48 protein-coding genes, 1 other RNA gene, 1 pseudogene and 1 CRISPR repeat array (2 of these 51 cut by a window edge) are annotated in these 57,671 nt (G+C 46.0%); of the genes and pseudogenes, 16 read left to right on the top strand and 34 right to left on the bottom strand.

Annotated elements, in window-relative coordinates; all coding sequences use genetic code 11:
• The 5 genes from ACRRSY_RS16555 to ACRRSY_RS16575 all read right to left on the bottom strand — a co-directional run.
• Positions 1-207, bottom strand: the beginning of a protein-coding gene (locus tag ACRRSY_RS16555; protein WP_432463653.1) for a multidrug effflux MFS transporter. The gene continues 1,002 nt to the left of window position 1, outside the view; the window shows 207 of its 1,209 coding nt (coding positions 1-207); it begins with the start codon at positions 205-207; its stop codon lies off the left edge, out of view.
• Between the two features lie 299 nt (positions 208-506).
• Positions 507-1,361 carry an ABC transporter permease gene (locus tag ACRRSY_RS16560; protein ID WP_432463654.1) on the bottom strand — a complete coding sequence of 285 codons (855 nt, stop codon included), beginning with the start codon at positions 1,359-1,361 and terminating at the stop codon, positions 507-509.
• A gap of 11 nt (positions 1,362-1,372) precedes the next feature.
• Positions 1,373-2,230, bottom strand: a complete 858-nt coding sequence (locus ACRRSY_RS16565) for an ABC transporter permease (protein ID WP_432452152.1) — start codon at positions 2,228-2,230, stop codon at positions 1,373-1,375.
• On the bottom strand, positions 2,220-3,335 hold the full coding sequence (locus tag ACRRSY_RS16570; protein WP_432463655.1) for an ABC transporter ATP-binding protein: 1,116 nt from the start codon (positions 3,333-3,335) through the stop codon (positions 2,220-2,222). Before ACRRSY_RS16570 ends, ACRRSY_RS16565 begins: the two co-directional genes overlap by 11 nt.
• 57 nt (positions 3,336-3,392) lie before the next feature.
• Positions 3,393-4,463 (bottom strand): extracellular solute-binding protein, encoded by a 1,071-nt coding sequence (locus ACRRSY_RS16575; protein WP_432459872.1) that lies wholly within the window; start codon positions 4,461-4,463, stop codon positions 3,393-3,395.
• A gap of 560 nt (positions 4,464-5,023) precedes the next feature.
• Between ACRRSY_RS16575 and recN the strand changes: the two genes are divergently transcribed.
• Positions 5,024-6,691, top strand: coding sequence for a DNA repair protein RecN (gene recN, locus ACRRSY_RS16580; RefSeq protein WP_432452149.1), 1,668 nt, complete (start codon positions 5,024-5,026; stop codon positions 6,689-6,691).
• A gap of 77 nt (positions 6,692-6,768) precedes the next feature.
• The gene (locus ACRRSY_RS16585; RefSeq protein WP_432452148.1) at positions 6,769-7,134 is read left to right on the top strand and encodes an outer membrane protein assembly factor BamE; all 366 of its coding nucleotides are present in this window, start codon (positions 6,769-6,771) and stop codon (positions 7,132-7,134) included.
• Positions 7,135-7,183: 49 nt separating this feature from the next.
• Here the strand turns inward: ACRRSY_RS16585 and ACRRSY_RS16590 are convergent, their stop codons facing one another.
• A complete protein-coding gene (locus ACRRSY_RS16590) occupies positions 7,184-7,525 on the bottom strand; it encodes an RnfH family protein (RefSeq protein WP_432452147.1) in 342 nt (113 codons plus the stop codon).
• A 2-nt stretch (positions 7,526-7,527) separates the two neighbouring features.
• Complete coding sequence (locus ACRRSY_RS16595) at positions 7,528-7,956, bottom strand: SRPBCC family protein (RefSeq protein WP_432452146.1); 429 nt, start codon at positions 7,954-7,956, stop codon at positions 7,528-7,530.
• A 101-nt stretch (positions 7,957-8,057) separates the two neighbouring features.
• Here ACRRSY_RS16595 and smpB point away from each other — a divergent pair, with 101 nt between their 5' ends.
• Together smpB and ssrA are read left to right on the top strand one after the other, a co-directional pair.
• Positions 8,058-8,543: an SsrA-binding protein SmpB gene (gene smpB, locus ACRRSY_RS16600; RefSeq protein WP_432452145.1), complete on the top strand. Its 486-nt coding sequence runs from the start codon at positions 8,058-8,060 to the stop codon at positions 8,541-8,543.
• A gap of 86 nt (positions 8,544-8,629) precedes the next feature.
• Positions 8,630-8,996: a transfer-messenger RNA gene (gene ssrA / locus ACRRSY_RS16605) on the top strand.
• Between the two features lie 434 nt (positions 8,997-9,430).
• Positions 9,431-12,461: a CRISPR direct-repeat array (repeat unit 28 nt; unit sequence TTTCTGAGCTGCCTGTGCGGCAGTGAAC).
• Positions 12,462-12,591: 130 nt separating this feature from the next.
• Here the strand turns inward: ssrA and cas6f are convergent.
• The 13 genes and pseudogenes from cas6f to ACRRSY_RS16670 all read right to left on the bottom strand — a co-directional run bounded on the left by cas6f (position 12,592) and on the right by ACRRSY_RS16670 (position 29,159).
• Positions 12,592-13,176 (bottom strand): type I-F CRISPR-associated endoribonuclease Cas6/Csy4, encoded by a 585-nt coding sequence (gene cas6f / locus ACRRSY_RS16610; protein ID WP_432463656.1) that lies wholly within the window; start codon positions 13,174-13,176, stop codon positions 12,592-12,594.
• An 8-nt stretch (positions 13,177-13,184) separates the two neighbouring features.
• A complete protein-coding gene (gene csy3, locus ACRRSY_RS16615; RefSeq protein ID WP_432463657.1) occupies positions 13,185-14,168 on the bottom strand; it encodes a type I-F CRISPR-associated protein Csy3 in 984 nt (327 codons plus the stop codon).
• Between the two features lie 17 nt (positions 14,169-14,185).
• Positions 14,186-15,202, bottom strand: coding sequence for a type I-F CRISPR-associated protein Csy2 (gene csy2 / locus ACRRSY_RS16620; protein ID WP_432463658.1), 1,017 nt, complete (start codon positions 15,200-15,202; stop codon positions 14,186-14,188).
• A 1-nt stretch (position 15,203) separates the two neighbouring features.
• Entirely contained in the window at positions 15,204-16,556 is a 1,353-nt protein-coding gene (gene csy1, locus ACRRSY_RS16625) for a type I-F CRISPR-associated protein Csy1 (RefSeq protein WP_432463659.1), read from the bottom strand.
• A 2-nt stretch (positions 16,557-16,558) separates the two neighbouring features.
• Positions 16,559-19,966 (bottom strand): type I-F CRISPR-associated helicase Cas3f, encoded by a 3,408-nt coding sequence (cas3f, locus tag ACRRSY_RS16630; RefSeq protein ID WP_432463660.1) that lies wholly within the window; start codon positions 19,964-19,966, stop codon positions 16,559-16,561.
• Positions 19,963-20,940, bottom strand: a pseudogene (cas1f, locus tag ACRRSY_RS16635) (type I-F CRISPR-associated endonuclease Cas1f). Before cas1f ends, cas3f begins: the two are co-directional and overlap by 4 nt.
• Positions 20,941-21,058: 118 nt before the next feature.
• Positions 21,059-21,877, bottom strand: coding sequence for a helix-turn-helix transcriptional regulator (locus ACRRSY_RS16640; RefSeq protein ID WP_432463661.1), 819 nt, complete (start codon positions 21,875-21,877; stop codon positions 21,059-21,061).
• A 391-nt stretch (positions 21,878-22,268) separates the two neighbouring features.
• Positions 22,269-23,228 (bottom strand): alpha/beta hydrolase, encoded by a 960-nt coding sequence (locus ACRRSY_RS16645; protein WP_432463662.1) that lies wholly within the window; start codon positions 23,226-23,228, stop codon positions 22,269-22,271.
• 7 nt (positions 23,229-23,235) lie between these two features.
• Positions 23,236-24,444 (bottom strand): MFS transporter, encoded by a 1,209-nt coding sequence (locus tag ACRRSY_RS16650; protein WP_432463663.1) that lies wholly within the window; start codon positions 24,442-24,444, stop codon positions 23,236-23,238.
• A 208-nt stretch (positions 24,445-24,652) separates the two neighbouring features.
• Entirely contained in the window at positions 24,653-25,855 is a 1,203-nt protein-coding gene (fabV, locus tag ACRRSY_RS16655) for an enoyl-ACP reductase FabV (RefSeq protein WP_432463664.1), read from the bottom strand.
• Between the two features lie 14 nt (positions 25,856-25,869).
• A complete protein-coding gene (locus tag ACRRSY_RS16660; protein ID WP_432452133.1) occupies positions 25,870-26,292 on the bottom strand; it encodes a MaoC family dehydratase in 423 nt (140 codons plus the stop codon).
• A gap of 101 nt (positions 26,293-26,393) precedes the next feature.
• On the bottom strand, positions 26,394-27,986 hold the full coding sequence (locus tag ACRRSY_RS16665) for an acyl CoA:acetate/3-ketoacid CoA transferase (RefSeq protein WP_432463665.1): 1,593 nt from the start codon (positions 27,984-27,986) through the stop codon (positions 26,394-26,396).
• A 264-nt stretch (positions 27,987-28,250) separates the two neighbouring features.
• The gene (locus ACRRSY_RS16670) at positions 28,251-29,159 is read right to left on the bottom strand and encodes a LysR family transcriptional regulator (RefSeq protein ID WP_432452131.1); all 909 of its coding nucleotides are present in this window, start codon (positions 29,157-29,159) and stop codon (positions 28,251-28,253) included.
• A 331-nt stretch (positions 29,160-29,490) separates the two neighbouring features.
• On the opposite strand from ACRRSY_RS16670, the gene fabG reads away from it, so the two are divergent.
• The 4 genes from fabG to ACRRSY_RS16690 all read left to right on the top strand — a co-directional run bounded on the left by fabG (position 29,491) and on the right by ACRRSY_RS16690 (position 33,961).
• Positions 29,491-30,225, top strand: a complete 735-nt coding sequence (gene fabG / locus ACRRSY_RS16675; protein WP_432452130.1) for a 3-oxoacyl-ACP reductase FabG — start codon at positions 29,491-29,493, stop codon at positions 30,223-30,225.
• Between the two features lie 9 nt (positions 30,226-30,234).
• The gene (locus ACRRSY_RS16680; protein ID WP_432452129.1) at positions 30,235-31,443 is read left to right on the top strand and encodes an acetyl-CoA C-acetyltransferase; all 1,209 of its coding nucleotides are present in this window, start codon (positions 30,235-30,237) and stop codon (positions 31,441-31,443) included.
• A 187-nt stretch (positions 31,444-31,630) separates the two neighbouring features.
• Entirely contained in the window at positions 31,631-32,905 is a 1,275-nt protein-coding gene (locus ACRRSY_RS16685; protein ID WP_432452128.1) for a hypothetical protein, read from the top strand.
• Between the two features lie 507 nt (positions 32,906-33,412).
• Complete coding sequence (locus ACRRSY_RS16690) at positions 33,413-33,961, top strand: hypothetical protein (protein WP_432452127.1); 549 nt, start codon at positions 33,413-33,415, stop codon at positions 33,959-33,961.
• Positions 33,962-34,102: 141 nt separating this feature from the next.
• Here the strand turns inward: ACRRSY_RS16690 and ACRRSY_RS16695 are convergent, their stop codons facing one another.
• On the bottom strand, positions 34,103-34,798 hold the full coding sequence (locus ACRRSY_RS16695; protein ID WP_432452126.1) for a pirin family protein: 696 nt from the start codon (positions 34,796-34,798) through the stop codon (positions 34,103-34,105).
• Between the two features lie 195 nt (positions 34,799-34,993).
• Here ACRRSY_RS16695 and ACRRSY_RS16700 point away from each other — a divergent pair, with 195 nt between their 5' ends.
• Positions 34,994-35,905, top strand: a complete 912-nt coding sequence (locus ACRRSY_RS16700; RefSeq protein ID WP_432463666.1) for a LysR family transcriptional regulator — start codon at positions 34,994-34,996, stop codon at positions 35,903-35,905.
• An 85-nt stretch (positions 35,906-35,990) separates the two neighbouring features.
• On the opposite strand, the gene ACRRSY_RS16705 is transcribed toward ACRRSY_RS16700, so the two are convergent.
• On the bottom strand, positions 35,991-37,358 hold the full coding sequence (locus tag ACRRSY_RS16705; RefSeq protein ID WP_432463667.1) for a Do family serine endopeptidase: 1,368 nt from the start codon (positions 37,356-37,358) through the stop codon (positions 35,991-35,993).
• Between the two features lie 1,024 nt (positions 37,359-38,382).
• Between ACRRSY_RS16705 and ACRRSY_RS16710 the strand changes: the two genes are divergently transcribed.
• The gene (locus tag ACRRSY_RS16710; protein ID WP_432452123.1) at positions 38,383-39,102 is read left to right on the top strand and encodes a DUF5020 family protein; all 720 of its coding nucleotides are present in this window, start codon (positions 38,383-38,385) and stop codon (positions 39,100-39,102) included.
• Positions 39,103-39,177: 75 nt separating this feature from the next.
• Here the strand turns inward: ACRRSY_RS16710 and cynS are convergent, their stop codons facing one another.
• The 4 genes from cynS to ACRRSY_RS16730 all read right to left on the bottom strand — a co-directional run bounded on the left by cynS (position 39,178) and on the right by ACRRSY_RS16730 (position 43,569).
• Positions 39,178-39,627, bottom strand: a complete 450-nt coding sequence (gene cynS / locus ACRRSY_RS16715) for a cyanase (RefSeq protein WP_432452122.1) — start codon at positions 39,625-39,627, stop codon at positions 39,178-39,180.
• A 220-nt stretch (positions 39,628-39,847) separates the two neighbouring features.
• Positions 39,848-41,581 carry a protein kinase domain-containing protein gene (locus ACRRSY_RS16720; RefSeq protein ID WP_432452121.1) on the bottom strand — a complete coding sequence of 578 codons (1,734 nt, stop codon included), beginning with the start codon at positions 41,579-41,581 and terminating at the stop codon, positions 39,848-39,850.
• 17 nt (positions 41,582-41,598) lie between these two features.
• The gene (locus tag ACRRSY_RS16725) at positions 41,599-42,459 is read right to left on the bottom strand and encodes a formate/nitrite transporter family protein (RefSeq protein WP_432463668.1); all 861 of its coding nucleotides are present in this window, start codon (positions 42,457-42,459) and stop codon (positions 41,599-41,601) included.
• 537 nt (positions 42,460-42,996) lie between these two features.
• The gene (locus tag ACRRSY_RS16730; RefSeq protein ID WP_432452119.1) at positions 42,997-43,569 is read right to left on the bottom strand and encodes a phosphoribosyltransferase; all 573 of its coding nucleotides are present in this window, start codon (positions 43,567-43,569) and stop codon (positions 42,997-42,999) included.
• 90 nt (positions 43,570-43,659) lie between these two features.
• Between ACRRSY_RS16730 and ACRRSY_RS16735 the strand changes: the two genes are divergently transcribed.
• Positions 43,660-44,265 (top strand): phosphoribosyltransferase, encoded by a 606-nt coding sequence (locus ACRRSY_RS16735; protein ID WP_432452118.1) that lies wholly within the window; start codon positions 43,660-43,662, stop codon positions 44,263-44,265.
• A 164-nt stretch (positions 44,266-44,429) separates the two neighbouring features.
• Here the strand turns inward: ACRRSY_RS16735 and ACRRSY_RS16740 are convergent, their stop codons facing one another.
• Entirely contained in the window at positions 44,430-46,157 is a 1,728-nt protein-coding gene (locus ACRRSY_RS16740; RefSeq protein WP_432452117.1) for a DEAD/DEAH box helicase family protein, read from the bottom strand.
• A 203-nt stretch (positions 46,158-46,360) separates the two neighbouring features.
• Between ACRRSY_RS16740 and ACRRSY_RS16745 the strand changes: the two genes are divergently transcribed.
• The gene (locus ACRRSY_RS16745; protein ID WP_432452116.1) at positions 46,361-46,636 is read left to right on the top strand and encodes a nitrogen fixation protein NifW; all 276 of its coding nucleotides are present in this window, start codon (positions 46,361-46,363) and stop codon (positions 46,634-46,636) included.
• A gap of 243 nt (positions 46,637-46,879) precedes the next feature.
• Here ACRRSY_RS16745 and ACRRSY_RS16750 read toward each other — a convergent pair whose 3' ends face one another.
• From ACRRSY_RS16750 to ACRRSY_RS16780, 7 genes are all read right to left on the bottom strand, one after another.
• Positions 46,880-48,058: a dienelactone hydrolase family protein gene (locus ACRRSY_RS16750; RefSeq protein WP_432463669.1), complete on the bottom strand. Its 1,179-nt coding sequence runs from the start codon at positions 48,056-48,058 to the stop codon at positions 46,880-46,882.
• Between the two features lie 238 nt (positions 48,059-48,296).
• Positions 48,297-49,508 carry a hypothetical protein gene (locus ACRRSY_RS16755; protein WP_432463670.1) on the bottom strand — a complete coding sequence of 404 codons (1,212 nt, stop codon included), beginning with the start codon at positions 49,506-49,508 and terminating at the stop codon, positions 48,297-48,299.
• Positions 49,509-49,517: 9 nt separating this feature from the next.
• On the bottom strand, positions 49,518-50,165 hold the full coding sequence (locus ACRRSY_RS16760; RefSeq protein WP_432452113.1) for a TonB family protein: 648 nt from the start codon (positions 50,163-50,165) through the stop codon (positions 49,518-49,520).
• A gap of 2 nt (positions 50,166-50,167) precedes the next feature.
• Complete coding sequence (locus ACRRSY_RS16765) at positions 50,168-50,575, bottom strand: ExbD/TolR family protein (protein ID WP_432452112.1); 408 nt, start codon at positions 50,573-50,575, stop codon at positions 50,168-50,170.
• 26 nt (positions 50,576-50,601) lie between these two features.
• Positions 50,602-51,126 (bottom strand): MotA/TolQ/ExbB proton channel family protein, encoded by a 525-nt coding sequence (locus ACRRSY_RS16770; RefSeq protein ID WP_432452111.1) that lies wholly within the window; start codon positions 51,124-51,126, stop codon positions 50,602-50,604.
• A complete protein-coding gene (locus ACRRSY_RS16775; protein WP_432463671.1) occupies positions 51,116-52,468 on the bottom strand; it encodes a MotA/TolQ/ExbB proton channel family protein in 1,353 nt (450 codons plus the stop codon). Before ACRRSY_RS16775 ends, ACRRSY_RS16770 begins: the two co-directional genes overlap by 11 nt.
• On the bottom strand, positions 52,468-53,277 hold the full coding sequence (locus ACRRSY_RS16780; protein ID WP_432452109.1) for a DUF3450 domain-containing protein: 810 nt from the start codon (positions 53,275-53,277) through the stop codon (positions 52,468-52,470). The genes ACRRSY_RS16775 and ACRRSY_RS16780 overlap by 1 nt, the downstream gene beginning before the upstream one ends.
• 296 nt (positions 53,278-53,573) lie before the next feature.
• Between ACRRSY_RS16780 and ACRRSY_RS16785 the strand changes: the two genes are divergently transcribed.
• The 4 genes in view from ACRRSY_RS16785 to ACRRSY_RS16800 are tightly spaced (at most 46 nt apart) and all read left to right on the top strand, a layout consistent with a single transcriptional unit that may run on beyond the window.
• A complete protein-coding gene (locus tag ACRRSY_RS16785) occupies positions 53,574-55,661 on the top strand; it encodes a TonB-dependent siderophore receptor (protein ID WP_432452108.1) in 2,088 nt (695 codons plus the stop codon).
• 9 nt (positions 55,662-55,670) lie between these two features.
• Positions 55,671-56,540, top strand: coding sequence for a siderophore ferric iron reductase (locus tag ACRRSY_RS16790; protein WP_432452107.1), 870 nt, complete (start codon positions 55,671-55,673; stop codon positions 56,538-56,540).
• Between the two features lie 46 nt (positions 56,541-56,586).
• On the top strand, positions 56,587-57,375 hold the full coding sequence (locus ACRRSY_RS16795) for an ABC transporter ATP-binding protein (RefSeq protein ID WP_432463672.1): 789 nt from the start codon (positions 56,587-56,589) through the stop codon (positions 57,373-57,375).
• On the top strand, positions 57,372-57,671 hold the beginning of the coding sequence (locus ACRRSY_RS16800; protein ID WP_432463673.1) for an iron-siderophore ABC transporter substrate-binding protein. Its footprint extends 636 nt past the window's final position; 300 of the gene's 936 nt are visible here — the first part of the coding sequence; it begins with the start codon at positions 57,372-57,374; its stop codon lies off the right edge, out of view. The genes ACRRSY_RS16795 and ACRRSY_RS16800 overlap by 4 nt, the downstream gene beginning before the upstream one ends.

Here is a 57,671-nt window from a genome sequence, read left to right on the forward strand (position 1 = left end):
CCAAGGGCCATAAATTAATTGGCCAATAGACAAGCCAACAAATAACCCGGTAATGGTCCACTGCACTTGAGTTGCAGGGCTGAGATTGAAATCTTCGGCAATTGTCACTAAGGCTGGCAACATGGCATCGACTGCCAAGGCAACCAACGACATCATTAATGCCAACAGAACAATAAACCCTTTTGAGTGTACCGGAGTCGTGCCCACAATAGCCCCTTTAAAAATGTGATCTAACTCACCTTATAACATGAGCTGAACAACAATTGCGATAAGCAATAACAATAACCCGCTTAGTTGCGCAAAAAATAAGCCAGTCAAGCGGCTCTTAGCTGTGAATGAAAAGCTCAGCCTGAACGCCGATAATTAGGTCAACAGCTAGCGAGTAGACTCAACAGCAAAGCCTCAAGCAAAAGCAAAGCCTCGGCAGAACAACCATCAAAATAAACCCGTTAAAACCCAAGGCGAGAAATAGTCCAGACTCTGTGTATTATAGTTCAGCCTGAGAACTAATCTTCAGACTTGCCATGACTTAATAACATCGAGAACAAAGCCACTACCGCGGAGCTAAGCATCAGTAACAACGACACTGCATTCAGTACCGGTGTTGAGCCTTCTCTTAAACGGTCGTACATCGCAATGGTCAGTGGCGCATCCGATCCCACTAACATCAAAGTGGTATTAAAGTTTTCAAATGACATCAAAAAACTAACCACTGCGGCACCCACTAATGCAGGGCTTAAAAAAGGCAGTACCACAGTAAAAAAAGCAACCCAACGACTGGCGCCCAAATTGAGTGCAGCTTCCTCAAAACTAAAATCAAACTTACGTAAACGCGCCAAAATAATCAGCGTTGAAATCGTCGTAATAAAAGCCACCTGGCCAATAACCACTAAACTAAATCCCGGTCGCAACCACTCCCATTCCCATAAAAAATACTCTTCCAAACCATTGGCCAGCCGGCTACTGGCCACCAATATTGCAACCCCCAAAATGACTCCAGGGATGACCAAGGGCAATAACAGACCAATATATAACCAGTTTTTACCCGGAAAATCGAAACGTACAAATAGCCAAGCATTGGCCGTAGATAGCAATAACGAAAAAACCGTAACCAAACAGGCGATCATGGCGCTTACGCCAATGCTAGACAGCAAAGGCTGATCGTAAAATATCCCCAGTTTGGGTTGCTGCTGACCGATAAACCAATCGAGGGTGAATCCCTGCCAAGGCAAAGACGCATACAAGCTATCGTTAAAAGCAAATAAACCAACAATGCTCAAAGGCAAAGCCAAAAAAACCAAAAATCCAACCATATAGAAACGGTAAACCGTGTTGGCTGGCCCGCGTAACTGATGCAACATACTAAAGTCCTTTAACGCCCCAGCGTCTTACTGAATGATTGGCCACTCAGTTTCAGCCCCAAGGCGACCACCGCAGAAGAAACCACCAATAACACCACCCCAAAAGCAGCCCCTAACTCCCAGTTAAAACGAGTAATAAACTGGGTGAAAATTTGCTCGGTAAACCATAGGCTATCTTTTCCGCCCAATAAGCGCGGCGTTAAGTAATTCCCTAAACACAGCATAAACACCATAATGCATCCAGAGACGATGCCTGGCATGGCATAAGGGATCACAATCGATTGAGTCACGTTCCAGCCGTTCCCACCTAAATCATAACCGGCTTCAATCAAGCTTTGATCTAAGCCTTCCAGCGTACTCACCAAAGGCACCACCATAAACAGCATGGAGGTATAAACCAAGCCAATCAACATACTCACATCATTGTATAAAAACTCGATTGGCTGCTCGGTTAAACCCAGAGCCATTAAGCCTTGGCTAATCACTCCAGATTCGCGCAATAGAATCATCCAGCCATAAGTTCGCACTAACTCACTCACCCAAAATGGCAATAAACAACTCAGCAATAACAAACGCTTGCTACGTCCCTTAGCCACTTTCGCGATAAAAAATGCAACTGGAAAACTAATCACTAAGGTGATAAAGGTGGCCAATAACGACATCCACACGGTGCGTAACAAGGTGTGCCAATACAGGGGTTCAGAAAAGAACTGCTGATACTGATAAAGGCCAACACTGTCACCCACACTATAATCACGCTTGATTAAAGATAGCTCTAACATTTGCAAATGTGGCAATACAATCAACAGCACAAACCACAGCAGAAAAGGCAAGATTAATAAATAAAAGCCCAGAGTTTTAGCTTTCACCGTTCACCTCTTTCGTGATACAGCGCGCTTGAGATGCATTCCAATAAATACGTAATGGGCTGCCGACCACAATATTTTGCAAAGCAAAGTCAGCGCCAGGAGAAACCCGATAAAGCTCATCATGATGCTGGTCTCTCACCATTAAGGTCGAGCTGGCGCCATCAAACAGACACTCTTCAACCTTCACATCAAACTGATTATCCGCTTTCACATCTTCACCCGCCTTGGCGATACCAATCGCCTCTGGCCGAACAAATACATCTACGGTGGTTTGCGGACGCTGCTGCACATCGGTTTCAACAATCAAGTGTCGCCCTCGGGCGGTCTTCAATAGCGCCACCGCTTGACGTTGCTCGACCACCACCGCCGATAGTTGATTGGTTTGTCCAACAAACTTAGCCACAAAGGCTGACTGCGGTTGATAATAAAGTTGCTGCGGACTTGCCACCTGCTCGAAGCGGCCACGGTTCATCACCGCTACTTTATCCGACATCACCAAGGCTTCAGACTGATCATGCGTAATGTAAATAAAGGTGGTACCAAACTCACGTTGTAAGTGTTTAAGCTCAACCTTCATCTTCTCTCTAAGTTTTAGATCTAAAGCTCCTAGCGGCTCATCAAGTAATAATAAACGCGGCTCTAAGACCAGACTACGGGCGATCGCAATCCGTTGTTTTTGACCACCCGACAACTGGGCAATTTGCTTCTGTTGACTACCGTCTAAACCCACTCGGCTGAGTACATCTTTAATTTTTGCGCTTCGCTCAGCCGCTTTCACACCACGACGCTTTAAACCATAAGCGATATTCTCAGCCACATTCATGTTGGGAAATAAGGCCAAGTGCTGAAACACCATATTCACCGGACGCTTATTGGGGGCCAGCTCATTGACTCGCTTTTGATGGATACGGATCTCTCCCTCACTGGGAAATTCAAAACCAGCAAGCATCCTTAGCAAGGTGGTTTTACCACAGCCCGAAGGCCCTAGAATAGAAAAGAAAGACCCAGCTTCAACATTAAAATTTAAACCGTCTACTGCGGTAAAATCAGAAAAGTGCTTAGAGAGGTGTTCACATTCAAGATCAAATTTAGCGTTTCCCGCCATAGTACAAGTACATCCAAAGATAAAAAAAGAAGGGCCTTACGGCCCATTGATAAGTGCTTATTGTGCAGCTTGCACGCGATCCAGCACCTTGCCTTCCATGGCTTCTAAGCCAGCAGGTACTGCGGGATACCATTTAATATTATCAATATCATCGCTACTAAAACTGGCATTAAACTGTGCTTTAGCCACTTCGTTCACATAGGCATCGGAGCCTTTCGAGGCGGTGAAGTTACCCGCAGACTCGGTAATTTTTGCTGCGATTTCTGGACGCATCACAAAATTGATCCATTGATAAGCGGCGTCGACTGCTTTTGACTTGCGTGGAATCGCAAAAGTATCAATCCAACCTAGCGCGCCAGACTTTGGTGCAACAAACTGAATATTTGCTTGATCTCGGTTTAACTTCCAACCACCTGCATCCCAAGCCATCGCGGCAACCACTTCGTTGGCACGCATCAGGTTCATCAACTCATCACCACCAGACCAGTAAGTTTTCACGATGGGCTTACATTCCACAAGCTTCGCTTCAACCTTATCCAAGATCTGTTGGTATTTGGCAGGATCGGCGTAAGCCGCAAAAGGATCTTCGCCAAGAGCAAAAGCAAAAGCAATTAAAGTAGGACGTTTCAAACGATAAGAAATTTTGCCCTGATACTTGCTTTGACATAAATCGGTATAGTCAGCTACATCTTTGGCCATATTACCGTTCACCACCAAACCGCTGGTTCCCCAAACATGCGGAACACCAAATACTTTATCGCCCACGGCAGTATTTTTCTTGGTCGCATCGAGCATTGAACTAATAATTTGTTTCTGGTCAATTCGGGCTAAATCGATGGGCTGATAAATACCAAACTGTAGTTGCACACCAGTGATACGGTCTTGACTAGGTTGCGCCAAATCGAAACCAGAGCCGCCTGTTGCGCGTAACTTAGAAATCATATCTTCGTTGTTTGATTTGGTGACTTTTACTTCAATACCAGTTTCTTTTTGAAACAAATCGATCACCTCTTGAGGCGCATAACCGCCCCAAGTTAGTAGACGAAGTGTTTCGGCACTGGCTTGCACACTTGCCATGGCTCCCATACCAAGTAACAAGCTGCTTATTGCAAAACGTTTATTCAACATAATATCTTCCATGTATTTCTAAGGTTAATTGGGCTGCCGACTAATACAGCAGCGATACAACAACTATTTGATAAACATGCACTACTTTTATGACACAAATGTGAAGCTGCAAGCAACTAAAAAATGAATAAAAATCAAGCTAAAGCCAGCCATGCCGCCTTAAAACAAGCGCTTACCTGACAAAACAACGGCCAAAAAAACCACCCATTGTGACAAAAATATGAATTCTAGATAACAGAATAACCAATGACCAGAAGTTAACGAGTAGTGAATTGTGCTACTTATATCGGCAATAGGCAGCTAACAATGCTACCTGCATACAATACCTCCAGTAACCACCAAATCATCGGCCATTTGCTACTTTATATAATTAAATCAATTAAATGAGTGACCGAGTTCCAGAGTAATCCTCTCTCTTATGGGCGGCGACATAAGCGTATAAAAATATCCCTTGCCTCATCCTTAGCACCAGTAAACCAGCTTTTTACGATTTGCACTTGCATGCACAAAAATACCGCTATATATTTATACAGCAGCTGTATGGATAAACAGGTATAGGAATGCTCACTCAACTCAGCGTACAAAACTTTGCAATTGTTCGGTTCTTAGAGCTCGATTTAAGCCGAGGCATGACCACCATCACTGGTGAAACTGGCGCAGGTAAATCAATTGCAATCGATGCCTTAGGCTTGTGTTTAGGTAACCGAGCGGAAGCGAGCATGGTGCGCCAGGGTGCCAGTAAGGCAGAAGTCAGTGCGCAATTTGAGATCAGCCAGAACCAAGCCGCGCGGCTATGGCTGCAGCAAAATGAGCTGTTAAGCGACGATGATTGCATATTACGCCGAGTAGTCACCAAAGAAGGTCGCTCTAAAGCCTATATCAATGGTACTGCGGTCCCCTTGGCACAACTCAAACAACTAGGGCAATACCTCGTTAGCATTCATGGGCAACATGCGCATCAGCTATTGCTTAAACCCAGCCAACAACTGGCGATTGTCGATCAGTATGCCGCTCATCCGCAATTGCTGAGTGAAGTGAAACAAGCTTACCAGCATTGGAAAGGCCTCTGTAACGAGCAAGAACTTGCCCAACAGCAACAAAAAGAACTGCTGGCCCAACAACAACTGCTTGAATATCAGGTTAAAGAATTAGACGAGTTTTCTCTGGCTGAAGGGGAATACCAAACCATAGAACAACAACATCAGCGTCTTTCTCACAGCACCGAGCTGCAACAAAGTAGTTTTCAGCTTAGCCAGCTCCTAGCCTTAGATGAGCAAGTTAATGTACTAGACATGCTAGGCCAAGCCTGTAGAACTACCAGCCAGCTTCTCGCGCTCGATCCCAAACTCGAAAACATCAACAATCTGTTACACGATGCACAGATTCAGATTGAAGAAGCCGGCCAACAGTTAGGCCATTACAGCGAGCAGCTAGACTACGACCCAGAGTTATTTGCCGAGTTAGAACTGCGACTCAGCCAAGCCCTTGAGTTGGCCAGAAAACACCATACCAACGCCGAACAACTGCCAGCACTACATTTGAATTTACAGCAACAGTTAGAGCAGCTGAGTCAACAAAGCCAGCGCTTCGAGCATCTTACGGAAGACATTGAGCAGGCATGGCAGATTTATCTAAGTAAGGCCAATAAACTATCGAAAAGTCGCGAACGTGCCGCCAGTAGCCTCAGTAAATTAATCACCAAAGAAATCCATAAACTCAGTATGGCGAAAGCCCAATGTGAATTTGCACTACAAAGTGATGCCAGCCAGTTCACCAATTCAAATGGCGTAGATCGCGTCGAGTTGCGGGTCACCACCAACCCTGGTCAGCCGATGCAAAGTATTGATAAAGTGGCCTCTGGCGGAGAACTCTCCCGTATTGGTTTGGCCATTCAAGTGATTTGCTCAGCCAGTATTTTAACCCCAACCCTGATCTTCGATGAAGTTGACGTAGGCATTAGTGGACCAACCGCCGCAGTGGTGGGCGGCATGCTACGAAAACTTGGGCAACAGTGCCAAGTATTGTGTGTGACCCACTTACCACAGGTAGCGGGACATGGTCATCAACAGATGTTAGTGAGTAAGCAACAGAAGAAAAATGAAACCATCACCAACATGCTCACTTTAAACGGCCAACAACGTCTCGAAGAATTGGCTCGCCTGCTCGCCGGCGATGCAATTACCCCTTCTGCACTGGCAAATGCGCAAGAATTGTTGGTTGAAGACTAAATTCTTCGTAGTAGACGCTTCTTTTTCGGGCGGGGCTTGGTTATGATGCCTTCCTTAACAAGGAGCTTCGATTAACAATGCGTTTCACAGCTAAAATTTTTATTCTACTTGCCAGCCTCGGACTTAGCGCCTGTTCAGCCTTCGATTGGATGGTATATAAGGTTGATATCCCACAGGGTAACTACATCGACGATGCCAAAGTAGAACAGCTCCGCGTCAACATGACCAAGGAGCAGGTTCAATTTGTATTGGGTTCACCGATGTTAGTAGATGCTTTCGACCAAGAACGTTGGTACTACCTATACAGTTACAAAAGTGGTAATGGCTCACTCGAACGAAGAAATTTGGTGGTTGAGTTTGTGAATAACCACCTAGCGCTGGTTGAAGGTGACTACCAAATTAGTAAAGACTTTATGGTGCCTCTCGAAGACGAAACCAGCTAACTGCCCCCAAGCATATAAAAAAGCCAGATCATCGATCTGGCTTTTTGGTTTAAGCTTCAGCGCGTTGCTTGGGCCTGCCACCGGTGGTTTTATCTGCCCTCCCCGCAGCCTTTGCGCGTTCAGCTCTAATTTTACGAAGCTCTTTAGGATCGGCAATTAAGGGACGATAGATTTCAATTCTATCGCCATCACGCAAAGTTTGATCCAGTTTAGCCGCTCGACTAAAAATGCCAACCGAAGCCGACTCAGGCTCAATCTCTGGAAAGTGATCCACAATACCCGACTGCTTAATGGCGGCCAAAATATCGCAGCCTTGTGCAACACTCAGTGCCAGTAATACTTGACGCTCTGGTAAGCCATATACCACTTCAATATTAATTTTTTCGCTCACCACTAATACACCTGTTTTGCTCGGTCGACAAAAGCCTGCACCATCGAGCCGGCCAATTCTTGAAAGACTCGGCCAAAGGCCGCTGCAATCAACTTGTTGCTAAATTCAAAGTTCAAATCCAGCATCACCTTACAGGCTTGCTCATCTAAAGCGACAAAATGCCATACTCCAGTTAAGGACTTAAACGGCCCATTCACCAAGTTCATCTGAATCGATTGATCTTCAGTTAAAGTATTTTCCGTCACAAAGCTGTTTTTAATACCAGCCTTGGCCACCCCAACCTGAGCCACCATGCTCAGCGGGCCCTGCTCAATAATTTCACTACTCACGCACCCCGGTAAAAACTCGGGATAAGCGTCAACATCATTCACTAATTGGTACATTTGCTTGGCGCTAAACATCACCAAGGCACTACGGTTTACTTGCGGCATAACCCACTCTTTCTTCAAATCTGGCAACATTTTAGCATTCACACGGCTAAACCGCACAATATCAGTTTTAAACCCTCGCTGCATGCGTATAATAGCGGCCTATGAGTAAGAATAAATCAAAATCAAAAGCCGGTTCAAATACCATCGCGCTGAATAAAAGAGCGCGCCATGAGTACCGTATCGAAGATAAATTCGAAGCGGGTATTGAACTTCAAGGCTGGGAAGTTAAATCAATGAGAACCGGTAAGGTTAACATCGCCGAGAGCTACGTATATGTTCGCGACGGTGAAGCCTTTGTTTCCGGTTTAAATGTTCAACCCTTATTATCGGCTTCCACTCACGTGGTTGCCGACCCAACCCGGATCCGCAAACTGCTGCTAAACCGACGCGAGTTAGATAAACTGATTGGCGCGGTTGAACGCCAAGGTTATACCATTGTTGCCACGGCGCTCTACTGGAAAGCCTCTTGGGCCAAACTAGAGATAGGCTTAGCCAAAGGTAAGAAAGATCAAGACAAACGCGAAGACGAGAAAGATCGCGAATGGCAACGCACCAAAGACCGAGTGATGAAACACAGCTTTAGATAAACACTCAACTGGACAAATAAACAGCATTTAAACCCAAGCCGCTATCGGTTTGTATCAGGCTTGTGTTAGAATGTTCTAGAAATTCCGGGGCTGAATTGGATTCGACAGGATCAGGAAGGCTTGTGGAGCATGTCGTGGGGCGGTTTGCCACGTAAAAAGCCGCAAAAAAATAGTCGCAAACGACGAAAACTACGCACTAGCAGCTTAATAACCTGCTAGAGCACTTCTACCCTAGCTTCCGCTTGTAAGACGGGGAATCATAGAAGTTCAAACCCAAACAAGATAGCGAGGGACGCTTTGACTAGAGAGCCGAACCGCGAAATAGAATTCTGGTATGTGAGTAAGTGGCGTGTTTGTTCGCAGCTTGCTAACGAGAATAAAGACAAACTAAGCATGTAGCGCCATTGGTTAGAATGGTTTTGGACGCGGGTTCGAAACCCGCCAGCTCCACCAACACCACATTGAAAGACGTCTTAGGGCGTCTTTTTTTGTACCTGTAATTCGCCTTAGCAACACTCTCGTTTATTTTAACCAATTCCAAACTGCCTGTGCGGGCGAGTACTGCGCAGCAATGGCTACGAGCGAGAGGCATGGATGCCGAACTGGGTGAGCCGCAAGGATGCATTTCACCGCCATTTTCAATCCATTCCCATTTCTGAGCTGCCTGTCCGGCGAGTATTGCGCAGCAATGGCTACGAGCGAGAGGCATGGATGCCGAACTGGGTGAGCCGCAGGGATGTATTTCACCACCATTTTCAATCCATTCTCATTTCTAAGCTGCCTGTGCGGGCGAGTATTGCGCAGCAATGGCTACGAGCGAGAGGCATGGATGCCGAACTGGGTGAGCCGCAGGGATGTATTTCACCGCCATTTTCAATCCATTCTCATTTCTGAGCTGCCTGTGCGGCAGTGAACACTAATGATGGTTGGGCTTATGCTCAAGAAATTTTCTGAGCTGCCTGTGCGGCAGTGAACTGGATAATTTAAAGCTCATATGCTTTTTTTAATTTCTGAGCTGCCTGTGCGGCAGTGAACTCAGCGCATTGTTAAACAGGCTAAGCCTGATTTTTCTGAGCTGCCTGTGCGGCAGTGAACTACACCTGCCCAGAATGCGGGAATCCGTTAAATTTCTGAGCTGCCTGTGCGGCAGTGAACCAGAGTAAGCAATAAACTGCACGTACTCAACTTTTCTGAGCTGCCTGTGCGGCAGTGAACATTAAAGTGAACGACTGACCGCGCGCCATTTATTTCTGAGCTGCCTGTGCGGCAGTGAACGCTTGTAACTCATATTACAAAGTTAGCATGCTTTTCTGAGCTGCCTGTGCGGCAGTGAACAATCGTATTCATATTGGTAAATACTCCCATTATTTCTGAGCTGCCTGTGCGGCAGTGAACAAGCAATGGGACATATGTTACTATCAGTTCTATTTCTGAGCTGCCTGTGCGGCAGTGAACTCATCCACGACACCCAAAAACCTTTTTAAACGTTTCTGAGCTGCCTGTGCGGCAGTGAACTTTAGCTGTCGCTTAGTGTCTTTGTATAGGTATTTCTGAGCTGCCTGTGCGGCAGTGAACGCACTAATAAAACAGCATCTAATTTATCAACGTTTCTGAGCTGCCTGTGCGGCAGTGAACGCATGACTTAGGTAATACTGCCACACACTTTATTTCTGAGCTGCCTGTGCGGCAGTGAACTTTAAGTCGTGGTAAACCAGTTGTGACTAATATTTTCTGAGCTGCCTGTGCGGCAGTGAACATATGCCTAATATGATGCAGCGTTTTTCTGCTTTTTCTGAGCTGCCTGTGCGGCAGTGAACTGGGATATTGTCAAAGCTACTCCTGATATCAATTTCTGAGCTGCCTGTGCGGCAGTGAACTACCGCCTTTCTATGCTCGCGCTTTGCAGCAGTTTCTGAGCTGCCTGTGCGGCAGTGAACCAAACGTAAGCAAGATGCAGAAAATATACGGATTTCTGAGCTGCCTGTGCGGCAGTGAACCGTTGGTTTGGTCGCTACGCCTCGCAATGTGCTTTCTGAGCTGCCTGTGCGGCAGTGAACGAGGAATGACAATTGGAATCTTATTATTTGTTTTTCTGAGCTGCCTGTGCGGCAGTGAACAGAAACTTGGCTTTTAAATGGTACTTGGCAAATTTCTGAGCTGCCTGTGCGGCAGTGAACGCATCTTGACGCGGCCAAGACAGCGCTTGATATTTCTGAGCTGCCTGTGCGGCAGTGAACATGAGTAATTACATTGGTTTGCATTATTTTTATTTCTGAGCTGCCTGTGCGGCAGTGAACTGTTACGCATTTATTTTGATGCCGCCCAAAATTTTCTGAGCTGCCTGTGCGGCAGTGAACACCTAAAGAATAAATGAACCGCGCTTATAAGCTTTTCTGAGCTGCCTGTGCGGCAGTGAACCCTGCTAACAGTTTTAGACTCATATCCTTCAATTTCTGAGCTGCCTGTGCGGCAGTGAACGGCGACTCGATCATTGTTGGCCGGATTTATGATTTCTGAGCTGCCTGTGCGGCAGTGAACCTGATTGCGCGATCATCTGTTTCAATTCAGCGTTTCTGAGCTGCCTGTGCGGCAGTGAACTATTGTAGCCTTTTTCACCATTTTCATCGCTATTTCTGAGCTGCCTGTGCGGCAGTGAACTAGTTCTGGCGCTAATTGTGAAGGTTCTTCTTTTTCTGAGCTGCCTGTGCGGCAGTGAACTCATCAGCATCAACAACGTTCTGTGATTGGGCTTTCTGAGCTGCCTGTGCGGCAGTGAACAAGCCAGCTGCTGATTTATTTAATTCTAATTTTTTCTGAGCTGCCTGTGCGGCAGTGAACATTACCGACTTACAAAACGCTGGGGGTTGAGTTTTCTGAGCTGCCTGTGCGGCAGTGAACGGTTTAGCACGTCATCAGCCATGACTTTGCCATTTCTGAGCTGCCTGTGCGGCAGTGAACTGCTGCAATTAAACCAGTGTAAGCGCCAACAATTTCTGAGCTGCCTGTGCGGCAGTGAACGAGCCCTTGGCCGCTAGCGCCATAATGGCCAATTTCTGAGCTGCCTGTGCGGCAGTGAACATTGAAATTGTAGGTTGTAACTATTCTATTGATTTCTGAGCTGCCTGTGCGGCAGTGAACGGTATCACAGCGACTAGCTAACATATAGATTATTTCTGAGCTGCCTGTGCGGCAGTGAACCAAGCAAAAAGGTTGCCTAAGTTTGCTTTGACTTTCTGAGCTGCCTGTGCGGCAGTGAACAATCATATTCCCATTCGAATCGTATTCATAGTTTTCTGAGCTGCCTGTGCGGCAGTGAACAAGCAATTAAAAAAGTATGTAAAACGTTGCCATTTCTGAGCTGCCTGTGCGGCAGTGAACAAGAATGTGAAGCTTTCGAGGCAATCGGTAAATTTCTGAGCTGCCTGTGCGGCAGTGAACGTGTTAAGGGTGAGTGGAAACCTGCACAAGTATTTCTGAGCTGCCTGTGCGGCAGTGAACAATCATATTCCCATTAGAATCGTATTCCCATATTTCTGAGCTGCCTGTGCGGCAGTGAACCTTTCGAGAATTGCGCGGCAAACGCTTCGCTATTTCTGAGCTGCCTGTGCGGCAGTGAACGAGATACTTTCCTATGGGAATACGATTCTAATTTTCTGAGCTGCCTGTGCGGCAGTGAACATGTTTACCCAAAAAACCACATTGAAGTTGTATTTCTGAGCTGCCTGTGCGGCAGTGAACAGTTATTAACACCAGCAGGAATACGACCATCATTTCTGAGCTGCCTGTGCGGCAGTGAACGCAAGAGCTTTGTGATCGTGTTATGGGTTTTTTTTCTGAGCTGCCTGTGCGGCAGTGAACAAGCAAGTAATTGTCACTATTTGCTTTCCATTTTTCTGAGCTGCCTGTGCGGCAGTGAACAATAGAATATCAGCATAAAAATAAGTTACAACAAGTCGTTAGCTTAACATTTATATTTTAAGCTTATAAAAACGACCTGTGTGTAAGCTGTTGTTTTAAAGGTATATTTTTAAAGAGCCAAAATAAAGGGTTAAAATTGAGGAATACTTCCTTGCCTAGTTAAACCATAGCTATCAAAAGCGCATTCCCCCTCAGAATCACTTTTCGATGTAATTTGAGCAATAAATAAAGGAAAACGAGTCTGTTTGCTATAGCTATGTATATACACAAAGGGCGCTTTAATTTTTCTAGGCTTATAGCCTTCGAAGTGAGCAGAAGCTTGCTCCCATGTTTCATGATGCCGCTTCATTCTGCGCGTGATGCTTTGCTTGATACTTGCCGCAAATGCTGGCCGCGCGTAACTAACAAATGACTTGACCTTTTCAGGTACAGGTTTGATGCGGGTAATATGTAAATAATCGTTATATTTAGCTAACCATAATTCTATGTTCAACGCAGCTAAGCATGACTCGGTTTCAGCAAACAACCGAAGCTTGGCACCTAAACGACACTTCTGTGCGCAATATTGTGGGAAACCAGCGGCAATGTTAAATTGGCCTTGCTGATTTTTATAATCGACCAGAGCCAAATGTACTTGGTGATAAAGCTTTTCCCACAAAAAATAATGCCCAAGGTCATCATTTGGTAACAAACTAATGTCGAGATAATATTTCATTAGAACTCCTATTCACCAAATACACCACCACGGATCAGCATCGCCATAATATAATGCTGCTGCTCAAGCTCAGGCTCTTTACCTTTTAACATCCACCCATCGAGTAACTTATAAAAATCCATACTCTCTTTTGGCTGGCGATATGCTGCGCCGCGATTGGTCACCGAACCGTATGGTTCTACCGCAATTGGACCAATTTCTTCCGCTTCAGAGTGCCATGTGTCAATGGTACGTAGTGCATTGCCTATTTTTTGCGAGTGCATTGCCGCTTGACCGTCGAGTTGATATAAAAATTTACTCTTATCACCTTTACCGCCACCCATCACTAACTCTTGAGATGGGTAAACCGCTTGGCCTTGCCCTAATTGGCTATAGGCTTCAACCTTGATAAAAGCATGTTGCTCTGTCAGCCCTAATTGAATAACTTTTGCTAACTGGTTCACTTGCTCATTTTCATCAAAGTTGCGCAAGCTAAACTCATAACTATTAAAGATAAGTTGCTGGTTATCCGCAGTAACCACAATTTTTACAGCCTCTGCGCCGACTCGGTTACGCCATAAGAAGCGACCATTGGCAATGTTCTGTGCATAACGTTTTGCCAGTTCTTTAAATTCTGTTGCGCCTTGATAGTGCTTTACTTTTTCGGCTAGTGCACTTTGATAATCAGGATTATTACAGGTTGAAGGAACATGCAAGTTACTTAATACGCGAAGAGTAAATACCAACTTTAAGGTATCGGCACTATGCGGTAATGCTGCGACATCAACGGTTTGTAAATTCGCTTTTGAGACTTCCGCATCGAGTTTTGCAGGGTCATTCGCTGTCGCCGCTTTTAGCCTGTTTGAAATAGTACCTCTTACAGCTTTTTCTCCAACCACAATTGGCTGCCAACTGTTTTCAGTAAAGTTACCCGCAAACATCAAGGCATCCGATGGAATTAGCTTGGCTTCAAAAGCCAATACAGAAGGGGTTTTAAGTTTTACATCAGCCATAGTTAAATCTCCGTTAATTATAAAAAGTCAGGGTCAAATGCAGAGGTGCTAGCCAGCATTTCAGCATCGGGTTCTAAAATAGTTGTTGTACTGGATGGTGTTTTGGCCAAGTACCAAGGGTGTTGATGGGTATAACGCCAAATGCTGAGGTTTATATCCTTTAAGCGATGTACACTTTGCCATTCCCCCACACTGTAAGCCGTTTCGGCAAATGCCACTGGCACGGTTTCATCTCTCACACAACTCACCTCTCCGGGCGAATACAACTCTGAAATAGCGTAATACCCGGCAGCAATGGGCACTAAATAACCAGCATTCGGTTTAGGTAGGTAATCCCACTTGGCTTTTATTGTTGAGGGGCTCTCAGCCTGTTGCCTAGGCTCGCCTTGCTTATGCTCTAATGGTTGCTCTTCTAGTGGTGTGGCTTGGTATTTTAACTTGCTAAAATCGCACCAAGCATTAAACAAACAGGTATCTTGTTGCTTGGCTTTTAATGCTAAATAATGTGCTTCGAGGTAATCACTTCTATCTAACAATACGAAACCAGGCATTAAGCGGCGCAGTGCTTTTTGTTGTGAATCGTCATCATTTAATATTTCACAAGATGCAAAATCGGTGATTTGCCCCCCCGCCAAACGCATGGATGGAATGGTCTGTTGTACATGCTCTTGCAGTGCTTGCTCGGTAGTTTGATCGCCAGCAACCAAACCTTCTATTTCAATCAGTAAAGAAACTTGCATATTCATACGGCCTTCTTCATTGATTGGCGCGGTGTTGCCTTGCTGGGTTAGCGGGTTACGAGTTAAGGCAAATACATAATCCCCCCATCCTTTTGGCTGACGCGCATGCACATGGTTGCGATGGCTAATCACCGCTACACCACCGAGAGAAATACCGAGCCGTTCAGATAATTGACGCGATAAGGCATGAGCAAAACCTAAGAAATTAGTCACCGCTGGAAAGCCATAAGTTAGCCCTGCAATGGCATTGGCATTTTGAACATTCAACTTTTTAAGTAAAAGATATTGATGCATGTTACTTATCTCCAAGCTTTGGGGTGTGGCGTTCAAAGGCTTTGAGTTCATGCAGGCAAAGCTTTTTGAAATACTGATGCTCAACATCACCCAATAGGTAATGCTGCTTACTTTCAAGCTTGCGTAATAACCAGAGAGAAAAGTCATGGGCGACCACACCTAGCCAATCGCCTTTTTCACGCTCTGCTTGAAATTTCGCGCTTGGGTTATAAACATCTAACCAAAGCGCATGCTGATGTTTCATTTGGCATTCACGGGTACTGGCCCATCCGGCATGTTCAGTTAAATTTTGAATTTGCACCACATGATTAAACAGGCTGTCGAGTAAAGGTTGAACAAAGCCATAGTCTCGTTTGTAACGGGTTTTAAAGTTTCTGTCTTGCTCTGTTAAGCCCGTTAAAAATGCTTTAAATTCACGTGTAAGAGCAGATGTTTTATAACTAAACTCACGGTTGAAAATACTGCTATGGGTAAGCGGTGGCTTCGATTGCGTTTGATAAGTCGGCGGGGCACAGTTGAGTAAAAAGCTTTGCCCATAACGTTCGCTATTTAACTGTGAAATATTCTGGGGTTTCGAACCACCAAAATTTTGCACGGCTGTCGCCGGAAAGCTTTCTGCTAACTGTTGATGAAAATGACCTTTCTTGCGCGCGTCTCGGACCTCTTTTGCCTCACCAAAGCGAGTTTTGGTGACTTGCTTATGTAGCTCATGAGCCAGCGAAGACGAAAACAAGGGGCACAGTAAATGATATTTCGGTTTACTTTCTGCCTGTAAGTTAATTGGATAATAAAGTTGCTTGGTCAGCGTATGGCCCGAGAGTTTTTCATCACCCAGTGCTTTTTCAAAACCGGCTTGCCATTCACTGAGTAACACAAGATCTTCGGTAAAGGCTTTTAAGGCATCGATGTGTTTATCTTGTAATTGACCAATCAAACTCTCGTTATTGACAGTTATTTTTAATAATTTTGCCACGTCAAGCGCGGCAGCATTACCCACTGCATCAATGGCTTTGTTATCTAAACTGGCCGTAATTACATAGCCCATAAGATCTTGCTCAGCACCAGCATCCAAAATGCTGCTGGCCTTAGCATCACTATGGGTAAATTTTGCAGCATGAGTCGCCAAACTAATTTGTTTCGCTCTACGCGCTGCATCACTTAACCAAGTTACAGGGTTAAAAGCCGCTTCAATCGGTGCTGCCGCTTCATGATATTGCAACTTCGCAACGCTTATCTCAGTTGGGTCATCACTCTTTTCGAGCACCTTGTCGCGCGCTTTTTGCAGCGGCTCCAGTTTGCTTTGTTTGCGTTGCTCAATATATTCGGCAAGCGCATCGCTTAAGGTCAATTGCATTGCTATTCCTTACTCTTAAATTGTTCATAGACACCTAACTGCTGGTGCCATGACCATGTGATCAATTGGTCTTCTTTTTCTGCTCTTAGGTTTATTTCGCCCAACTGTTCGCTAGCGCGTTGTGGACTGCAATTCAGTAGCGTTGAAAAGTGTTGATAAATATCTTCGGCACTTGCTTCAAACCACCAGGAACACTCGGCTGCTAAGGAGACAGTTTCACTGCTAAAACGGCTATCTTTGGCAACATAGCGATAAGGTTTATGGGTGATATCCAACTGGCTCCAAGTGAGCGCTTCGTCTTCCGTGACTCGCAAGACAAATGCTTCTTGCATTTGTGATTGGCGAAATTCCGTTTGACGAATAAACTCGGCATTCCAGCTGGCATGTTGGCCAGTTGCTTCTCGCCACCAAATATCCGCCTCTTTGAAATTGCGATAAAACTTTTCTGTGTATTTATCGCCCCCGGTTTTTTCTAAATGAATGCGTAATGCTCGGTGCTCTTGCACCATAAAGTTACTGGCTGAATTAGCTTGGCCTTTTTTTGCCTGGCTGTTTATCTCAAAATCAGCCAAAGTAAATTTTGGCTCTATGATTCGAGCAATAGCCGAAATATGGCTTAACTCATCGCCAACTAAATCTTTAAGATCATGCGCGGATAATGGGAGCGCTCTAGTTTCAAATCCCGGTTTGCAATAAGCAGGGGTTTCATTTTTTATCGCCCGAATGTTTTGGTTAAGAACACGAACATTGCTGGTTTCAGGTGCTTGCTGTCGATGGCGTTGCACTCGACCCGCTAACTGAATGAGCGCGCGCATGGAGCTAGGTTCAGCAATTGCCCAGTCGTAGTCATGATCTCGCCCTACTTCAACGACTGAGGTGCCGATCACCACAAAAACATGGTTGCTCATCGAACTACTCGCTAATGCCTGCTGTATTTCTTTCTGTTGCCAAAGTTGTTGTGGATCATGACGAGTGAGAGCTTTATCTAATCTGCTTTCTTTAAATGAACGTAAAGCCAGCGGGAACTGCGAATGATAGATACAAAAATGAATATGATAATCCGGTTCAGGCGCTATATTCACTAAGCATTTAGCCACTTCTACCATGGGATTAACATTAGCCATTCGAACCACACCAAGTGAGACCTTTTTACCGGATGAGTGTACGACGTGGTGTGCATAATGCAGTTGGTGTATCTGCTGAGCAATGGTTTGAGCAATATTTAAATACTCACAAGATACCGAGTCGCGACTAGCGCTTGTTCCCTCTAAAGGCGCGACGTTGACTATTTCACCCTTACGCAATATTTGTTGCTCACGGTTCAGTTTTTTTACACGCTTTTCTATGAACTGTTTATGTGTGGTGATGTAATCTTCTTTACTTGCGAGTTCTATGGTTTGGCTTTTAAATTCATCAAACCATGCACAGTAAATAGCTGGTTGCTTAGTTTCAGAAAACTGTGCCTGATTGAAGTGTTTTCGCCCAGCTTGGTATGCATCAAACAAGGCTTTAATTAATGACGGCGGTAGGGTTGCTGAAGAGAGTAAAACTCGCGAACCGAGCATTCCCGCCCAGTTAACTAAGCGACATAATGCAGGTAAGTCTTCGAGACCAAAGTCATCAGGTTCATCTAAAACCAAATCTGAGCTTAACAAACGCAACATAGGGGCTATTTGTTTTCCGCCTCGCTTGCTTTCCGTTGCGGGCATTAGATGGTCAATAGTACTCACTAAAACAGGTGCGCTAATCAGTTGCTCTAATTTTGGACTATGACTCAACCAGTGCTTTAAGCGACCATCGTAGATTTGCCCATCATAACTCACGAATAGCTGTTCAAATAAGTCATCTGCTGATTCACTTCCAGAACGCATATGCTCTGGTTCTTGGTTCAACTGATATAGGGTTTTAACCGCTTGCGAACCAATTAATACTGCTAATTCATCATCCCCCAGTTTCAATAAGTGTCGATATGCGTCTCCAGTCTGCAAGGTCAAGGTTCGTAAACCCAGCGCCACCGAAAATCGACAACCTTGCTTTTCGTCAGCCAAGCCATACATGATTCGTGCATTGGCGATTGTTTTACCACAGCCCGTCGATGCCATATTAACCCCAAAAAAACCTTGCCTCTCGGTGGCTTTAGCAATTGATTTAGCAAGAGTAAATGCTTTGTCTTGCCATCGATATTTGTGGTGTTCTGCTGGTTTACTAAATAGCTTATGTTGAGTGATTGCAGGCAAGGTATATTTAAGTGCCGGTAAGTTCTGTGCAAAACGCTGCGCGTTCAGGGCGACACCAATGTTGTGCTCATCAAGTTGTTGCTTGGGCTTGTGACTGGTTTGCTTAGCATGCTGCCTATCGGTGTTAGCAATCGCTTTGTAGTTTTTATCTCGCCAGACCACTTTTGACTTTTCAGGCGGTAAAGAAGAGTAATAATGATCGGCGAGCATTAACGACAGCCTTGCCATATGACTCACGAAGCGTTGATCAAACCACTTTATGTCATCCGCAAACAATAAGGGACTATTTAAAGCCCGTTGCGCTAAGCGACTTACTTTATGCTGCCAAGGCCTACTTAAAAACGGCGTACCTTGAGTGAAGGTCCAATTTTTTTTAAGTATTGTTGTATCGAACTTTGATAGATCGACAGCATTTGGCGAGTTCCAATGGCAGTCAAAACAATTCGCTAACCACCGTTCAATTTGACTGAGTTGAACAGAATTTCCATTTGCCATGGGCAAACGATGATGGGATACGATCAACCAACTAACCAGCTTTGCAAATGCTGCCAGCCCATCAAATACCCGTTGATTTTGATGACCGCCATCGATAAACAATTGGCTAAGTACCTGCTTTTCTACTTTAGTACCCTGCTCACAAGTATAAATTTTTGCCAGTTGTGTTAGCCATTCATGATCGGTTTTACCTTTACTAAAGGCTTCAAACAACCGCAAGGATACCCATTCATGGCGATAGGGCTCACCTTGTGATTCGGTTAAGCCTTTTAATTTTTCTTGGAACAAATCATTAGCTTTCCCAAAATCATGGAACAAGCCCGCAATGCCAGATGCGAGTACCACAACTTCGTTTAAGTACCAACCTTGCTCCCACTCTTTGTGCTCTAAATTAAGCGAGGTTCGGTTTACTGGCACCACGCCCTGCTCATTAAACTTCAATCGGTTGCCTACCACCCACAACAACTGGCTACGAGAGCGGCTTCTTATCCAATGACAACTCACAGCCGTGCTGCGACTGGCAGTTTTACGCAGCATTTTTTTAAGTGTAAGTAAGCCGTCTTCGGTGATCAAGGTTTGCCAGGTATTGTCGCCAATGCGATTGGCAAAGGCATCAAGCACCCGGCGCGTCTTTTTCAGGGCATTTTTCTCACATTGAGAAACGAGGGTGACCATCATAGGTTTTGTTCCTCTCTTTGCTCGGCGCTGTATTCCTGTAAGGCTATTTGCTTTACCGTCTCAAACATAAAATCGAGAGCCTTATGGTCAGTAAAAGCCTGCAAGACTTGCTGTCTAAATTCTTGTTCGCTGGCGTTTTCTTTGGCGCATACGAAGGCCCACGGTAGGACGATGGCGTCTTTAATCAGGTCGGCAACGTCAAATACCAGCGCGCCTCGTCTGGTTTTTCCGTGCATCACCGCAAAACCATGCGGGATCCCCAATACCCACAAACAACTCGCCGCGAGGCCATAGGCGAGGTAGTTGCCGTGATTTAAAAAGTCATTGGCTTTGTCGCCGCTTTGGTGCTGGCGTTTAAAATTGGCAAACTGGGTACGATTTGCGGCGTATTTATAAAGTACCTTAGTGAGCTGAGCCTCGGTCAGCAGCAAATCCGCTTGTTTTTGAGCGGATTCGGTACGGCTATGAAAACGATTCAAGGCATTTTGAATGACTTCATCAGCAAAAGAAAAACCTTCCGCTTTAAGCTCTCAGTCATTGCGCCACACCCGCTGTAAGTAATGAATACGGGCTTGTTGAAAAGCTTTTGCGGCAGCCAATCGCTGAAGGCCATCAAACCAAAACTGCAGCCAACCATGTAAATATTCGGTTGGCCGATACTCGCTTTGCGGACTTAGCCATTCGACTTCGCAAGCCATGTGCAGCGGAGCACCACCACCGCCACAAAAACCCACTAACACCCCAGCCTGAGACAACATACGCATTGCCGCTTGGGTAATTGAAGTGCCAGTTCCTAACATCAACACCGTGGTATTGGCGATGGGAATGTTATAGTACTGATTTTCGTTTTTAGCTTCAGTTAAATATAAGACGCGACCATCTTTTTGCATCACTCGGCAGTATTCGAGGTAATACATGTTGGCGCGCTTTGAATGCAAAATTGTTTTTAAATCAGATGGGCTTAAGTCATTCATTGGTAGTATTTTCCCTCGCTATCCTTAGGAGCACTGTACGAAATACCAACCCGTTTACAATACTGAGTAAAAAATCAGGTAAACTCACTTGACATGTTTTACGTGTATGGCACGGTATTCACCCAATCAGCCAGGGTTTAATGTCATCTAAATTGTCTAACATTAATTGCTGAGCCTGTGGGTTTGCGTCGATCATTTTGGTATTTACCTGCATCTGCTTGAGCAAATAGCTAACGAGGGCTGCCCGAGTGGTCATATGCAGCTGCCCCTGCTGCATTTGGTAATCCTCGGCAATTACCGCTTGCTGGGCAGGGCTTAAACGCAGATCTGGCTTAAAAATCATCTCAATTTGGGTATTCCATGCCACGTCGTGACTCACACCTTGTGAAGAACGCTCTGCAAGTTCGGGCTTGCCTCGAAAACGGCTCAACACAAAATCGCGATACTCGGCATGTTTCTCACACCAGGCGCGCAAATGCCAACGCGCGCCGGTATCAACAAAGGTATGCGGCACGATGATCCGGCCTTCTCGATCGGGGTGAGACAAAGACACATAGTCAACTTCCAAGCGACGTTGTTGGCGCATTGCTGCGACCAAGCCACGCATCACGTTCGGTGATACCTGCCGTTGCGGGGGCGACAATTGAAAGGTATGTTTCGCGGTTTCGGTCATTCTGCGATAGGGGGAATAAGAAGCGAGCCAAGTGAGATATTCATCGGCCTGAGTAGTAAGCAATAGGGGGCTAAAATTGTCGGGGGGTACAAAGCCCTTTACCGAGGCCGTATATACTAACGGAGTTGCGCTCGCCTGATTATAGGTACCCAGATCTTTGCTAGCTTGTTGGCGACTAATCCCAAACTGTTCGCATAAATGACGAGTAGTTAAGCGCCCTTCCCAATAGGCGATCAATTCGATAAACCAATCTCGACGGCTCATTTATTATCACCACGCTGGATTTAATATCTTTTATATCAAAATAGAAAAAATAAGAAAGCGTTTGGCGGTGATCGTTGCAAAAACTTAGACAAGCATTTGATTAAACGCAAAAAAGCCCTTCGATACAGGGCGATATTCACAACAATTCAAGCGTGGTTGTACTCTACCGAAAAAAGTAAAATTGCAAAATGAGTATTTTCCTGTAATTGAACTGCCCGTTTTTAAGCAAGTGAGCAGGCTTTAGCCCTTGCCCCATCCCTGATGCAGATGCCCATTGCGGTATCACCCGACAGATCACGATGCGGCGGCATGCAAATCTTAAAACCCCCAATCAGTCGATGGTCGGGGGGATTGATAATGAAAGCTCAATACCCCCCGACCTTCACTAAACTTACTCGGAAATGGCCGGATTGCCTCGATTCAAAAACTCGGCAATGCTCTGATATACCTTGGCGCACTCTTCTTCAACTAAGTTTTCCATATTGATAAAGGTATGGATCATGTCTGAAAAATGTAGCTGCTCGACCGCCACCCCGGCCTGCTTGGCCTTTTCACAATAGGCGATGGCTTCATCTCGTAAGGGACAAAACTCAGCGGTAATGATGAAGGTGCTGGGTAAATTGGCACTAAAGTCACCGTATAAGGGAGACGCCTGCTTCCGATCCTCATGGTGCTGAAAATAGTTGTCGAAGTACCAAGCTATTTTGCCTTTTTGCAATAAATAACCGCTGCCATTTTGCTCCATGGAATGACTATTCATCGTGTAGTCGAGACTCGGATAAATCATCACCTGCTTGTCGATCTGCAGCGATTTATCAAATTGAGCTTTTGCACTAACGCTTGCAACTAGTGCGCCACCACCGGAGTCTCCCACAAGCGACAAACGAGGAAGATAGCGTACATTGAGTCCCGCTAAAGTTGCCCCTATATTTTTAGCCACCGCATAAGCGTCATTCACCCCCGCAGGATAAGGGCATTCTGGTGCGAGGCGATATTCAACCGACACCACAATATGCTGCGACGCTTGAGCAAGCTTACGACAAATCGGGTCATAAACCGTCACACTCCCCGCCATATGCCCTCCGCCATGATAGTAAATCACGACTGGTAGGGCTTGTTCGGGCGCCGGATGATAAATTCGAACCGGTACGTTATATTCGTCACTCAAGACCAAATCGTCGTGAACCCATGCAATAGCTGGGCTATCGCCCACCAGCCCTCGGGTTAAATTTTCTAAACCTTCACGGGCATTGGTTGCGGTGGGTTTAAATCCGTTTTCGATCAAAGTAGCGACTTGTTGATTTAACTCGTCTAACCATGGAATAAGCTTTGGACTAACTTTACGCATCATGCTCTCCTTAAGCTTTGGTGGTAGATAACTTCACATTGCTGTCGTGGCTTTTGTTACCGGTTTCGGGCAAGAAGAAGCTAGCAAGGAAGAAGGTTGATGAACAAAGCACTGCAAAGGATGCGGCAATGGCTATGTTACCGCTTGAGTCTGCAATCCAACCCGCAAGGTACATCAGCACGGTTTCCACCATATAAGAAATAGACCAGAACATACCAAACACCACCGTGATGCGCGCGGGAGTCATATTGGGTAATTCTTGAGGGAGGGTGATTAAAGCCGTCATCGGCGCAAACATAAAGAAACCAGCCATAAACGCGGCACCGTAAGCAACGCTCGCACTAGAGGTGGTCATCATAAGCGCCGCAAATAGGGTCATCGCCAAACCACAGTAGCGGATCACCGGAATGCGCAAAGCAATCCGCTTGGTCATGATAATGCCGGCGACCGTTCCAAGCATACCTGCTGCAATCATAATCGATGATAAATATTTAGCTTCGGCCGCAAAAGTTGGTACCAGCGGGAACAATGCAAACACCGCAATATAACAAAATAGCAAACCAGAATAGGCGATTGGCAGCCAAATATTCACGGGCTCTTTAAAGCCATCTTTGAGGGTATAAGAGGCGTTTTCTGAGCTTTCACCTTTGCTGCCCGATAACGAGAAGTCATCACTAATCATCCACCAAATAACTAACAAGACGAGGCTCACCATCGAAATGGCTAAAATAACATTTTGCCAAGATTCTAAGGTCGACAGTAAGGAACCGGTAAAAATAATCGCTAACAAATTTCCGGTATTAAAGGCAGCAGCATTAATCCCATTCACCAATGGGCGCTCTTCGGCAGAAAAATAATTAATTACAATTGGATTAAAATAAACAATCGCAAATGCGCCCCCAAAGCCCATCACTAAACGGGTAAACACGTACCAGGGATAGCTTGATGCATAGGCCCCTGCCGCCCCTGCCATAATCAGTAACAAAGCAAGCGAAAACGCCTTTTTAGGGCCCATTTTAACCAGCAACCAAGCGGCCGATAAGTTACCAATAATTTTTGCAATGGTGATTGCGTTGGTCATCCAGGTGGCTGCTGCCATTCCCTCGATATTGTAATAACTCATGATATCTTTTGTCATCATCGAGCCCGCAACCCACGACATGGCAAATAATGCGTAGGTCATGAATATGGTAAATTCAATAAGATATTTTTTCTTCATCTTCGCTACCTTTCTAGGCTGTATTCAAGTAATAAATCCAGCTTTCATCTTACTAAAAATAAGCCTCCCCATTATCCTGAATTCGCATTAATGTATTGTGTGAAACTCATCGCAAAAAACTATAACCATTTGTTTATAAAACAATTTTTAATAGGAAATAAAAAGCCCCGCTAAAATGCGAGGCTTTTTTAGGTGCACTAAATTGCAGTTATGGCTTTAATGCAAGTAACTCGCCTAAGCTAATATCCGCTTGATAATCCACGCCCGCCAAGGCAAAGCCGTTCAGCTGCATAAAGTCGTTGATATAACCTTGATAATCGCCCACTTCTTTAAAGTTTTCGGGGGTGATCTGAGCCATCAATGCCGCGACTTCTTGCTGAGTTTGTGGATCGAGTTCCCAATCATCGATTCGAATTAAACGCTGCGGATCCACAACAACCGTATTCTCATCGTTATATAAACGTTGGGTAAACAATCGCTGCATCTGCTCTATGCAGCCTTCGTGGGTTCCACGGGCCTTCATCACTTTAAATAGAGCCAGCATGTAAGGTGAAAAAGTCGGAATAAAAACACTGGCTTTGGTGACTAAGGCTTTACACACCGAGACATATGCCGCTCCGCCCATGGTCGCTAACTGCTGGTGAAGTTGATCCGCGCTAGCTTGTAAATGAGTTTTGGCCCTGCCTAAAGTTCCTTTATGGTAGATAGGATAAGTCGCCTTTGGCCCAATGTAAGAATAAGCCACGGTTTTACATCCATCGGCAAGTACCTTGGCATCTTCTAAAATATTAATCCAACTGATCCAATCTTCACCGCCCATCACCTTCTCTGTCGCATAGATCTCTTGTTCGGTGGCGGTCTCAACCGTCATTTGCTGCATGCTTTCAGTTTCAATATTAATAGTTGGCCCGGTCACGGCTTCGCCAGTGGTTTTAATTGCAGAGCGCCATAATTCTCCCGTTTCTGGGTTAGGCCGAACCCCGGTCGCTAAGCTGTAAACCACTAAATCGACCTTGCCACCAAAATTGTGCTTAATATAGTCAATAACTTGCTCGCGCATTTGCGCTGAGAAAGCGTCGCCCACAAAATTTTTCGCGATTAAGCCCTTCGCTTCTGCTTGTTGACGAAAATAGATATTGTTGTACCATCCAGCGGTTCCCACACCCTTTTCACTTGGGCCTCGCTCAAAAGAAACACCAATGGTGTCGGCGTTTGCGCCACCAAAGGCCAACGCAATACGAGACGCCAAACCAAAACCAGATGAGGCGCCCAAAATAAGGACTTTCTTAGGGCCATCAAGCACTTTGCTGGTTGCTCGTACATAGTCAATTTGATTCTTGATCGACTGTTGGCAGCCGTAGGGATGTGCTGAACGGGCAACCACCCCTTTCACGATAGGTTTAATAATCATGGATACTCCGAAGGTTATGAATTCAATTTGGGTGGCATTACCGTTGCGACACCTGAGATCACTAGCTTGCCATGCTGATTAATACTGCGAGTGGCTAGTTTCACGATATTCTTTTTAAGATTAATCTCGATCACTTCTACTTCGGCGCGGATCGTATCCCCAATGTACACTGGTGCAGTAAAGCGTAATTCCTGACCAAGGTAAATGGTGCCAGGCCCAGGCAATTGCATGCCTAATACCGCAGAGGTTAATCCAGCAACCAAAATGCCATGCGCAACGCGGTCGCCAAATACACTCGACTTACCCGCAATAGCACTCACATGAACCGGATTAATGTCGCCACTAATGCCACTAAATAGTTGAATATCAGACTCACTGATAGTTTTTTCAAAGCTTGCTTGTTGGCCAAGTTCAAGCTGATGAATGGTATAAGTCATCGCTAATTTTCTTCTATAAAAAACTTTGTTATTACATTGATGTATAACAAAATATTCTGCAAAAAAAGGCCCACCACAAGGCGCAAGTGGGCCCGGAAAAACTAAGCCACAATTTTCGCTTTATCGCATACAGGGTAGAGAGCCTCAATCTTTAAATCCATTGCTTGCTCATAAAAAATTCGCGCATCCATCAGCTTCAAGTTAGCACTAATCTGCGGCTTAAAGTCCATCTGCGACAGAATGTCTTTTTCCAAATCAACTCCCGGCGCAATTTCAATCAATTCTAAACTTTCCGCCGCTAAGCGAAATACCGCTCGCTCGGTAATATATAACACCGGTTTATTATTTTTACGGGCGATATCCGACGCAAAGGTGATCTGCTGAACCTGCTTAATAAACTTCCTAATCGGTCCATCTTGGATAATCGTTAGCTTTCCGTTACCCGTTTCGATGCGTGATTTACCGGCGGTAAATGTCCCACAAAACAACACTTGCTTGGCATTTTGGGTAATATTGATAAAACCTCCGCAGCCCGCGATTTTAGAACCAAATTTAGAAACATTCAGGTCTCCTTTTTGGTCACATTCAGCCAAACCAAGAAACGCTTGGTCGAGGCCTCCCCCATCATAAAAATCAAACATTTGATCTTGAGTAATAATGGCTTCCGGATAAGCCGATGCGCCGAAGCTTAATCCACCAGCGGGGGTGCCACCAATCGCGCCCGGCTCAATCGTTGCGATCATTTGTTCGGTGATCCCTTCTTCATCGGTCACTTCAGCAATCACCTCGGGTACACCAATACCATAATTGATCACCGCCCCTTGTTTGAGTTCCATCGCAGCGCGACGCGCAACAATTTTTTTAATGTCTAGGGGGCGTGGGCGCGCGGGATGATGTTCCATCATCCCTCTGCCGCAATAGGCTGGATTCATCGCTTCAGCAAAGGTTTGCATATGCAGGTCTGCGTCGGCAATCACCACTGCATCCACAAAGATCCCTGGAATACGCACTTGCTGCGGATCCAGCTCACCAGCTTTAACCATCTGCTTCACTTGAACAATTACTCTGCCTCCCATATTGGTCACCAATTGAGCGGCGGCTAAATTTTCAAGAACAAGACACTCATCCTCCATGGTTATATTGCCATTTTCGTCGGCAGTGGTGCCACGCAGTAAGGCCACATTGGCTTCGATACGTTTATAAAAAAGATACTCACTACCGTCGATGTCGATCACCGATACCCGTTCGCCTTGGGTACAAGCGTTAATTTTGCCGCCCCCCAAACGAGGGTCAACAAAAGTACCTAAACCTACATGGGATAAGGTTCCCGGTTTACCTGCCGCAGAGTCTCTTAATAACTGAGCAATCACCCCTTGAGGAAAGTTATATCCCTGAAGTTGATTGTTATTTGCTAACTGCTGTAAACGAGGAATGAGCCCCCAATGCCCGCCATAAGCCATACTCACCATCCCTTGATAGGAAAGATGGTTAGTGGCTTTATCAACCCCATCTCCTTGGCCTGCGGCAAAGTACAACTCCAATTGATTTGGATGCCCCGTGGCCAGAAAACGTTCGCCCAGTGCTTGTTCAATGGCTTCGGGAACCACCGCTCCAATAAAACCACCAAGAATAACTTTATCGCCATCTTTTATTAACGACGCTGCTTGCTGAGCAGAGAGTACATTGGCTTTCATCACTACTTTCCTTCATCACTTACATTGAGGGTCTATAGCCAACAAGGCGTAGACGACGGGGCAAGTGTATGGCTTAGAGATTGATGAAAAAATAGGTAAAAAAAGGAAATATAATTGCATATATGGGTTAATTAAACAGGTACAGTTTACTTAAACTAATCTTCCATGAATACCATCACATCCACTAGATAATAAAAAAGTAAACCCTTGGGCTTACTTTTAACGGGATAAACAAGTCTGTCAGCATTGGCGAACGAAAAGTATTTACTCCTGATCACTCAGGGCTCTAACTCTTTGTATTAAGAAATCTTTAAAATTAACACAACGAACCGGCATTTGTTTTCGTGGACGAAAGTAGAGACTAAATTCAAATTGGCTATTAATGTAGTCTTCAAGTACTGGAACCAAAATCCCTTGATCCAGCTCGTCTTTGACTAAGGCGGTGGGCAAATAGCCGATCCCGCCGCCATTTATCGCCACCGTTTTAATAAACTGGCTGTCTTCAACTTCAACCGTTTGGGTAATGTGCACCGTAGTAAATTCACCATCACGTTCAAATACCCATTTATTACCACCGATTAAAGTTGAAGCATACAGGCAATTGTGTTTCTTTAAATCTTCAGGTTGTTCCGGCCTTGAATACTGCTCAATATAGCTTGGCGCACAGCAAGCAATCAGTGGGTAACTCAGTAAAGAGCGTTTCACCAATAAACTGTCTTTTTCCTGAAAACCCTGATAAACGGCACTTGCTCGGATCGCAAAGTCGATTTGGTCGATATGATCCATATCAAAAGCGGTTTCAACAATGCGAAATGAAACATAGGGATGTTGTTGTAAATATTCGCCCACAATACGGCTCAAAAACTCTTTTGCGAATAAAGGGGTACAGGCAATTCGAATGATCCCTCTATCGTCATTCCCAAGATTTTGGATTTCGGTAACGATGTCATCGATTTCATCATTCACCCGACTAAAACGATCATATAAACACAGACCAGCCTGAGTCGGGACCACTTTGCGGGTGGAGCGTTTAAGTAAACTAATCCCCATATTATCTTCCAACTCGATAATCCAACGGCTCCCCGCCGAGGCTGAAATACCGTATTGCTGAGCTGCCGCACTAAACGACCCACTGCGAACCACATGAAGAAAGTAGACCATTTTATCTAACATACAACACCCAGAATATTGCGAATATACAGCCAAGGATTCTACCTCTTAACAAATTTAAATATCGAGTTGATGACCCCAATAATGCCAGCGAACGTCACATAAATGCCCATCGGTTGCCCTTTCCAATATGACTTATGTAAGCCTAGTCGATCGAAACCACTGGCTAACTGTAGAAACAATCATAGTTAAATTATCCCATTTTAGGGATTTTGTTTTGTCTCGTTTTCGATAAACATTCTACGCCTGCAGCCCTAAACTAAACCCAGTCAAAGGAAGCCCCGAGCAGCATGCCGAGGCTTGATAACAACATACTGCAATAGGTGAATAAAGAATGCTTACCGATAAAATCTGTATCGTAACGGGTGGGGCGCAGGGCATTGGTCGCTGTATCGTAGAAACATTTGCAAGCCAAAATGCCAGCATGGTTTACGCCTGTGATATGAATCTAGAGATGATGTTAGACCTAGAAAAGCGTTATCCAAACGTTCGAGCAAAACAGCTCGATGTTTGTGACCGCCAAGCCATTTTTGATTGGATTGAGGCGCTAAAAGGACGCCATGGGAAAGTCGATGTATTAGTCAACAATGCTGGCATTACCCGCGACAACCTACTTGACCGTATGAGTGAGAGTGATTGGGACATGGTGCTAAACGTTAACCTCAAAGGCGTTTTCAATATGACTCAGGCTATTGCGCCGCTCATGATTGAAAACGGCACTGGTGCCATTGTAAGCATGTCTTCGGTTGTCGGAACCGACGGCAATATAGGGCAAAGTAATTACGCAGCGACCAAAGGAGGTGTCATCGCCATGACCAAGGGATGGGCCAAAGAGTTTTCACGAAAAGGCGCACAGGTAAGGGCTAATTGCGTTGCACCTGGATTTGTAGAAACCCCCATGACCATTAATTTACCAGAAAAAGTACTCAACCATATGAAGAGTAAAACGCCACTAGGGCGTATGGGCAAACCGCAAGATATTGCCGATGGGGTGCTGTTTTTAGCCAGCGACAAGGCCTGCTTTATTACCGGACAAACATTGAAAATCGATGGCGGCTTGGTGATCTAAGGAACGACGATGAATAAAGTATATATAGTAGGCGTAAAACGGACCGCCTTGGGTAGTTTTGGTGGTAGCTTAAGCAAAACCCCTGCTTTTGAATTGGGCGGACATGCCATTCAAGCAGCACTAAGCCAAGCCAACATCGCCCCCCAGCTAATCGACGAAGTGATCGTTGGCAATGTATTAGCGGCTGGTCAAGGTATGGGGCCCGGTAGACAGGCCGCAAAATTTGCCAACATTCCTGATGTGGTGCCAGCCTATACCCTAAATATGATCTGTGGCAGTGGCATGAAAACAGTGATGGAAGCCGCGAGCAAAATCAAGGCTGGTGATGCTCAGTTGATTGTGGCGGCGGGCATGGAAAACATGTCGAAAGCACCTTATTTGGTGGATGCGACCAATAGATTTGGCTCCAAAATGGGAGAGCAGACACTGGTCGACAGTCTTATTTACGATGGACTCACCGACGCATTTAACCAGTATCATATGGGGATCACCGCTGAGAATATCGCCGACAAATATCATATTAGTCGAGCCGCTCAAGACACCTTTGCATTACGTAGTCAAAGTCTCGCCAGCCAAGCGGTCAGCAGCGGCCGTTTTGATGATGAAATTGTTGCAATCGAAGTACCACAACGCCGTAAAATGGTGTGTTTTAGCCGCGACGAATACCCACGCGGTGACACCACAATCGAGAGCCTAAGCAAATTACGCCCAGCGTTTAAAAAGCAAGGCAGCGTGACCGCTGGCAATGCTTCTGGGATCAACGATGGTGGGGTTGCATTTGTATTGGCCTCAGAAGCAGCACTTGCCAAGCATCATCTTGAACCCTTAGCGGAAATACTTAGCTATGGGCAAGGCGGTGTGGATCCGGCCTATATGGGTTTAGGCCCCGTGCCCGCGATAAAACAAGCACTCACTCGCGCTAATATGTCGCTGCAAGCAATACAATTACTTGAGCTTAATGAAGCCTTTGCCGCTCAGGCATTAGGGGTGATGCATGGTCTATGCGACGAACATCAGGTCAACATGGATTGGTTTGAAGATAAAACTAATGTGAATGGTGGCGCAATAGCCTTAGGTCACCCACTTGGCGCATCTGGAGGGCGAATTCTAAGCTCTCTTCTCTATGAAATGAAAAAACGACAAGCCACTTATGGCCTCGCATCACTGTGTATCGGCGGCGGTATGGGGACCGCCATGATTATTAAAAATATTATTTAATAAGTATAAATTAAAAATTAATCATAAGGCTCTACAAGAGCCTTTTCTATTTTCTATAAAACTAAACCCAACCCAATTAAATAAACAATATCCATTTCTAGAAATTATCTTTCCCTATTTTGATGGTAATCGGCCATTCAAGTGAATGATAAAATATTCGCGATTTTAAATATTATGGAAAATAGAAATGAAATTAAAAAAATTACATTACCTACTAACGACAACACTACTCTTATCTTCAGCGAGTTTTGCCTCTTCATATAATATTGCAGACGATGCCAAATTAGACTTTGCTATGGATGCTTATGTTCGAAGCCATGTAATAAAACCCGATAATGATAGCTCGGAGCACGGTTTCACATCTCGGATGCGGATTAAAGCCAACCTTCTTTTAAACGATGGTTGGTCGATTCACAGCCGCTGGCAAGCTTACTATAACTGGGCTGGCGACAGGCGTCACAGTGGCAGCCCCGCCACCAATTTTACCGATGGCGAAAACAACGATGGGCTCTCTCTCGATTTAGGCTTTGCTCAATATGCAAAAGACGGACTCCTGCTGCGAGCTGGTCGTCAACGAGCCGATTGGGCTTATGGATTCAATATTAATAATGACCGAAGAGATCGCTTATTGGCGATGAAAAGCTATAACTTTGACCACGGCAAACAGATTAATTTGATTGGTATTTACGACTTACGTTTTTCAGAAAGTGAGTATGATACAACTGCCAAGCTAGATGATTACTATGCAGATGTAAGTATGTACGCCCTGGCCGCAATGGGCAAAATAGAACGCTGGGACTGGGGAATGTTATGGGCGTACTTCGATGGTAGCGAAAATAACATTGGTAACTCAGCGATTGGCGCTGGCTCGGTCGGTTATGGGATCGACTACTTCCATAATATTTCACCTTTTTTCACTGGTCATTTTAATGACTTCACGGTGAAAGGGGCAATGAATATTATTCTGTCGGATTCCACCGAAAAAAACGGCTATTACACCACTTGGGGAAATAATGGGTATGCTGGCTTCCTCGAAACCAGTTATCAAATCAGCCCCGCATTTAAGCTTCAGGCCCAAGCTCTCGGCTTTGTTGATGGCGGGCTAATAGGACGAGGCTTCGACACCTACTCTGGATTAATCAACAATAGCAACCGCAATGATGCCAGCCCCATTTATCGACAGTTTTTTGGTGGCCTCGGTCATGAAGATAACGACGGTCAAATCATCGCCAGCCGCCTAAATTGGCAAGTTTCCAAAGCGTGGCAGTTACAATTTGCTGCCGGGCATATGAATATAGATAACTACCTTGGGACATCGGAAGATTTAAAAGCAAGCTTCTTAGATGCTAAAAGTCATTACCAATGGAGTAAATATACTGACTTAGGCTGCCAAATAAGTTGGGCAAATGAAGATATTGATGATTTAGCAGCGATGTTTATCATTAATATTAAATATGATTAATATAACATGCCAAAATTAAATAAATGGGTGCGAATACAGGCACCCATTCCATAAGCAACAAGAGAAAACCGAAGTAAAAACACTCACCTAAAAAACTAAACAGCACTCCATTACATTTAAAGTAAAAACCAATGACCATCATTTAAAAAATCAGCTCTGGATTATTCACCCGCCTATACTTTCAAGCATCATGATCTTTGATCGATGAGTGTCGGCTTCATGCTCCAAAATGGCCTCGTAACTCCCCCCTTAAGTCTTAGATAACCAAGGAGATTGCCAGTGTCATGGTAGAGCAGACCCAAAGCTCCGGCTACCAAATGATTCATTTTAAGAATAGTGGACATCTAACGATTCACGCTCACAGTCGCATTAAATTTTTAAGCGAGAATCGTTTACTAAAACATCTAAATTATATATAACACAATCAGCCGATTTATATCTCTTAGAGCAAACGATTGGCACGCAGTAAATAATACCATTATTTCAATGAACGAAAAGGAAGTACACATGAGTGATTTACGTTCACCAGCTTATTGGATCGGCCACTTTTTTACCATCGCTGCAACCATCGTCGGCGTTTACTACGCGGCGATTGTTGGCTTTGACGTTGCTTTAAAGCTGGAGTTGGTGAAAGCGGATAGAGGTACCTATTATGTTGCCGAATCCATGTATCAAGAATTAAATTTTAATGTAGAAAATATGGATAAATACATTGAGCGCGTAAAAACCAAGGAGTATGTCTATAAAGAGCATATTGCTGGCATTAAACTCAATGATTATGTGTTTCAGGCAGCAAAATACTCTGATTCAACCTTTGAACTTGAACCCAAATTGCTATCTGAAATATCAATCTATTACTTTTCTATCGGTAATGCGATTAAGCAATATTACGATACTGGAATGCAATCGCCAAGCAAGGTGATGACCGTGGTGAAGCGTGAAACTGAGAAGCTAAAAAAACAAAAAACCTTAGAACGTTTAGCGAAATATAACAAAGCACTTGCCGATAGCGTTGAACAACGTGGGGTTAATCTTGCCCAACCTAATTTTAATTAATGCGTTAAAATGCGACATATTTCAAGCTAAAAGCGTTTAGCGCAACCAGAGGTATCCAGCTCAGTAAAGCTAGCGAATACCTCTCTGCTTTTTCTTCAAAAATCTCACGATTCAACATCCCCAAAGCCCTTGTCGGTCTGCCTAAGGCAAATCAAACAATAGCGCGAGCACTCGCTGCTCCCCATTATTGATGAACTCTAGATGCTCCAAGTTTTCAACTTTTAGCCCATCCCCAGCCTGCAGCGATAATTGGTCCACCATTAAATGGCCTGCAATTTGATGGACATAAAGTCGCCGTCCGGCTTGAATGGAAAAGCTGAGCTTGTGTTGCGGCTCCAGGATCAACTGATGCAAACGCGCATCTTGCTTAATTTGCAAGCTGCCCTGCTCACCGGTCGGTGTTAACACGGTGGTTAATCCGGGCTCTTGACCAAAATTTTTCTGTTGATAGCCCGGTTGCTTGCCAAAAATATCCGGCTCAATCCAAATTTGTAAAAAATGTAATGGTTCGGTGGCCGAGGCATTAAATTCACTATGGTAGATCCCCCGCCCCGCCGACATCAGTTGAAACTCTCCAGCTGGTAAATTCTGCATATTGCCTTCGCTATCTTTATGCTGAATACAACCCTCAAGCACATAGCTAATAATTTCCATATCACGATGCGGGTGGGTATCAAACCCTGCGCCAGCTGAAACGACGTCATCATTGATCACTCTTAATGCAGAAAACCCCATCTGTTGCGGATCGTAATACTGACCAAATGAAAAGCTATGTTGACTATCTAACCAGCCAAAGTTAGCTCGGCCACGCTGATTTGCGGCTCTTTTTGTGAACATAAGATAGTCTCCTCTATTCCAGTCTGAAGGGTGATAATGACTTAATCTGCCAAAATCACATCAATATTTTTTAATCGCTAACTTAGCAAACAGGTCGCTACCGATTAACGACTTTAAGTGTAAGCGGGTTAAACTGATTTAAAAAACGGAACTTTTTGAGCTTTAAGTTCAAAAAATTTGAATATGGAGCCAATCATGAATGATGCCATTACTCTCGAAGCCTTAAAAGCACTGGATGCCATTGATAAACAGGGGAGCTTTGCTGCTGCAGCCGCATCTTTATACAAGGTGCCCTCAGCCTTAAGTTACACCATAAAGAAACTTGAACAAGACATCGGCGTTGATCTGTTTGATCGAAGCAAGCAACGCGCCACGCTAACCCCAGCAGGGAAACTCGCCTTACAACACGGTCGAGAACTGTTACTCGCGAGTCAACGGATGCTGGATTCGATCCAACAACTAGATTCCGGCTGGGAAAGTGAGCTCCGCATTGCTCGCGATACCGTGATCCCAAGTGCCCCCCTGTTTCAGCTGTTACAAAAATTTAGTCAACTGGAGCAGCATGTCAATATCACTCTTGGCGTGGAAGCCCTCGGCGGCGGCTGGGACGCGCTGCACAGTCGCCGTGCCGACATTGTGATTGGTGCCAATGGAGAACTCCCCAAAGGCCTGTTTAATATGCATAAAATTGGCAGCTTAATGTTCGTGTTTTGCGTCGCGCCTGAACATCCGCTAGCGCTTGTAGAAACGCCGATCAGTGCCGAACAACTGGCGCAATACCCCGCAATTGTGGTGACAGATACCTCACAGCAATTACCGGTACGCGATAGCGGTTTGTTTATCAGTAAACAGGTCATACGGGTAAATACCATGCATGCTAAAATTGTTGCCCAGCAACAAGGTTTAGGGACTGGCTTTTTACCGAAACACCTAATTAAGTCTCACTTAGACGATGGATCGTTGATAGAAAAAAACTGTCACTTGCCTCGGCCCGCACAAGATATTTATATTGCCTGGCACAAACAGCAAACGGGTAAAGCCTTTGATTGGTTTGTTCAACAACTATGTAAGCTTGATTGGAAGATTGAGTGCCCGCTTAAACCATAATGTTTAAACATATGGCAGGTTAGCTCAGCGCGTTGGGCCAGAGAAAAGCCTTGCAGAAAAGGCCAGCCGAAGCTGGCCTACTGGCTTAACGAAGTACAATAAACAACGAACCGCCACGTCGATTCACTTGCAATAGCACCGCTTTTTTATTCAGCGACAAAGCTTTTTGCAAGCTGGCAATGTCTTTTACCGGCCGTTTGTTGGCGGCCACAACCACATCGTTCGGACGCAATCCACCATAGGCTGCAATCGATCCCGCGGCTACATTTGCCACCAATACGCCATTACCCTCTGGATCTTTCGCAAACTGCACGCCGTCAAGCAAATCATGCAACTTGCCTTCTGCGCTCACGGCTGACTGCGGTTTGGCAATGTTCACCTTAAGTTGTAGTTTCTCGCCATCGCGCAAAATAGTTAACTTAGTTTTATCACCAATGGCTTTCGAACCAATTTGACTGCGAAGTTGTCCGGTGGAACCAGTGCTTTTGCCATCAACGGCAATAATCACATCTCCCGCTTTAATCCCGGCCTTCTTCGCTGGAGAATCTTCTAATACACTGGTAACCAGCACTCCTTTTTGACCATTTTCTAGCTCAAAGGCCTTTCTTAAATCAGCATTAATATCTTGAATGCCGACACCAATTTGACCTCGCTTCACTTCACCATGGTCAATGATTTGCTCCATGCTCGCCTTGGCCATGTTAATCGGGATCGCAAAGCCAATCCCCACGTTACCGCCCGAAGGCGCAATAATTGCGGTATTAATGCCCACCAGCTCGCCGGCTAAGTTAACTAAGGCTCCCCCTGAGTTACCGGGGTTAATCGAAGCGTCGGTCTGAATAAAGTTTTCGTAACCTTCAATGCCCAAACCACTGCGACCCAAGGCGCTCACCACCCCAGTGGTCACCGTTTGTCCTAAACCAAAAGGATTCCCAATGGCCACCACAAAGTCACCCACTTCCAATTCACTGGAATCGGCTAATTTAACTTCGACCAAATCATCGGCTTTGATTTTTAAAATCGCAATATCTAACTCAGCATCCTGTCCCAGAACCTTCGCTTGAAAACTTCGACCATCGGCCAAAGAGACCTGTACTTCATCGGAGCCCTTAATCACATGGTAGTTGGTCATCACCAAGCCTTCATCGGCGTTAATAATCACCCCCGAGCCAGCACTTTGTTGGCGCTTTTGTGGCTGTTGCTGCGGTTGCTGTTGTTGCTCTGGAATATTAAAGAAATGCCTAAAAAACGGGTCGTTAAGTAGTGGGTTATTACGGTATTGCTGAGTTGAAAAAGTGGCGATATTAACCACTGCAGGATGAACTTTCTTAATCATCGGCGCCAATGAAGGGAATGGCTTACCTTCAGTGGTTACATTGGGAATTGCCGCGTAGGCTTGGGTGCCGCCTAGCGTGAACAACAATAAAACGAGTATAGAAATTTTACGATACATTTTTTCCTCCACACCTTTTACTTTGACTAACTTAAAATTAACGGTTGTGCCTTTTCAGGACGACATTGAAGTAATTCCACCCTTAGCTTTTATGCGCAATTAGGGGGTCTTACAAAACACCATTTTAATTCTGGCAACAATGACTTCCATTTCGGCATCATCCGCTAAAGACAAAGTGTGTTGGAAAAACCAAACAATTGTCAGCTTGATGATACTGCTGCTTTAACTTCCTTCGTTTACTCCTTCCTTATCGCCAATGAGCAGAACGCAACTACCCAAGGGATTCGCTGAACACGACTGCACAGCACTCATCGGCAAACAATGACTAACTCGATAATCAGATCCAAGATGAGACTAACCAGTCCCAGCTGATGAACCAAAGCATCGCCTTGGGCGATCTTAGATTATCGGTTCAGTCATCGCCAGCAAACTCATCGCATGCACGGCTTCGCTTGATCGTTTAAGTCTGAAACATCAATAATATTTGCAAACTTGAAGTCCATTTATCTCTCTCCAGTCGCCAAGCAATAAGCGCTAACCACCAAAGAAAAACCAACCCGAAGAACAAGCTACCCGATTTTTGAAGATGAGGTCAACAAATTATTTTTCAATAGCTTGTTGATTAAATACATTTAAAAAGTTTATTTAAATGCGCCTAAATTCCCCTAAAAAGCACCGTAGGAGAAGATTTTCGAGGCTCACAACGCGCCCATTCAACATCATTTATCGACTCAGAAGTACGTTTTTAGCGAACAATTCGCAGCACAGAGAGCGCCTTAAATTGGGGAGAAAATGTGATCTACGCATAGTTTTCGTGCAAATTTATATCACTAAATTCAACAAAACTTAGCCTAACTTTAATTTTTTGTTTCACGCAAGCACTTAATGTTAAAGAAAAAGTTAAAGGCATCTCAGTTTCTCCCTGTAATAACCTGACCACTTGGCCAATTTATTGCTAACTCTACAGACTTGACCACACAGTCAGTTTTAATTTTGGTTCGTTATTTAAGTAAAGGAATACACAATGAAAAAACAAATAGCCTTGGCAAGCATTGCCTTGTCTGGATTATTCTCAGCGACTCAGGCCTCAGCAGAAATGCAATGGAGTACCTTTAGTTTGAGTTACCTGTATGGTACTGAATATGAGTTTACCCCCAACGGTAAAATGCAGGTGATGACGGTTGAGCATGCCAGTGGCCATAGTTGGGGAGATAATTTCTTCTTCATCGATAGAACCATGCCAAAGGACGGCGATGCCAGCTTTTACGGTGAGCTCTCCCCTCGCCTAAGTTTCAACAAACTCACCGACAGCACATTTTCGCTCGGACCAATTAAAGATGTACTCTTCGCCAGCACCTGGGAAATGGGCGACGGCTTTAATAACTATTTATATGGCGTGGGAGTGGATATCACCGTGCCTGGTTTCCAATACTTTAATGTAAATGTTTATCAGGTGAACAACGACATCAGCGCCAACGATGAACAGCTCACCATCACTTGGGGGGCACCATTTAGTATTGGTTCACAAGACTTCCTGATTGATGGTTTTATGGATTGGTCTTCGGCCAGCGAAACCAACAAGTCAGAAATGAACTTAACCCCCCAAATTAAATGGAATGCAGGCAAAAACTTAGGCTTCAGCTCACCACTCTATGTCGGTATCGAATATGCGTATTGGAACAATAAATACGGAACCGATGTTGACGAACGAGTGGCTTCCCTATTGGTGAAATGGCACTTCTAGTCGGCTGGAAAGAGGGTGAGTGTTTGCTCACCCTTACTACAACTAAATCCCTGCCTGGCAACGCTCACGCATATTTTAGTAAGATTTATAGGGTAAGAATTTTCCCGACAGGATCACTTTTACCCGATCCCCCTTCTCATCTAACTCCCTACTGATATCCATTGAAAAATCGATAGCACTCATGATGCCATCACCAAATTCTTCATGGATCAGCTCCTTAATGGTCGTTCCATAGACGTTCACCACTTCATACCAGCGGTAAATCAGTGGATCGCTGGGGATCGCCGTTGGCAACGAGCCTTTATAGGGGGCAATTTGCAACCAGGCCACCGCTTCGTCGGGCAAGTCACAGCGCTCACCGATAAGCTCGGCCTGACGTTTATTTAAGGTCATTTGCCCCAGACAGGCGGCGGTGGTCCACTCCTTAGACAAGCCAATGGCCTGTGCCAGCTCGGCCCACTTGAGTCCCTTGGCAACTTTCGCCGCCATAATAAGTTGGCTTACTTGTTCTCTATTGGTAATCATTGCAGCATCCTTTCTGATTAAGTGATAAGGGTCGCTTTAAGGCGGACTCACGGGTGGACAAACCAGACGTTTTTGGATCCAGCCCCTTATTTGCGCCTGAACGAGACAAATCCCCCTTTAGCTGGTATTTGCTCCCGAACCAGCAACATGGGCTGCCGCCTTGCTGAAATCACAGCCAAACGCGCCGCAACAAGCATCCCGGCGAAACAAGCCGAGGGCTTTAACGGGTGTTTAGTTGCGTGAGTAAAAAAATCACCAGCATCGCCAACATTGCGGCGATCCCCTGCCATAGCGCTAGCGGATTACGCTCGGCCAGCGGCGCTCGGCTTTGGTTTAAAAACTGGCGGTTTGGCCGGCGTAGATCGGCCAGAAATTCGCTAATTTCTGAATAACGTTTATCTGGATTCAGCTGCAGGGCCTTGGCTAGAGCATCGTCGATCCATGCGGGGATCTCGCGGTCTTTGTCTAACACCGATTGATAATGCAAACGCTGCTGCGCGGCAGAGCTTTTCGCCCTCGCCACCTTGGTTGCGTAAGGGTAACGCCCCGACAACATATGGTAGGCAATCACCGCCAAAGAAAACTGCTCGGAACGGATGCTCCCCGGCTCACCTAAAAAATACTCCGGCGCAGCGTATAATGCGGTCCCAAGCAAACAGGAGGATTCCCCCTCACTGCTCGTTTCGGCTAAACCCGCCGCCCACACCGAGCCAAAATCAATGATCTTTAAGGTGCCGGTAGCATCAATCATGATGTTGTCGGGCTTTAGATCCTGATGCAACATATCCATACGATGAAAGGCGCGTAACCCCCTGGCAATTTGCTCCACCATGCCCCTTACCGTGCCGAGTTCGGCCTTGGGATGATCGGTGATCCATTGCGCTAAGCTTTGTCCTTCGATGTATTCAAATACACTATAAAAATATTGGCGCGGACGCGTTTGCGACGCCGCCTTCACAACATAGGCACTGTTGATCCGGCGAGCGATCCATTCTTCGCTCACAAAACGCTCCAAATAAGCGGGATCGGCACGCATCTCAATCGACGGCGTTTTTAAAATAACCTGGCTGAGCGTTTGCTCATCTATGGCCAAATACACATGGCTGCGGGGACTCGCGTGCAATTGACGGACAATTCGATACCCGTCAAATGAGCAGCCAGCACTTAAGTCGGGTGGAACAGGGCGTGAACCCAGGGTTTCCAGTAAGGGATGCGCCAAGGGCTTTGGCAGCTGTTCAACCCGAACAATTTGCAGGCTCAGGTTGTCATCACTCCCCGCTTGATAGGCCTGCTCGACAATCTGTTTTGCGGCGGCCTGTAAGTCGGTTGCATGCTGGCTAAGCGCCTGTTCAAGCACCGCGGCGGTAATAAATTCATAGACGCCATCGGTGGCCAGAATAAACACGTCAGCGGCCTGTACCCGCAGCGACTGGTAGTCGAACGGGCAGTGAGCCTCAATGCCCAGGGCACGACTTAAATGACTCTGCTGCTCAGAAACCCATAAGCGATGGTCGTGGGTGAGCTGTTCCAAGCCATGCTGATTCAAACGATATACCCGGGTATCCCCCACATGAAACACATGGGCAACATCACCTTTCACAACCAAGGCACTGCAAGTGCATACGTAGCCCTTGTCTTTGTCGTAACGGTAAGGGCTGTGTTGCGTTTGACTAAACAACCAGGCGTTGCTGGCAGCGAGTACCCGCTCGACCGAATGTTGAACCGACCAGAGTTCTGAGGTGCAATAATAGTCATCTAAAAAACTATTCACCGTGGTCTCGCTGGCAATATGACTAAGCTGGCTGGAGCTGATCCCATCGGCCATCACCACCGCCACGCCTTTGGAGGCAAGCAACGAGTCGCGAGGGATCAGGCTGCCATGGCAGTCCTGATTCAGGGGCTTGCGCCCCTTATCAGAATAGCTGCCAATGCTCACTTGCAATAGGCTGGTCATCGTGACGTCAACCTTGCTTAAGCATTCACTGAAGCGCTGGCTTTTTCCGCGGTGACACGAGGTGCCTTCGCCAGCTGACGTTTAGGTGCGGTTCTCACGTGAGTGGTATACAGAGTTAAACCGGTAAAGGCTAAGCCGCCAACCAGATTACCCAGTGCGGTTGGAATTTCATTCCAAAGGAAGTAGTCCATAATCGAGAAGTCTCCCCCCATAATTAAACCGAAGGGGAATAAAAACATGTTCACCACCGAGTGCTCAAAGCCCATATAGAAGAATAAGAAGATAGGCATCCACATCGCTATCACCTTCCCGCTCACCGAGGTAGAGATCATCGCGCCAACAACCCCCATTGAGACCATCCAGTTACATAGCATGCCGCGTACAAAAATAGTAAACCAGCCCGCAACCCCATGCTCTGCATACCCCAGAGTACGTGCTTCACCAATGCTGGCCGCCTTTGCCCCCACCGCGCCAGCTTCAACGTTAAAGCCGTAAGTAAAAATAAAGGCCATCATCACCGCCACGCTTAACGCGCCGCCAAAATTACCCAAAAACACTAAACCCCAGTTGCGGAGTAAACCCTGCACATCAACCCCGGGGCGTTTGTCGAGCAAGGCCAGCGGTACCAGTACAAATACCCCGGTGAGCAAATCAAAACCCATGAGGTAGAGCATACAAAAACCCACGGGGAACAAAATGGCCCCCAGTAAGAAGTGTCCGGTATTCACCGCGATGGTAATCGCAAAAATAGCAGCCAGCGCTAAAATAGCCCCCGCCATAAATGCACGAATCACAGTATCGCGAGTGGACATAAATACTTTAGATTCACCCGCGTCGACCATTTTGCTAACAAATTCTGCTGGAATTAAATAAGACATAACTTTCCCTTTATGACTAATTGAATAAAATTTCTGATGGCTCATAAGACCAACGACCCACCTTTACAAAGCAGTATCAAGGATCACTGCAACTGGTTGATGCGATCTTTGCTTGCGCAACATAGTCTCTATAGCAATTGCTGAGCCAAGCAGAACCAACCTCCAGCAAATTGATAACAAATCAGTAACAGTAAGCTATCGAGCAACGTTTAAGTCTAGGAATCACCAGCAACAGCCAAGATAAAGCGCACCAATATATAGCCTAAGCTATTCAATTTAATGAAAAATACTACTTTATGGGTAGTTTTCAGTGCGGCGTGTACCTCTCTCACCAACAGGCTCGTTCAAGGCAGAACTGCGGTTTAAAGACCTCTTAGTATTGCGGAAGTGTTACGGCAGTCCTCGGCAACATCCATCTGCAGGGATGCCCAAGGAACACCGATTTTGAAGATAGCTTCGAGACGAAATAAAAGCCGTTTCATCACTATCAGGTATCTGCTTGGTCAGGAAAGCAAATACCTGAGAGCTAAACAGCAGTTAAGCTTTGGGGAGGTGGGCTTTGATAATTTGATAAAGCTCGGGACGATACTCTGCGATCTCATCCGGACTTAAGCCTTCCAAGGAATGCGGATACTTCAACCACTGGCTGGTTTCATGTAAGAAGTAATCGGGCACCCGCTCGGTTTTATTGCGTTCCGGTTTAAAATAAGGCACGGCCACACGAATATCGCTGGGCGTGTTCAGCCGCGCCAAACGCGTTAATTCGCTGATAATTGCATCGATGGAACGTCCGGTATCAAACACATCATCAACAATCAATAAGCGGTCATGCTGCTGCACATGTTTCACCAGATAGTTTAGGCCAAACACCTTGACCTCTTTGGCCTGATTATCAATCGCCGCAGCATAAGAAGCGGTGCGGATGGCAATATTGTCGCTAGTGATACCGTGATAAGCCAAAAACTCCTGTACCGCAATACCAATCGGTGCCCCGCCGCGCCATACCGCAATAATAAAGCTGGGACGAAAGCCACTGCTCAGCACTTGCTCAGCCAAACGGAATGAGTCTTCTAAAAGATCTTGGCCGCTAATATAGAGTTTTTCACTCATTTCCATGTATCCTATTAAAAAGCTGACCTCAGGGTCAAAGTTGTAGTATAAAACTAGCATTAATCAGCCCGCTTATTCAAGGATACTAAGATGCCATTGAACCAGCCCACAGACCAGCTGCAAAAACATTATTTAGATGAAGATACGCTGATCCAAGACTCTTTCCGACTCGGCGTTAAAATATTTGAAAGCGGATTCCGTCCAAGCTTTATTGTCGGGCTTTGGCGTGGCGGCAGCGCAGTGGGGATTTACGTGCAAGAGTGTTTGCAAACCCTTGGTTTAGTCACCGATCACATCTCGGTACGTACCTCTTATCAGGGCCAAGCCAATTATCAGCAAATCTTAGAGCAACCAGACTCGATTCGGGTACACGGTATTCAATACCTCCTGGAAAACCTCAATGTTGATGATAGTCTGCTTATTGTCGACGATGTGTTTAGCAGCGGTCATAACGTAGTGGCGGTGATTAATCGGCTGCAAAGTAAACTAAAACGCAACATGCCAACGCAGGTCAAAGTGGCCACCCTTTGGGAGCGTCCTAAGTTTAACCAAACCCAGCTAAAACCCGACTTTTGTCTGCATCAAACCGAGCAGTGGCTGGTATTTCCCTACGAACTCACCGGACTCAGCCCCGCAGAAATCGCCGAACACAAACCCTTTGTCGCCCCGCTAATCAAAACCGAACAAACAAAATAAACGAACTGCTGCTCCTCAGCACCACTCCCAGACACAAAAAAGCGGCTGATCGGCCGCTTTATCTTTATTAAGACTCACCGCTTAGTGCTGATATTCATAAGCTCCGGTGTTAAAAGCGGCCCTACTCGGTCGTGGATCGCCATCGAGGTCCTCTGCGACAGCCACTAGTACTGCTGATTGGCTTTTCTAAAATTGCCTTGATAGTCGAAGATGCGATGCTCAATTCGCCAATAGTGTTTTTGTTGTTTGGCGATCACAAAATCGGGGGCCACCAAGTGCTGGATCGCTTGTTCGGCTTGTATGGCGCTATCAAGCGTCTGCTTTTCACCATCGACACGACGACAAAATAGCTGATTAAACTGCTGCTTGGCCTTAGCGTAACTAAAATTGAAGCTTTCGCTGAGCTCTGCGCCATCTTCATCATGATAGGTAATACGCAACTTGTCGCCAGCACAACTTGCCGAGATCCCGCTGCAACGCAAGACCTTACGATCTTTTAGTTGCAGCGCATCTTTGAGCTGCTTATCTGGGTCAATCATCTGAAAACCACAGGCGTGGCACTGACGCGCGGCGATGTCGTTTTCGGCATTGCATTGCGAACACTGTTTGTACTTATAACGATAGTTACATTGCACTAATTTTTCGGGATAATTTGGATCCTCAACTAAGCCCTGACAGCGCCTTCCATAATGCTCAATGATGTCGCCATCTTTGTCGGTAAGTCCCCAGAAAATATTAGCAAACTGGCATTGCGGACACTCAACCTGCACCAAAGTGCTATTCGGATTGGGCTTGGTTTCGCCAATTTCCGGCTGGTAGAGATCGTAATTATTGCCCGCATAATCAACGATTAGGCAGTCGCTTTTATCCGGATATAAACGTAAGCCCCGCCCGGCAATCTGCTGATACAGGCTTACCGAGGCGGTGCGCCGCAGAATCGCTATTAAATCAACATGTGGTGCATCAAAGCCAGTGGTAAGCACCGATACATTCACCAAGAACTTAAGCTGCTGCTGTTTAAATTGTTCGATCAACTGGTCACGCTGCTGATGCGGCGTTTCCGCCGTCACCACCGCCGTTTGTTCGTCGGGCAAATAGTGAGCGATTTCCCTGGCGTGATTAACCGTTGCAGCAAATACCATCACCCCGCGCCGCGATTCGGCCAGCTTGAGTAATTGCTGGCAGATGGCTTGAGTCACTCGAGGACAGCCAGACAAAAATTGATCCAGCTGGGCTTCACTGTATTGGCTGGGCAACTCGTCGAACTGATAGCGTGCCGCGGGAGCGTCAACCAACAAGGGTTGCGTTAGGTAACCTTTGTTTATCAAATGCCGCAGAGGTAATTCATAGATACACTTGTGAAAGGGGCGCGCCTGCTCGCTGCGTACATAGCCGTGATAATGCTGTTGGTAAATCCAGCCCTTGTCTAAGCGATAAGGGGTTGCGGTCAGGCCGAGTACTTTGAGCTGGGGGTTTTGCTGTTTTAAATGCTCAATAATCACTTGATATTGGCTGTCGCTATCATCACTCACCCGATGACATTCATCAATCACCAACAGCGAATAGTAGCCGCTAAACTGCCCCAGATTACGACTCAGCGATTGCACGCTGGCAAAGGTGACCGGAAACTGCGCTTGCTTTTGGCCAAGGCCCGCCGCAAAAATGCCCGACTCGAAGCCATAGGCGCTAAACTTACTCTGGTTTTGCTCGACCAACTCTTTAACATGCGCCAATACTAGGATGGGGTGTCGTGCCAAGCGCGCCAGCTCGGCGATCACGATGCTTTTTCCTGCACCGGTGGGCAATACCACAACGGCAGCCTCATCACTTTGACGAAAGTGACTCAATACAGCATCTACCGCCGCTTGTTGATAATCGCGCAGTTGTAACATGAAAGGCCCGGGTTCCTGCGATTAATAAAGATGAGCTCGATTATGCCATGTTTCAATAGGCCTCGCAGGCGTTTGCTTCCTCGGGAAAAGTGAAGCCCTTACCAAAACTTTCAGTGGATGATGCCGGTGAACGGGGCGATATCAAAAAAAGTCCCTTGAAACTTGGCTACACTGGGACTCAAAGTTTTGTATGATCAATCACCATGAGCCAAGCACAGATCCAACAAACCATCGCCAGTTTTAGCTGTATAGAGCAAGCGCTAAGCTATTTTGAGATCGACTACGATCAAATCTTTATCGAGCAATATCGGCAAGCCTTAATGAAGAATTTCATGGGGAATCTGTTACTAAGCAAACCCGAAGATTGGTTTGCTGCACGCCGCGCACTGAAAAATGCCTATTGCAAGGTGCAACGCAGCAGGCTCGATCCACACACCCGATCAGCCTGTCGTGGTTGTACTTCCTGCGAGCGACGCTAATGAAAGTAGAATTGACTCAAGAGTGCTTCAGGCAAGCGAAAGCCCCCTTCACCACTACCTTCACCACAACTAGCGAGCAAACTGCTTATTTAGCCAATCAAAACAACGCGCTCTGCCTGCCGTAGTGGTACTTCCTGCGAGCGACGCTAATGAAAGTAGAATTGAATCAAGGGGGCTTCGAGCAAGCGAAAGCCCCCTTCACCACTACCTTAACCGCTACCTTAACAACTACCTTCACCACAACTAGCGAGCAAACTGCTTATCTAGCCAATCAAAGGCCGCCTGCTGCATATCTTCGGTAAAGGTATGACTTTTATCGGCCCACAACTTGGTTTCTAGCTTATCGCCAGCACCATTGGCGTCCCAAACCGAATGCAGGGTATAGAAGGCCGACTTCACCGAATCCACCGGAAACAGCTTATCTTTAGCGCCCGCATAAACCAACATCGGTTTCGGCGCGCTCAGGGCGGCGATATCAGGGTAATCGAGATAACGCGCAATATAGGGATGCAACATCGCAAAAGCCGATTGCCCCTTCAGCTGATTGTTACCCGGTACCATCAAACCCTTCATCGTCCCCATCCAGCAATCAACAATGCTGGCGGTAATCGCATCCGATAAGGCAGCCACCTGCCACGAGCGAAATGCCCCCATGGAAAAACCTATGGCCGCAACCCGCTGTTTATCCACCTGCGGCTGGCTGGCTAAAAACTCTGAAGCGCGTACATCTTCCAGCGCGATAATACCGGCGAAGGAAGCACCTAAGTTAAACAAGTTGGAGGCCAGCGCTTGTTGTGAACCGGTGACAAAGCCAGGCACCGAACGATCGCCCCAGCCTAAGGCATCGATGGACAATACCACATAGCCGCGTTTTGCCAGTTCATCCCCCGGAAAGCGCCCGGTGAAAAACTTATCGGCCCATTTTTGTGAAGAGGCTAAACGAGCCTCGTCATCCCAGGTTTGCACAAACTTTTCTTTGCCAATATCAAATTTACTGCCATGATCGTGCAGAAATAACGCGGCGGGGAATGGCCCTTCGCCCTTCGGCGTCAGCAAAAACGCCATCACCCGACTCTCGTTACTGATATTAAACACCACCTTTTGCGCAATATAAGAGCCGCGATCAACTTGGTCGATCACCATCGGTTTAAAGGGGGTGTCATCTTGATAAGGGAGGATCAACTCACGCGCTTTGGCTAAACCTTGCTCCCGCCACTGTTGGGGACTCAGTTGCTTATTTGCCCAGCTCATGGTAAATGGCATCCGCTGTTTAAGCTTCTGATAAAAAACCGGAAAACTACGCTGGGCTTGGTCAAATGCTTGCATTTGATACGTCGCGCCTTCGGCGGCTTTGGCATGCAGTAACTGAGGTGTTAGTGCCATTACAGCACTCAGTAAACTGGCAACAACGAGTGGCTTCATAAGCATCCTTAATTGATTAAAACCAAAATGAAACATCGGTTTAAAATACGATCTTTAATCAAGGATTATCGTTAGCGGAATCACAATTGTTAAATTAAGTAAAAGCAGATAAAACATACGTTTAACTGCATAGAATATAAAAAATCGTGTCTACCGTCGTTTTTAGATTCTTGAGCGGCAGCGCCAGCGAAGGAGGCAACAACTAGAGAGTATCAAACGGAGCCCCTCAAACAGGCTGCTAGCCCGCCTGTACCTGACTAATATAATTCAGCCACACTTGACTCTCGTTGCGTAACTTATCATCGGTTTCTGCTTTAGCAATCAGCTGTTGCGCTCTACTTAACTGCCCCAGATGAATATTGGCGATCCCCATCATTAACCACAAGCGTGGTTCAACTTTAGCTTGTTTATCCGCCAAATGCTGTAACACATCAAGTGCTTTATTCCACTGTTGCTGCTGCAATAACAATTGCGCATACTGACGTAAATTCGCTTCACTATCGTCAATTTTCAAAAGTTGCGCTAAGGCAGCACTCGCCTGCTTTTGCTGCTTGGCCAGCAACCAAGCTTGACTAAGCAAAGACTGATAACGCTTATTTCGCTTTAACTGCCCACGCTGCATCGCTTGCTCTAAGATCTGCGCCGCCAAATAGGCATTGCCTTGACGTATCAATAATTGGCTCAACAAAGTGTACTGGCTTGGCTTCTCAAATAATCCTTGCTGATAGGCCAAGCGTAAACTGGCCAAAGCAGCAGGCTCATCTTTATTTTGCATCAACAACGCCGCAAGTTGATACCAGTGCGACATTTTTTTCGGCTCGGCTGACAGCAGCTGCTTTTGCCATTTGATCGCCAAGCGCCATTGCGACAGCTGAGAGCGACTGACCATCGCCATCTGATACCAATTTATCGGCACCGTTGCTGATTTTTGCATACTGATGGCCCGTTCAATCGCCTCCGCCCCAGCGCGCCATTGCTGCTGCTGCAATTTTGCCTGAGCCAACAGCTGATAATGGCTAGCCGCAATTGAGCTTGGCTCGGCTTGGCTTAACCAAGTCTCCAATAGCTCAGCGCCAATCGCCCAATGTTGTAAGGCTAGATTTAATTGTGCTCTGACTAGCATCAGTTGCAACAGCTGTGCTGGCTCGAGCGTATTAGAGTCCACCGCGAGCTGATAATAATTAAGAGCCTGTTGGTAGTGATCACCGCTCAAGGCTAACTGCGCCAAATTAAGTCGAGTAATTGCCAGAGCATAGGCCCGCGCCGCAAGTGGTTTGAGTGTCTGCTCAAGCTTCACTAACACCCGCTTCGCCTGCTGAAGCTGCTGTTGCTCAATCAAACTCAAGGCGCTATTGATTTGCTTATACTCATATTGATTGAGCTGATTAGTCTTGGCAAATCCCGCAGCACTCACGCAAAGTAAAGCCAGCAGTATCATATGCTTTAACATAAACATTCCTTAATCACCGCGAGTAAATTCGAAAGTTTGTAAGGCTCTAAAAGAAACCGCCTTACCATTCTCGGTTTTAACCTGAAAACGCCAACGCATTAAAGCCTGCTTAACCGACGCTTCAAACACCCCTTTGGGATCCGATTTCACCACCTTAATACTGCCAATCGCGACCTCACCATTTTCTTTTACCGTGAAGTGCACCGTGACTTTACCTTCAATCTTGCGTCGCTCCGCTGAGCGGGGATAAATTGGCGATACCCGAGACAAAGCCATCGGATTGCGATCAATCGTCACCGCAACCGGAGCCGGTGGGCCTATATGAATTAGATTACTCACCGAACTAATCGCGACTTGCGTACTACTGATGCTCGGTAAATTTAAATCGATTTTAGGCTGTGGCGCTTGGCTTAAAGTTTGCGAGGGCATTGGTGGCAGTTCTGGGACAGCCTCGAGCTCTGGCTCTGGTGGTTTTTGTCGCTCTCGTAAGCGATGTTCTACATCGCTATCTTGTTTTACAGCCAAAAAACTTAAGTGCGGCGCTTCGCTGCGTTCAAACTTCGCCGTTTGACCGATGCCAGCAAGATGCGCTAAGGCCCAGAAAAAACTCGAGGCAAACAAAATACCCAGAGGCGAAAATGCCAGCAAGCGCAACATAACTAACCACCCATCCGGGTTGCCACCGAGTACGGCAAGTTTGCTAAGCGCAATTGATCCAGCAGTTTCACTAAATCACCAGTGCTGGCCTTCTCGTCAGCTTGCACCACGACCGCTAAATCGGCTTGCTCAGACTTTAAACGCTCCAAAGTTGGACGTAACATACGAATGTCTATCGCCTGACCATCCAACCAAATTTCGGCCTTAGCACTTAAGGCAACCATCACCGCCCCTTGGCTTTGCTCGGTACTGGTTTGCGACTGGGGTCGATTCACTTCAATACCGGCTTCACGCACAAACGAAGTGGAGACGATGAAAAATATCAACATGATGAACACGATATCCAGCATCGGCGTCATATCGATCTGCGCTTCATCCTCTTGCTGGAATAAAAACTTAGTTTGTCTCATTGTCTACTCTACTATTTAATCTTTGATTATCCATGTTGAGTCCCTAGTGAGGCCGCGCTCGCCTGAATGCTGGCCCGTTGACGAATGGTCCAACGTGCCAAGTGCGTATGGAAAATCAACCCAAAAACCGCGATAGCCATACCTGCCATAGTGGGTAAGGTGGCTTTGGCAATGCCTGCTGCCATTAAACGAGCATTGCCTGTTCCGTTAAGCGCTAAACTATCAAAAACCTGTACCATACCGGTGACCGTGCCCAGCAAGCCTACTAAAGGGCACAGTGAAATCAATAACTTAATAAATGATAAATGCTGTTTAAGCTGTAGATCTAAATCGCAATATTCACTTTGCCAGCGATACAGTTCTCGTTGCGAGGCACCGTTCTGATTAAATTGTTGCCGCAACACTGGAAAACTAAACCAACGAAACCAATAACGCTCCAAAATAAGCGTCATCAACAAAGCAGCTAAAGCCAAAATAAGGCTCAGCACCCAACCACCGGAATGAAGAAACTGCAGCAGCAAGGCTGTAAAGCGACTCCAATCAAGCAGCATGTTTGCTCCTTACTTGCTGAACTTCACGTCGATCAGCCAATAAAGCGGTACTTTTTTGCTGTAATATCTGAATCACTCGGCGAGAACGGCTACTCAACAAGTTATGGCTAAACAACAGTGGAATGGCCACAATCAAGCCCAGTACCGTGGTAATCAGAGCCTGAGAAATCCCTCCTGCCATTAATTTCGGATCGCTGGTACCAAACAGCGTAATACTCTGGAAAGTGCCGATCATTCCGGTCACGGTGCCCAGCAGCCCCAATAAAGGCGCAACTGCCGCAAACAACTTAATCAGACTTTGACCTCGCTCTAAGCCAGGAACTTCCTCTAAAATTGACTCTTCAACTCTTAAGGCTAAATCGTCCACTGCTAATTCACTTTGCTGGGCTTTATTCAATACTCGCCCTAAAGGGTTATTATCGAATAGTTGGCCTGAACTGTTTTTTAACTGGCGCTTCACCTTCATCTCGGTGATGCTTAACAGCAACATCCGCCACAGGGCCATCACCAAACCAATCAGTCCCAAGGCCAAAATGATATAGCCCACATAGCCACCTTGTTTAATTCGCTGCTCTAAGCTGGGCACTTGGCCGAGTAAGGCCAATAATTGGCCACGGGTAGGATCGATCACTAAGCTGGCTTGCTTGCCCTCTATATAGGCTTTCGCCTGATTCACCGCCGCGCCGTCTGGCTGACGACTCAACACCAATAATTGATCCAGCTTGTTTTGCCAGCTCAAATAATGCCCTTGTTGGTCAAGCAACTGAAAATTACCAATGCGCAATACTTGGGTACTGCGAGTTTGCCCGGAAGGCTCCACCACATCCCGCTCAAATAAAACGATTTTTCCAGATTCATTTAACTCATCATATAAGCTAACCCACAAAGTCTTAAATTCATCGATACTCGGAATTCGTTGTGCCGAAGCAAAATCTAGCTGTTTGCTGCGTCCCGGAAACTGCGCACTAACCAAAGAATCCTGCAACTGCCCTTGCGCCTCACTGGCTTGTTGCTTCACGACACCAAACACTTCGCCGAGCTGACCACTTCGCTGAGTCAACAATTGCTGTATTTCAGTTAAATGCTGTTCGTTTTGGTCAAAGGCTTGCTTTAATTCTAGTTGCCGAGCATTCGCCGCGGCCAAACGTTGCTGGCTTTGTGCCAATAGCGCCTTTTGACTATCTAGGTGTTGTTTAAATTCGGCTAAACGCTGCTGATTGACTTGACCATCATGCTGAAGAATGTCTGTCGCGAGCGATGCTAAACGATGACTAGGCTCGGCGGCTGATAGCGGTGTTGAAAAACTGAATAAGGTAAATAATAAGATCGACAAAATGCGCATTACAGCCCCCGCTCGATCGGATTAAGTGGCAGCGTTAATAGCTCGGGAATACTCTGTTGCCAAGCGATTTGAATAGCCGAACGTAAGTCCAAATTGTGTTGTTTAGGTAAACTCACCCAAGCTTGTTGCTGAGGATCCCATAAACCGCTAATCTGGCTATCTAAACTTTGAAAATACAAGGCGGTGCGACCCAAGCGGAAAAAGTCGACTTGCAGTTCGTCCCCATCGTGGGTAGGCAATGTTTTAAAAGACTTTAATTCAGCGCTGGTTAACTTACCTTGGTAAGCCTCAATGGTACGTCCATATTCTATTTCAATTTGGTAGGCTTCTAATACTTGACGGTATTTCTCGGCCAAACTCACATCAGCTCGCACTAAATTATTTTGCAGTTTAGCTAAACGTTGCTGACGTTCCTGCGGCAAAAAAGGCAAATCTTGCGCCACAAAATGGGCTAAACCCTCAAGCATATCAGCCAACAAGGGTAAGGCCGCTTGCTGAGTCGCCTCTAAAGAGCCAAGCTGACTTTGTAAATCATCCAGCTCTTGCTGTTGAGAAGCCACCATCAAGCTCAACTGTTTGTTATAAGCCTCTACTAAATCGGCTTGTTGCTGATTTTGCTGATAATCTAAAAAGGCTTGTTGTGCCCGCTCATCTAAACCATCAAGCTTCAACTGAGTCTGCTGATTTTTCCGATGACTTTGCTCAGTTGTTTTAAGACTGGCATCAATTTCACTCGCCTGTACCACATGAGCCAAGCACATTCCGGCGAGTAAACATGACCAGCTCAACCGGCCCTTTAATATCTTCATTTTTTTACCACTGATAAACATTCTTTCACAAGATGAATAATGAGGATCCCAACAACCCAGAGATTGCATGTCGATGAAATAACAACACTAATGCTTAGTGCTGGCAGCGACATTTATCATCAAAATTCGCCACCAACAAAAAGTTTACAAGTTCAGCCTGTCGCAACATTTCACCAACAAGCAACCACAACCATTAACGCAAATAAGAATTGTTCTTATTTGTGTTTGATAATATCATACCGTTTATTGAAAGGAAGTGAAACTCACTGAATTAACTTAATGCAGGAAAATTAAGGATGAACCGTACTTACATATCGGTGTTGCTAGCAGCCGTACTTAGCCAAAATGTCAACGCTGAACAAACCACTGCCAATCACGAGCAATTAGAGGTTGGTGATAAGCTCACCGTCGTCGCTGAAAAAGGAATTGCTAACTCAACCACAACTGGCAGCAAAATGGATATTCCGATCAAAGAACTACCATTTTCCGTTGCAGTGATTGACCAACAATTTATGCGAGATACCGGCGTTAAAAACCTACAGGACGCATTACTTTATACTTCCGGTGTCTATAGTAGTGCCTTTGGTTTAGATTCACGTGGTGACTGGAGTCTGGTCCGTGGTGTCGCCCCCACCCAGTATGTGGACGGCATGAAATCACTGTTTGGCTACTATAACAACATTCGCCCCGACACCTTCTCTATGGAACGAATTGAAGTTCTCAAAGGCCCCTCATCGGTATTATTTGGTCAAGGCTCTACTGGGGGCATTGTGAATCTGGTGTCAAAATTGCCACAACAGCAGGCCAGTCATCAACTATTGGCCCAAGGCGGTTCCCATAATCGACGCCAAATTGCAATTGACTCGACCGGACCAATTGCTAACAGCAACCTACTCTACCGAATGGTCGCTTTAGCGCGCGAAGGTGATACCCAAGTTAATCATACCGAAGACAATCGCTACCTGATTAATCCTTCCTTAACCTGGATGATGGGTGACGCAACCAATTTAACCCTATTGGCCAACTATCAACGCGACGAATCGGGCACAGTACTTCAATTTTTACCTACCGAAGGTACACTGTTCGCGGGACCGAATGGCCAGTATATCGACAAAAGCACCTTTTTAAGTGAGCCCGGCTGGGATAGTTATGACACCGAACAACTATCGCTAACGGCCTTATTTGACCATCGTTTTAATCAGATCTGGTCATTGCAAGCCAATATGCGCTACACCGATAGTGAATCCGATTACCGCTCCATGTGGTCTTATGCGCCGAGTACCAGTAGTGATGGCGCTCCGATTATGTATAACCCCGATGGCACGATCAACCGTGCGGCGTACCATAAGCAAGGAAATAGCAAAGTGCTCACCAGCGATGTGCGCGCCTTGGCTAATTTTTCTTTGGGTGCGACAGAACATGCGCTATTAATCGGCGTAGACGGCCAGCAGGCAAAAACACGTGACGATGTCTGGTTTGGCAGCGGTGGTACCATCGACCCTTATAATCCGGTTTATGGCAACATTCCCAGCGGCTATACCATTACACCTGGGGCAGAAGTGACGGCCTCGCAACTTGGTATTTATCTGAATGACCAAGTCAATATTGCTCAAGTGTCGGTGAATGCTGGTTTACGCTACGACACCACCAAAACCAAAACCGAAGGTAGTATCGCCAATACTAGCGAAGATGCGGTGACCGGACGCTTCGGTGGAATGTACCACTTTGATAACGGACTCTCTCCTTACCTAAGCTACTCGCAATCATTCGAGCCTCAGCAAGCTGTCTCGGATATGAATAACGGTAAACTGATCTACCTCGATCCGCTACGTGGCGAGCAATATGAAACGGGCATAAAATATCAACCCACTGGTTCAGACCTACTTGCAACCGTTTCTTTGTATGACATTACCCAGAAAAATCGAGTTCAAACCAATCCCAATGGTGGTGTTCGGCCACTGGCTGATGTCAGTATTCAAGGCGCTGAGTTCGAAGTTCATAAAAAATGGTTACAAGTTGATTTAATTGCCACCTATACCGAACAAAGAACTGAAGATGAAGAAACCGGTTACCGGATCGCCTATGTGCCCGATAGACTCGCTTCGGTATGGGCGAATTATCAATTCAAAAGCTCGCTTGAAGGTTTACGAGTCGGTTTAGGAAGCCGTTATGTAGGAGATACCACCGATGGCACTGATCTGTACACTGTACCATCAGTGACGCTATTTGACGCCATGGCCGCTTACCAAACCGGTCACTGGGATCTGAGCTTAAACGCGAAAAACTTATTCAATAAGACTTACGTGGCATATGCGTCTACCTCTGGAACCACTGGTTATGGTGAAGGTTTATACGTCACCGCCGATGTTCGATACAATTTTTAGGACTCAACCATGGCCTCCGTGCATTTTCGCCGCAGGCCAATTGAGCCAATATTGCTCATGACATCGTCTAACTTGGATAGCATCAGCCAATACCTGCTCGCCGCTTTTCAAAGCAGCAAGCCTTTGGCTGAACTGGCGCGACATTTAAGCCCCAGCTTAATTGAATTACACACTCACCAGCTTAACTCGCAGCCGTTGATTGATGCCCAATCCCCACAAATAAGTGAGGTAGTTTGCCAATTGTATCGCAGCTGGCAACATCAACATCCCGAAGCTGGCGAAGTGTATTGGCTCATCCAAAGTTGGAGGATGCTCATTTGGCAACCCATTACACTAACATTGATTGCGGTATATGCCCGCCAAACCAGTTTAGACCTGAGCCAATTCAAGCAAAGACTTAACTTAGAGAGTGGCATTGTGAGTGGCTATCTGGATCTGCAACTTAGCTCCCCCACAGCGGCTGATGATCAGCAATGGGTATTAAATCAAAGCTGTCGCCAATTAAGCCAATTATTACAAGACTACCGCTCAGCCTTAGGACAACAGGGTAGACTGAGCGAAGCCGTCGCCATGCGTCTCGTCAAAGATCAAATCGCTAATCTGATGCTCAAGTTAGCTGCAGCATTCCCGCAACTCAACAGTGTGGCACTCAGCCATTTATTAAGTCCCTGGAGTGAACAACTTCAACTCGGGCCCAAATCACCATTTTTTGATTTTGAATTAAACCCAGAACGCAGTACCGTTCTGGCCAAACCTTCAGCCTGTTGCCAGCACTATCGGCGAGCCGATGGTGATTACTGCCTCAACTGTCCGAAGCTGCAACGCGCCGAGTTAGCACAGCGCTTAGCGGCACATAAACAATCCTTGCAAACATGTTAAACCCTAGCGCGGCATGTTCAGTGAGCCATAAAAAAGTAAACCTCCGATGTTAGAGCTACACCACGTCATCGTACGTCATCAACAAAACACCGTGTTAAATATTCCAGAGTTGCGCATTGCTGCGCAGCAAATCACCGTCATTCTGGGCCACAATGGTTCCGGAAAGTCGACCTTAATGAAGCTATTAGCGCGCCAACAAAACCCAACTCAAGGACGTATTTGTTTAAATCAACATTCCCTGGAGAGGCTTTCCCAGCGCCAATTGGCTCAGCAGCTGGCCTATCTGCCGCAACGACTTCCAGATGTTGCGGGATTAACGGTGACCGAATTAGTCCGTTTAGGCCGTTTCCCCTGGCGTGGAACTTTAGGCCGCTGGAAATCCAGTGACCATTTGGCAGTCCAGCAAGCCCTACGGCAAACCAATGTCAGCCACTACGGTGAGCAGCTGGCTGATCAACTCTCCGGTGGTGAACGTCAGCGCGCCTGGATTGCCATGTTACTTGCCCAGCAGGCCCCGATGCTGCTGCTTGATGAACCGACATCCGCCTTAGACCTTAGTCATCAATACGACTTAATGCAGTTACTGCGTCAGCTCAACCAACAGCAGCAGCGCGGTATTGTTGTGATCTTGCACGATGTCAATCTGGCCTGTCGCTTTGCCGATCGCATTCTGGCTTTAAAACAGGGGCAAATCTGTTTTGATGGCTCACCTCAACAATTACTGACACCTGCGAACCTGCGAAAAATTTATGGCTTGGATTTTGATTTAATCAAACAAGCCCAGCAAAACCTCCCCGTGGCCGCGGTCGCTTATCCCCAAGAGGAACAATTATGATTCAAACTCATTGTCGCCGAACTCCATTCATCATAAAAACCGTTTTATTGATGCTAGTGCTTCAATCAAGCCTGGCAATGGCTTTAACCATCAACGATGACATCAAGTCGCATCACTTTGCTAAGGTGCCGCAACGCATTGTTGCACTCAACTGGTCCATGGCAGAAAACGTATTAGAATTAGGTCTTGTCCCGGTGGGTATTGCCGATATTGCTGGTTACCAAACCTGGGTCGTCAAACCAGCCATTCAGGCAGGCGTCACCGATGTGGGGACTCGCATGGAGCCGAATCTCGAG

Origin of the sequence: Agarivorans sp. QJM3NY_33 (assembly GCF_050870865.2) — a bacterium.
Taxonomy (GTDB): Bacteria; Pseudomonadota; Gammaproteobacteria; order Enterobacterales; family Celerinatantimonadaceae; genus Agarivorans.

Coding starts and splice junctions, on each gene's coding strand:
- ACRRSY_RS16560 (WP_432463654.1), bottom strand. CDS start 1,361: ATGTTGCATCAGTTACGCGGGCCAGCCAACACGGTTTACCGTTTCTAT.
- ACRRSY_RS16570 (WP_432463655.1), bottom strand. CDS start 3,335: ATGGCGGGAAACGCTAAATTTGATCTTGAATGTGAACACCTCTCTAAG.
- ACRRSY_RS16575 (WP_432459872.1), bottom strand. CDS start 4,463: ATGTTGAATAAACGTTTTGCAATAAGCAGCTTGTTACTTGGTATGGGA.
- recN (WP_432452149.1), top strand. CDS start 5,024: ATGCTCACTCAACTCAGCGTACAAAACTTTGCAATTGTTCGGTTCTTA.
- ACRRSY_RS16585 (WP_432452148.1), top strand. CDS start 6,769: ATGCGTTTCACAGCTAAAATTTTTATTCTACTTGCCAGCCTCGGACTT.
- ACRRSY_RS16595 (WP_432452146.1), bottom strand. CDS start 7,956: ATGCCGCAAGTAAACCGTAGTGCCTTGGTGATGTTTAGCGCCAAGCAA.
- smpB (WP_432452145.1), top strand. CDS start 8,058: ATGAGTAAGAATAAATCAAAATCAAAAGCCGGTTCAAATACCATCGCG.
- cas6f (WP_432463656.1), bottom strand. CDS start 13,176: ATGAAATATTATCTCGACATTAGTTTGTTACCAAATGATGACCTTGGG.
- csy3 (WP_432463657.1), bottom strand. CDS start 14,168: ATGGCTGATGTAAAACTTAAAACCCCTTCTGTATTGGCTTTTGAAGCC.
- csy2 (WP_432463658.1), bottom strand. CDS start 15,202: ATGCATCAATATCTTTTACTTAAAAAGTTGAATGTTCAAAATGCCAAT.
- csy1 (WP_432463659.1), bottom strand. CDS start 16,556: ATGCAATTGACCTTAAGCGATGCGCTTGCCGAATATATTGAGCAACGC.
- cas3f (WP_432463660.1), bottom strand. CDS start 19,966: ATGATGGTCACCCTCGTTTCTCAATGTGAGAAAAATGCCCTGAAAAAG.
- ACRRSY_RS16640 (WP_432463661.1), bottom strand. CDS start 21,877: ATGAGCCGTCGAGATTGGTTTATCGAATTGATCGCCTATTGGGAAGGG.
- ACRRSY_RS16645 (WP_432463662.1), bottom strand. CDS start 23,228: ATGATGCGTAAAGTTAGTCCAAAGCTTATTCCATGGTTAGACGAGTTA.
- ACRRSY_RS16650 (WP_432463663.1), bottom strand. CDS start 24,444: ATGAAGAAAAAATATCTTATTGAATTTACCATATTCATGACCTACGCA.
- fabV (WP_432463664.1), bottom strand. CDS start 25,855: ATGATTATTAAACCTATCGTGAAAGGGGTGGTTGCCCGTTCAGCACAT.
- ACRRSY_RS16660 (WP_432452133.1), bottom strand. CDS start 26,292: ATGACTTATACCATTCATCAGCTTGAACTTGGCCAACAAGCAAGCTTT.
- ACRRSY_RS16665 (WP_432463665.1), bottom strand. CDS start 27,986: ATGAAAGCCAATGTACTCTCTGCTCAGCAAGCAGCGTCGTTAATAAAA.
- ACRRSY_RS16670 (WP_432452131.1), bottom strand. CDS start 29,159: ATGTTAGATAAAATGGTCTACTTTCTTCATGTGGTTCGCAGTGGGTCG.
- fabG (WP_432452130.1), top strand. CDS start 29,491: ATGCTTACCGATAAAATCTGTATCGTAACGGGTGGGGCGCAGGGCATT.
- ACRRSY_RS16680 (WP_432452129.1), top strand. CDS start 30,235: ATGAATAAAGTATATATAGTAGGCGTAAAACGGACCGCCTTGGGTAGT.
- ACRRSY_RS16685 (WP_432452128.1), top strand. CDS start 31,631: ATGAAATTAAAAAAATTACATTACCTACTAACGACAACACTACTCTTA.
- ACRRSY_RS16690 (WP_432452127.1), top strand. CDS start 33,413: ATGAGTGATTTACGTTCACCAGCTTATTGGATCGGCCACTTTTTTACC.
- ACRRSY_RS16695 (WP_432452126.1), bottom strand. CDS start 34,798: ATGTTCACAAAAAGAGCCGCAAATCAGCGTGGCCGAGCTAACTTTGGC.
- ACRRSY_RS16700 (WP_432463666.1), top strand. CDS start 34,994: ATGAATGATGCCATTACTCTCGAAGCCTTAAAAGCACTGGATGCCATT.
- ACRRSY_RS16705 (WP_432463667.1), bottom strand. CDS start 37,358: ATGTATCGTAAAATTTCTATACTCGTTTTATTGTTGTTCACGCTAGGC.
- ACRRSY_RS16710 (WP_432452123.1), top strand. CDS start 38,383: ATGAAAAAACAAATAGCCTTGGCAAGCATTGCCTTGTCTGGATTATTC.
- cynS (WP_432452122.1), bottom strand. CDS start 39,627: ATGATTACCAATAGAGAACAAGTAAGCCAACTTATTATGGCGGCGAAA.
- ACRRSY_RS16720 (WP_432452121.1), bottom strand. CDS start 41,581: ATGACCAGCCTATTGCAAGTGAGCATTGGCAGCTATTCTGATAAGGGG.
- ACRRSY_RS16725 (WP_432463668.1), bottom strand. CDS start 42,459: ATGTCTTATTTAATTCCAGCAGAATTTGTTAGCAAAATGGTCGACGCG.
- ACRRSY_RS16730 (WP_432452119.1), bottom strand. CDS start 43,569: ATGAGTGAAAAACTCTATATTAGCGGCCAAGATCTTTTAGAAGACTCA.
- ACRRSY_RS16735 (WP_432452118.1), top strand. CDS start 43,660: ATGCCATTGAACCAGCCCACAGACCAGCTGCAAAAACATTATTTAGAT.
- ACRRSY_RS16740 (WP_432452117.1), bottom strand. CDS start 46,157: ATGTTACAACTGCGCGATTATCAACAAGCGGCGGTAGATGCTGTATTG.
- ACRRSY_RS16745 (WP_432452116.1), top strand. CDS start 46,361: ATGAGCCAAGCACAGATCCAACAAACCATCGCCAGTTTTAGCTGTATA.
- ACRRSY_RS16750 (WP_432463669.1), bottom strand. CDS start 48,058: ATGAAGCCACTCGTTGTTGCCAGTTTACTGAGTGCTGTAATGGCACTA.
- ACRRSY_RS16755 (WP_432463670.1), bottom strand. CDS start 49,508: ATGTTAAAGCATATGATACTGCTGGCTTTACTTTGCGTGAGTGCTGCG.
- ACRRSY_RS16760 (WP_432452113.1), bottom strand. CDS start 50,165: ATGTTGCGCTTGCTGGCATTTTCGCCTCTGGGTATTTTGTTTGCCTCG.
- ACRRSY_RS16765 (WP_432452112.1), bottom strand. CDS start 50,575: ATGAGACAAACTAAGTTTTTATTCCAGCAAGAGGATGAAGCGCAGATC.
- ACRRSY_RS16770 (WP_432452111.1), bottom strand. CDS start 51,126: ATGCTGCTTGATTGGAGTCGCTTTACAGCCTTGCTGCTGCAGTTTCTT.
- ACRRSY_RS16775 (WP_432463671.1), bottom strand. CDS start 52,468: ATGCGCATTTTGTCGATCTTATTATTTACCTTATTCAGTTTTTCAACA.
- ACRRSY_RS16780 (WP_432452109.1), bottom strand. CDS start 53,277: ATGAAGATATTAAAGGGCCGGTTGAGCTGGTCATGTTTACTCGCCGGA.
- ACRRSY_RS16785 (WP_432452108.1), top strand. CDS start 53,574: ATGAACCGTACTTACATATCGGTGTTGCTAGCAGCCGTACTTAGCCAA.
- ACRRSY_RS16790 (WP_432452107.1), top strand. CDS start 55,671: ATGGCCTCCGTGCATTTTCGCCGCAGGCCAATTGAGCCAATATTGCTC.
- ACRRSY_RS16795 (WP_432463672.1), top strand. CDS start 56,587: ATGTTAGAGCTACACCACGTCATCGTACGTCATCAACAAAACACCGTG.